This is a genomic window from Acidovorax cavernicola (genome assembly GCF_003581445.1).
On record NZ_QXMN01000049.1, the window covers coordinates 1 to 47,893 of the forward strand.

General features: G+C 66.5%; 48 protein-coding genes and 1 pseudogene. 26 read left to right on the forward strand and 23 right to left on the reverse strand.

The features are described from left to right. From D3H34_RS26680 to bfr, 10 genes and pseudogenes are all read right to left on the reverse strand, one after another. A pseudogene (locus D3H34_RS26680) lies at positions 1 to 194 on the reverse strand (energy transducer TonB); the annotation flags it as partial. Positions 195 to 298: 104 nt separating this feature from the next. Further along, complete coding sequence (locus D3H34_RS26685) at positions 299 to 571, reverse strand: (2Fe-2S)-binding protein (RefSeq protein WP_119557408.1); 273 nt, start codon at positions 569 to 571, stop codon at positions 299 to 301. 111 nt (positions 572 to 682) lie between these two features. Beyond that, positions 683 to 1,363 (reverse strand): Fe2+-dependent dioxygenase, encoded by a 681-nt coding sequence (locus tag D3H34_RS26690; protein WP_119557410.1) that lies wholly within the window; start codon positions 1,361 to 1,363, stop codon positions 683 to 685. A 114-nt stretch (positions 1,364 to 1,477) separates the two neighbouring features. Then, entirely contained in the window at positions 1,478 to 3,859 is a 2,382-nt protein-coding gene (locus tag D3H34_RS26695) for a catecholate siderophore receptor Fiu (RefSeq protein ID WP_119557412.1), read from the reverse strand. Between the two features lie 237 nt (positions 3,860 to 4,096). Beyond that, on the reverse strand, positions 4,097 to 5,461 hold the full coding sequence (locus D3H34_RS26700; protein ID WP_119557414.1) for a sulfite reductase subunit alpha: 1,365 nt from the start codon (positions 5,459 to 5,461) through the stop codon (positions 4,097 to 4,099). Then, positions 5,458 to 6,468: an FAD:protein FMN transferase gene (locus tag D3H34_RS26705; protein ID WP_119557416.1), complete on the reverse strand. Its 1,011-nt coding sequence runs from the start codon at positions 6,466 to 6,468 to the stop codon at positions 5,458 to 5,460. Before D3H34_RS26705 ends, D3H34_RS26700 begins: the two co-directional genes overlap by 4 nt. Positions 6,469 to 6,500: 32 nt before the next feature. Further along, positions 6,501 to 7,310: a DUF4198 domain-containing protein gene (locus D3H34_RS26710; protein WP_119557418.1), complete on the reverse strand. Its 810-nt coding sequence runs from the start codon at positions 7,308 to 7,310 to the stop codon at positions 6,501 to 6,503. 49 nt (positions 7,311 to 7,359) lie between these two features. Beyond that, on the reverse strand, positions 7,360 to 7,893 hold the full coding sequence (locus D3H34_RS26715; RefSeq protein WP_119557420.1) for a DUF2271 domain-containing protein: 534 nt from the start codon (positions 7,891 to 7,893) through the stop codon (positions 7,360 to 7,362). 57 nt (positions 7,894 to 7,950) lie between these two features. Next, positions 7,951 to 8,598 carry a PepSY-associated TM helix domain-containing protein gene (locus D3H34_RS26720; protein WP_119557422.1) on the reverse strand — a complete coding sequence of 216 codons (648 nt, stop codon included), beginning with the start codon at positions 8,596 to 8,598 and terminating at the stop codon, positions 7,951 to 7,953. Between the two features lie 125 nt (positions 8,599 to 8,723). Next, on the reverse strand, positions 8,724 to 9,200 hold the full coding sequence (gene bfr / locus D3H34_RS26725; RefSeq protein WP_062473038.1) for a bacterioferritin: 477 nt from the start codon (positions 9,198 to 9,200) through the stop codon (positions 8,724 to 8,726). 261 nt (positions 9,201 to 9,461) lie between these two features. Here bfr and ahpC point away from each other — a divergent pair, with 261 nt between their 5' ends. From ahpC to D3H34_RS26765, 8 genes are all read left to right on the forward strand, one after another. Beyond that, entirely contained in the window at positions 9,462 to 10,025 is a 564-nt protein-coding gene (gene ahpC / locus D3H34_RS26730) for an alkyl hydroperoxide reductase subunit C (protein WP_119557424.1), read from the forward strand. Between the two features lie 92 nt (positions 10,026 to 10,117). Continuing rightward, positions 10,118 to 11,686 (forward strand): alkyl hydroperoxide reductase subunit F, encoded by a 1,569-nt coding sequence (ahpF, locus tag D3H34_RS26735; RefSeq protein WP_119557426.1) that lies wholly within the window; start codon positions 10,118 to 10,120, stop codon positions 11,684 to 11,686. 171 nt (positions 11,687 to 11,857) lie between these two features. Then, positions 11,858 to 14,074: a TonB-dependent hemoglobin/transferrin/lactoferrin family receptor gene (locus tag D3H34_RS26740; RefSeq protein WP_119557427.1), complete on the forward strand. Its 2,217-nt coding sequence runs from the start codon at positions 11,858 to 11,860 to the stop codon at positions 14,072 to 14,074. A gap of 46 nt (positions 14,075 to 14,120) precedes the next feature. Beyond that, entirely contained in the window at positions 14,121 to 15,203 is a 1,083-nt protein-coding gene (locus D3H34_RS26745; protein ID WP_119557429.1) for a hemin-degrading factor, read from the forward strand. Further along, complete coding sequence (locus D3H34_RS26750) at positions 15,200 to 15,586, forward strand: VOC family protein (protein WP_119557431.1); 387 nt, start codon at positions 15,200 to 15,202, stop codon at positions 15,584 to 15,586. The genes D3H34_RS26745 and D3H34_RS26750 overlap by 4 nt, the downstream gene beginning before the upstream one ends. A 31-nt stretch (positions 15,587 to 15,617) precedes the next feature. Then, the gene (locus D3H34_RS26755; protein WP_119557433.1) at positions 15,618 to 16,529 is read left to right on the forward strand and encodes a heme/hemin ABC transporter substrate-binding protein; all 912 of its coding nucleotides are present in this window, start codon (positions 15,618 to 15,620) and stop codon (positions 16,527 to 16,529) included. Beyond that, positions 16,526 to 17,563, forward strand: coding sequence for a FecCD family ABC transporter permease (locus D3H34_RS26760; RefSeq protein ID WP_119557435.1), 1,038 nt, complete (start codon positions 16,526 to 16,528; stop codon positions 17,561 to 17,563). Before D3H34_RS26755 ends, D3H34_RS26760 begins: the two co-directional genes overlap by 4 nt. After that, positions 17,560 to 18,357: a heme ABC transporter ATP-binding protein gene (locus D3H34_RS26765; RefSeq protein ID WP_119557437.1), complete on the forward strand. Its 798-nt coding sequence runs from the start codon at positions 17,560 to 17,562 to the stop codon at positions 18,355 to 18,357. The genes D3H34_RS26760 and D3H34_RS26765 overlap by 4 nt, the downstream gene beginning before the upstream one ends. Before the next feature lie 40 nt (positions 18,358 to 18,397). Here D3H34_RS26765 and ppsR read toward each other — a convergent pair whose 3' ends face one another. Continuing rightward, the gene (gene ppsR, locus D3H34_RS26770; RefSeq protein WP_119557439.1) at positions 18,398 to 19,219 is read right to left on the reverse strand and encodes a posphoenolpyruvate synthetase regulatory kinase/phosphorylase PpsR; all 822 of its coding nucleotides are present in this window, start codon (positions 19,217 to 19,219) and stop codon (positions 18,398 to 18,400) included. Positions 19,220 to 19,408: 189 nt separating this feature from the next. On the opposite strand from ppsR, the gene ppsA reads away from it, so the two are divergent. From ppsA to dnaB, 7 genes are all read left to right on the forward strand, one after another. Next, entirely contained in the window at positions 19,409 to 21,817 is a 2,409-nt protein-coding gene (ppsA, locus tag D3H34_RS26775) for a phosphoenolpyruvate synthase (RefSeq protein ID WP_119557441.1), read from the forward strand. Positions 21,818 to 22,042: 225 nt separating this feature from the next. After that, positions 22,043 to 22,504 (forward strand): hypothetical protein, encoded by a 462-nt coding sequence (locus D3H34_RS26780; RefSeq protein WP_119557443.1) that lies wholly within the window; start codon positions 22,043 to 22,045, stop codon positions 22,502 to 22,504. 116 nt (positions 22,505 to 22,620) lie between these two features. Next, entirely contained in the window at positions 22,621 to 22,995 is a 375-nt protein-coding gene (gene rpsF, locus D3H34_RS26785) for a 30S ribosomal protein S6 (RefSeq protein WP_062473016.1), read from the forward strand. Between the two features lie 4 nt (positions 22,996 to 22,999). Further along, positions 23,000 to 23,314, forward strand: a complete 315-nt coding sequence (gene priB / locus D3H34_RS26790) for a primosomal replication protein N (protein WP_119557445.1) — start codon at positions 23,000 to 23,002, stop codon at positions 23,312 to 23,314. A 21-nt stretch (positions 23,315 to 23,335) separates the two neighbouring features. Then, positions 23,336 to 23,617, forward strand: coding sequence for a 30S ribosomal protein S18 (gene rpsR / locus D3H34_RS26795; RefSeq protein ID WP_007830781.1), 282 nt, complete (start codon positions 23,336 to 23,338; stop codon positions 23,615 to 23,617). 15 nt (positions 23,618 to 23,632) lie between these two features. Continuing rightward, a complete protein-coding gene (gene rplI, locus D3H34_RS26800) occupies positions 23,633 to 24,085 on the forward strand; it encodes a 50S ribosomal protein L9 (RefSeq protein WP_119557447.1) in 453 nt (150 codons plus the stop codon). A 172-nt stretch (positions 24,086 to 24,257) separates the two neighbouring features. Next, positions 24,258 to 25,664: a replicative DNA helicase gene (dnaB, locus tag D3H34_RS26805; RefSeq protein WP_119557449.1), complete on the forward strand. Its 1,407-nt coding sequence runs from the start codon at positions 24,258 to 24,260 to the stop codon at positions 25,662 to 25,664. Positions 25,665 to 25,692: 28 nt separating this feature from the next. Here dnaB and D3H34_RS26810 read toward each other — a convergent pair whose 3' ends face one another. The 8 genes from D3H34_RS26810 to D3H34_RS26845 form a co-directional block, all read right to left on the reverse strand. Next, the gene (locus D3H34_RS26810) at positions 25,693 to 26,442 is read right to left on the reverse strand and encodes a helix-turn-helix transcriptional regulator (RefSeq protein WP_286186279.1); all 750 of its coding nucleotides are present in this window, start codon (positions 26,440 to 26,442) and stop codon (positions 25,693 to 25,695) included. After that, a complete protein-coding gene (locus D3H34_RS26815) occupies positions 26,442 to 26,927 on the reverse strand; it encodes an MGMT family protein (RefSeq protein WP_119557451.1) in 486 nt (161 codons plus the stop codon). Before D3H34_RS26815 ends, D3H34_RS26810 begins: the two co-directional genes overlap by 1 nt. Further along, entirely contained in the window at positions 26,924 to 27,373 is a 450-nt protein-coding gene (locus D3H34_RS26820; protein WP_119557453.1) for a GyrI-like domain-containing protein, read from the reverse strand. Before D3H34_RS26820 ends, D3H34_RS26815 begins: the two co-directional genes overlap by 4 nt. A 40-nt stretch (positions 27,374 to 27,413) precedes the next feature. Continuing rightward, the gene (locus D3H34_RS26825; protein ID WP_119557455.1) at positions 27,414 to 27,863 is read right to left on the reverse strand and encodes an EVE domain-containing protein; all 450 of its coding nucleotides are present in this window, start codon (positions 27,861 to 27,863) and stop codon (positions 27,414 to 27,416) included. 6 nt (positions 27,864 to 27,869) lie between these two features. Then, positions 27,870 to 28,244, reverse strand: a complete 375-nt coding sequence (locus tag D3H34_RS26830) for a VOC family protein (RefSeq protein WP_119557457.1) — start codon at positions 28,242 to 28,244, stop codon at positions 27,870 to 27,872. Positions 28,245 to 28,399: 155 nt separating this feature from the next. After that, complete coding sequence (locus tag D3H34_RS26835; RefSeq protein WP_119557458.1) at positions 28,400 to 30,199, reverse strand: PhoH family protein; 1,800 nt, start codon at positions 30,197 to 30,199, stop codon at positions 28,400 to 28,402. A gap of 217 nt (positions 30,200 to 30,416) precedes the next feature. Continuing rightward, positions 30,417 to 30,893 (reverse strand): peroxiredoxin, encoded by a 477-nt coding sequence (locus tag D3H34_RS26840; RefSeq protein ID WP_119557460.1) that lies wholly within the window; start codon positions 30,891 to 30,893, stop codon positions 30,417 to 30,419. Between the two features lie 144 nt (positions 30,894 to 31,037). After that, complete coding sequence (locus D3H34_RS26845) at positions 31,038 to 31,421, reverse strand: Mth938-like domain-containing protein (protein ID WP_119557462.1); 384 nt, start codon at positions 31,419 to 31,421, stop codon at positions 31,038 to 31,040. Positions 31,422 to 31,520: 99 nt separating this feature from the next. Here D3H34_RS26845 and D3H34_RS26850 point away from each other — a divergent pair, with 99 nt between their 5' ends. Genes D3H34_RS26850 through D3H34_RS26885 form a run of 8 tightly spaced genes read left to right on the forward strand, consistent with a single transcriptional unit; the run spans position 31,521 to position 39,246 of the window. Beyond that, positions 31,521 to 32,753, forward strand: coding sequence for a pyridoxal phosphate-dependent aminotransferase (locus D3H34_RS26850; RefSeq protein WP_119557464.1), 1,233 nt, complete (start codon positions 31,521 to 31,523; stop codon positions 32,751 to 32,753). Beyond that, positions 32,750 to 33,784, forward strand: coding sequence for a DUF1176 domain-containing protein (locus tag D3H34_RS26855; RefSeq protein WP_119557465.1), 1,035 nt, complete (start codon positions 32,750 to 32,752; stop codon positions 33,782 to 33,784). Before D3H34_RS26850 ends, D3H34_RS26855 begins: the two co-directional genes overlap by 4 nt. Positions 33,785 to 33,798: 14 nt before the next feature. Further along, positions 33,799 to 35,121, forward strand: coding sequence for a homoserine dehydrogenase (locus tag D3H34_RS26860; RefSeq protein WP_119557467.1), 1,323 nt, complete (start codon positions 33,799 to 33,801; stop codon positions 35,119 to 35,121). Beyond that, positions 35,121 to 35,705 (forward strand): hypothetical protein, encoded by a 585-nt coding sequence (locus tag D3H34_RS26865; protein WP_119557469.1) that lies wholly within the window; start codon positions 35,121 to 35,123, stop codon positions 35,703 to 35,705. The genes D3H34_RS26860 and D3H34_RS26865 overlap by 1 nt, the downstream gene beginning before the upstream one ends. Before the next feature lie 15 nt (positions 35,706 to 35,720). Next, positions 35,721 to 37,136 carry a threonine synthase gene (thrC, locus tag D3H34_RS26870; RefSeq protein ID WP_119557471.1) on the forward strand — a complete coding sequence of 472 codons (1,416 nt, stop codon included), beginning with the start codon at positions 35,721 to 35,723 and terminating at the stop codon, positions 37,134 to 37,136. 16 nt (positions 37,137 to 37,152) lie between these two features. Beyond that, the gene (gene mobB, locus D3H34_RS26875; RefSeq protein WP_119557473.1) at positions 37,153 to 37,698 is read left to right on the forward strand and encodes a molybdopterin-guanine dinucleotide biosynthesis protein B; all 546 of its coding nucleotides are present in this window, start codon (positions 37,153 to 37,155) and stop codon (positions 37,696 to 37,698) included. Continuing rightward, on the forward strand, positions 37,691 to 38,983 hold the full coding sequence (locus tag D3H34_RS26880; RefSeq protein WP_119557475.1) for a molybdopterin molybdotransferase MoeA: 1,293 nt from the start codon (positions 37,691 to 37,693) through the stop codon (positions 38,981 to 38,983). Before mobB ends, D3H34_RS26880 begins: the two co-directional genes overlap by 8 nt. An 11-nt stretch (positions 38,984 to 38,994) precedes the next feature. Continuing rightward, positions 38,995 to 39,246 (forward strand): MoaD/ThiS family protein, encoded by a 252-nt coding sequence (locus tag D3H34_RS26885; protein WP_119557477.1) that lies wholly within the window; start codon positions 38,995 to 38,997, stop codon positions 39,244 to 39,246. Here the strand turns inward: D3H34_RS26885 and dapA are convergent. Beyond that, entirely contained in the window at positions 39,233 to 40,129 is an 897-nt protein-coding gene (gene dapA, locus D3H34_RS26890; RefSeq protein ID WP_119557479.1) for a 4-hydroxy-tetrahydrodipicolinate synthase, read from the reverse strand. The genes D3H34_RS26885 and dapA overlap by 14 nt on opposite strands. 251 nt (positions 40,130 to 40,380) lie before the next feature. Between dapA and D3H34_RS26895 the strand changes: the two genes are divergently transcribed. Next, the gene (locus D3H34_RS26895; RefSeq protein WP_119557481.1) at positions 40,381 to 40,863 is read left to right on the forward strand and encodes a molybdenum cofactor biosynthesis protein MoaE; all 483 of its coding nucleotides are present in this window, start codon (positions 40,381 to 40,383) and stop codon (positions 40,861 to 40,863) included. Between the two features lie 178 nt (positions 40,864 to 41,041). Here D3H34_RS26895 and D3H34_RS26900 read toward each other — a convergent pair whose 3' ends face one another. Beyond that, positions 41,042 to 41,878, reverse strand: a complete 837-nt coding sequence (locus tag D3H34_RS26900; RefSeq protein ID WP_119557483.1) for an acid phosphatase — start codon at positions 41,876 to 41,878, stop codon at positions 41,042 to 41,044. A gap of 107 nt (positions 41,879 to 41,985) precedes the next feature. Further along, a complete protein-coding gene (locus D3H34_RS26905) occupies positions 41,986 to 42,978 on the reverse strand; it encodes a Bug family tripartite tricarboxylate transporter substrate binding protein (protein ID WP_119557485.1) in 993 nt (330 codons plus the stop codon). A gap of 143 nt (positions 42,979 to 43,121) precedes the next feature. On the opposite strand from D3H34_RS26905, the gene clpB reads away from it, so the two are divergent. Continuing rightward, entirely contained in the window at positions 43,122 to 45,743 is a 2,622-nt protein-coding gene (gene clpB, locus D3H34_RS26910; RefSeq protein WP_119557487.1) for an ATP-dependent chaperone ClpB, read from the forward strand. Positions 45,744 to 45,749: 6 nt separating this feature from the next. Next, complete coding sequence (locus D3H34_RS26915; protein ID WP_119557489.1) at positions 45,750 to 46,082, forward strand: hypothetical protein; 333 nt, start codon at positions 45,750 to 45,752, stop codon at positions 46,080 to 46,082. A gap of 19 nt (positions 46,083 to 46,101) precedes the next feature. Here the strand turns inward: D3H34_RS26915 and D3H34_RS26920 are convergent. After that, the coding region (locus tag D3H34_RS26920; protein WP_147400491.1) for an AMP-dependent synthetase/ligase at positions 46,102 to 47,893 on the reverse strand (1,792 nt) is incomplete at its 5' end.

A 47,893-nucleotide genomic window follows, 5' to 3' on the forward strand; every position in this document is an offset into this window, starting at 1 on the left:
GCCTTGGGCTTGGGTGGTTCGACGAACTGGCTCAGGATCTCGACGGGGATCACCACTTCGGCGGCCCGGCGCAGCAGGCCACTTTGCAGTGCCCACAGTGCGGCACCGTGAAAGAGGATCACGCCGCCGGCAATGACGACATTGCGCGACAGGCCAAGAAAGGAGGGAGGGGGGGCAAAGCGGTCAGACACGATCAACCATTCGAATGCGGGCACTACAAATCGTGCCCCGATTGCAGCAAAACCGCTACAGAGACGCTACTTGCGAAAAATCCACCAGACAGAGCCGGCGACGAGGATCAGGCTGCCGCCGAGAGCCGAGACGAGTTCCATGCTTTGCTTTCCTTGATGGAATTGGCAAGCTGGATCGCTCTCGGTGCCGTTTCGCAGTTCAATGCGGCGACCGGGTGAGAGACGCTGCACTGCGCCACGATGTCGCGCGCACAGCCTTCACACTGACCACACTGGGTGGCCACGCCGAGTTCGAACTGGACTTCGTCGAAAGTCATGCCCGCGCGCACGTGACGTGCGATTTCACGGTCAGAGACTCGGCGGCAGACGCAAACGATCATGGCGGTGAAAGCGGCAGTTGGCTGGCTGTTGGATGTGATTCATTATAAATAAGAATCCATCGCATTTGCAATAACTATGACTGACATCCCGTCCGGGTTTGCAAGCCGCTGTTACACCTCGGCCCAGAGTCGCAGCAGGTTGTGATAGTGGCCGGTGAGGGCCACGGTTTCCTCGCATTCGCCCAGGCGGGCGCGCAGTTTCTGGATGGTCTGATCGAGTTCGAACAGCATGCCGCGCTGCGCGTCGCTGCGCACCATGCTCTGCAGCCAGAAGAATGAACACACCCGGGCCCCCCGCGTGACCGGGTGCACGCGGTGCAGGCTGCTCGCCGGATAGAGGATCAGGTCGCCGGCCGGCAGCTTGACCTCGTGCGAGCCGTAGGTGTCGATCACCTCCAGCTCGCCGCCGTCATAGTCCTCAGGATCGCTCAGGAAAAGGGTGCATGACAGGTCCGTGCGCAGCTGCTGGCTGCTGCCCGGCACCGCGCGCACCGAGCCGTCGACATGCACGCCGTAGTGCTCCCCGCCCTCGTAGCGGTTGAACAGCGGCGGCACGAAGCGCGCGGGCAACGCCGCCGAGAAGAACAGCGCGTGGCGCGCGAGCGCGGCAAGGATCGTCGCGCCCAGCTCGCGGGAGACGGGCGAAGTCTCCGGCAACTGGCGGTTGCGCTTCACCTGCGCGCCTTGCGCTCCCACGGTTTCGCGGCCGTCGACCCATTGGGTGGCCTCGAGCGCGGCGCGCATCTCGCGCACTTGATCGGGACTGAGCACGTCGGGCACATGCAGCATCATTTCAGTGAACTCCACAAGAAAAAAGCCCCGGCGCGGGCCGGGGCTCGAGTGTCGCACCGCGTCGGCCGTAAGGGCCGGCGCAGGGGCGACGCGGTCGCCGTCGGGATCGGAAGATCAGAACGCGAAGTTCGCGGTGATCTTCGCCGAGCGAGGCGTGCCCGGCGTGTAGCGGTAGCCGCTCTTGTTGATGGCTGCCGCGTACTGCTTGTCGAACAGGTTGGAGATGTTCAGCTGGATGTCGACGTTCTTGTTGATGCGGTACGACGCCATGGCATCGAACACCCAGTACGAGTCGATGTACGCCGGCGTGCCCACGGCGCCATCGGTGCCGCGGTGCAGCTTGCCGTTGTAGCGTGCGCCACCGCCGACCGTCAGGCCGAACGGGAACTGGTAGGTGGTCCAGGCCGTGAACGAGTTCTTCGGCGTGTATGTCAGCACGTTGGTGCCGTCAGCCGTGACGTTGGGGCCGCTCTGGACCTTGGTGTCCATCGTCGTGAAGCCGGCGCTCATGCCCCAGCGTTCCGTGATGGTGCCCGCCACGCCCAGCTCGATGCCCTGCACGCGCTTCTTGCCGCTCTGATAGTACAGCGCGGTGTTGGTCGGGTCCTGCACCACTTCGTTGCTCACGTCGGTGCGGTAGATGGCGCCGGTCAGCGAGAGCTTGTCGTCCAGCACATCCCACTTCGTGCCCACTTCGAAGGTCTTGGCCTTTTGCGGCAGGAAATCGGTGCGCGCCGCGCTGCTGCCCGTGCCGGCTGCCGACAGCGAGAAGTTCGCGCCGCCCGGGGGCTGGGCCGAGGTGCCGTAGGCGGCGTAGATGCTGCCGTTCTTCGCGGGCTTGTAGACCACGCCGATCTTGCCGGTGAACAGGTTGTCGGACAGCTTGAGCGACGAGGGCACCAGCGTGCCGACCGGCAGGCCGGGGTTGGTTGCCGCGGTCGACAGCGTCGAGCTCTGGAACGAGGTGTTGTAGTGGTCGAAGCGCAGGCCGCCGGTGATCTGCCATTGCTCGTTGAGCTTGATGGTGTCGAAGGCGTAGAGGCCGACCGTGTTGGTCACGCCCTTGCTGTCGGCGCCGCTGAGCATGCGGTTGTAGCCGTTGACGTATGGGTTCGGTGCGTACAGGTTGGCAACCGGCCAGGCGCCGTTTTGCACGACCTTGCCGTTGAACGTCGCGCCGGGGCTGAAGTAGCCCAGGCTCGATTGCTCTTCACGGATCAGCTCGACGCCCGCGCTGAGCGAGTGGCTCAGGCTGCCGGTGTTGAACTTGGCGGTCACGTTCGTCTGGTTGACGAAGATCGTGTTTTCCTGGTTCTTGTTGGTCGGCAGGTTGCGGGTGGTGGTCCAGGTGGACGGCAGGCCCGGGATCGGCGTGTCGAGGAACGCGGTGTTGCCCGAGGGCGGCCGACTGCCGTTGGCGGCCAGGCCGCCGAGCATGAACGCCGTCAGCATATAGTCCTGCTTCGTCTTGCCGTAACGGGTCGTGTTGCGCAGCGTGATGTCGGGCGTGAAGTCGTGCTCGACGCGCGCGGTGAACATGTCGGCCGTAACCTTGTTGAAGTCGTACGCGGTGCCGTAGAAGTTCTTCGGATCGACCGGTGCAGCGTAGTTCAGGAAGCTGCGGCGACGCGCGCCGAGGGCCGTCGGATCGGGGTTCGAGTAGCTGGGCAGGCCGATGGTCGGCACGCCGCCATCGGGGACGTTGTCCTGGTCGACGTGCAGGTAGTCGAAGTAGAAGCGCGTGGGCGAGTTCAGTCCGAGCGCGATCGACGGTGCAATGGCCGTGCGCTTGTTCTTGACGAAGTCGCGACCGGGCACGCCAGCGTCTTCCATCGCTGCATTCAGGCGGAACGCGGCGCCGATGCCGTTGGCGCTGCTGAGCGTCTTGTTCCAGTCGATGCTGCCGCGCTTGTAGTCGGCGCTGCCGAAGCCGATCGAACCCAGGAAGCTGTCTTCGAGCTTCGGCTTCTTGGTGACGAGGTTGATGTAGCCGGTGGGAGAGGTGCGGCCCACGTCGGTGCCCGACGGGCCCTTCACGACTTCGACCTGCTCGATGTTGAACATGTCGCGCGAGACCGAGCCCAGGTCGCGGATGCCGTCCACGAAGATGCTGCTGGAGCTGTCGAAGCCGCGCATGAAGACGGCGTCGCCCGTGTTGGTGTTGCCGTTTTCGCCCAGGAAGAAGGTGCCGACGCCCGCGGTGTTGCGCAGCGCTTCGGTCAGTGTGGTTGCGCCCTGTTCGCGAATGATCTGTTCCTTGATCACCTGGATGGTCTGCGGCGTGTTCACCAGCGGTGCCGTGAACTTGGGGTTGGCCGAGGTGTCGGTCTTGTAGTCGGCGGCGGTCGAATCCTGCACGCGGACTTCAGGCAATGCCCGCCCGGGCTGTGCGAGGGCGGCAGGGGCTGCGATGGCCAGCAGCGTGGCTGCGGCGGCACCAGAAAGATGAGGAACTGCGCGTGCGACGGCGTGTTTGCGGCTCTTGATATAGGCCATGTTGTGTTCTCCAGAAAGGGCGGGCGGGCAGAGCTCGACTGGCTGGGTCCGGGCGGCGCACTCTCAGAGGAGAAAAGGGCGGCGAGACTGGCTGGGTGAGCTGATTTGCGAAGGGTTTTGCAAATCGACGCAAATGATATTGCTTCTCAATACCAAGGTGTTAAGAAGCGTTCGCGTAACCCGAAAGTTTTGTCCAATCCGTTGCCCGCACGCAACTTCCGCGGCGGCGCGAACTGTTCAGTAGACGTCGCGGCGGTAGCGCCCGCTGGCCGAGAGTTCGGCCCACAGATCGTCGCCTGCGATCTGCCGCAGCGCCGCATCCACGCCCGATGCCATGCCCTGCAGGCTGCCGCAGACGTAGATGGCTGCGCCGTCACGTAGCCAGGCCTGCAGCGTGTCGGCCACCTGCAGCAGGCGATGCTGCACATAGAAACGCTCGGCCTGATCGCGCGAGAACACCATGTCGAGACGGGCGAGCACGCCCTCGGCCTGCCAGGCGTCGATTTCCTCGCGGCAGAGAAAGTCGTACGCGGACTGCCGCTCGCCGAACACCAGCCAGTTGTCCTTTCGGCCAGCCGCGGCGCGCGCGCGCAGATGGGCGCGCAGCCCGGCCAGGCCGGTGCCGTTGCCGATGAGGATCAGTGGCCGGTTCTCGTTGCCCTCGAGCCGGAAGCCGCGATGCGGCCGCAGTCGCAGCGCGACGGTGTCACCGACCGTGAGCGTCGAGGTGAGCAGGCCCGAGGCGGCGCCCATCGAACCGTCGGGATGCTGTTCCTGCCGCACGAGCAGTTGCAGCTCGCCATCGGCGGGCAGGGAGGCGATCGAGTAGTCGCGTGGGCGCGCTGGATCGCTGGCGACGGTGACCTGAACCAGATCGCCCGACGCCCAGTGCGGCAGGGCGCCGGCTTGCGGCGTCAGGCCGAGGTGAAAGACGGGTGCGCCCGTGCTGCCGGCGTTGAGCAGTTCGCGTCGTGTGAGCCGCCAGGGAGCGAACGCTGGCGGGGCATCGTCGATGCCCTCGGGTGCGCCGCCCCAGCGGGACTGCCAGTCGGCGAGCGCGGCGGGGTCGCTGTTGTCGACCTCGATGGGGTCGAAGTCGCGCACCGCGCCGGCCGTCTGGAGCCATGCGTCGAGCGCGCGACCGAAACCGCAGAAGTGGGTGTACTGTCGGTCGCCAAGCGCCAGCACGGCGTAGCGCAGCGAAGGCAGCGACAGCGGCGCGCCCATCACGCGTTCGGCGAACACGCTGGCGCCATCGGGCGCATCGCCTTCGCCGTAGGTGCTGGCCACGAAGAGTGCACGTCGGGCCGAGGCGAGCGTGGCGCTGTCGAGTGCGTTGAGCGCCATCACGCGCACCGCGGTGCCGGCCGCGCGCAGCCGGCGCGCGGTCTGCCAGGCGATGGTTTCCGCCTGGCCGGTCTGGCTGGCGAACAAGACGAGAGTGGGCGACGCCTGCCCGCCGTCACCGGCCAACAGCGCCGCGGCTTCGCGGGCGGCCAGGGCATGCAGTCGACGCTGGCGCGCGTAGATGGCCAGGCACATCGCGGCATAGGTCGCCACCATTGCGCCGGCTCCGAGCGTACGCCACAGGGTCTCGGTCATGCGCCGGCCTGCGCCTGCCACGCGTGCGTGGCCCGTTCGGTGAGTGATCCGTCGGCGGCGCGGGAGATGAAGAGGGCCGCGATGTCGTGCTGCTGCGCGAAGGCCTGGCCTTCGTCGGGACCGAGCACGGTCAGCACGGTGGCGAGCGCGTCGGCCTGCATGCACTGCGGGTGCCGCACCGTGACGCTGGCCAGCGCATGCGTCACCGGCTCGCCGTCGCGCGGATCGATGGTGTGCGACCAACTGCGCCCTTCAAGCGAGCGCCGGTGCCAGCGGTCGCCCGAGGTGGCCACCGCCATGTCGGACAGGGCGATGCGTTGCGGGGTGGGCATCTCGGTGTCGACCTGCACCTGCCACGGTGTGCCGCCGGGCCGTCGGCCGATGCCGCGCAGCTCGCCGCCGATCTCGAGCAGCAGGTCGGTGAGGCCGAGCGCGCGCAGCGCGTCGACGCCATGGTCTACCGCGAAACCCTTGGCGATGCCCGACAGGTCGAGCTGCACGCCGCCGGGTTGCAGCAGCGTGTGGTCGGTGGCGTCGAAGGTCAGTCGTTGCCAGCCAACCTTCGAATGGATCGCAGCCAGCGCGTCGGGCGAGGGCGGGGCATGGTCCTGCGATGCAGCGGGCCCGAAGCCCCATCGCGCCACCAGCGCACCGACCGTCGGATCGATCGCGCCGCCACTGGTCTGCGCCCACGCGAGGGCGCACTGCATCACCTGCGCGAACTCCGGCGGCAGCACATGGCGCGAGCCGGCGGGCGCGGTGTTGAAGCGGCTGATGAGGGAGTCCGGCTCCCAGTGGCTCATCTGCGCGATCACGCGCGCAAGCGCGGCTTCGATGGCCTCGCGCACCTGCGCGAGCGGCAGCATGTGCGGGTTGTCGAAGCGCAGCGACCAGGTCGTGCCCATCGTCTGCCCGCCGAGCTGTTGAAGGCTGGCGGGATCGGCGCGACGGGGGACGGCCGCGTTGGCGTAACCGCCTGCGTGCCAGGTGCTGAACGAAAGGCCCAAGGGAGCGGGTGCTGCCGATGTCGGAGGCAGGGTCAGGGCATCACTTCCAGGGTGGCCGCGTAGCTCAGGCGGCGTTCCTTGGCTTGCGGCACGGTGGTCTTGCTGTCCTTGGTGCTGGCGTCGAGCCAGTACATGCCGGCGCTGGGCCAGGTCACGCTGAACTGGCCCTTGTCGTCGGTCTTGAGCTTGATCTCGTCGAGCTTGTCGCGGTACTGGGTGTTGCCGGCGGTCACGGTCACTTCGAGGTCCTTGGCGGGCTTGCCGTCCAGGTGCAGCGTGAAGGTCGCCTTCTCGCCCTTGGCCAGGTCGGTCGGGCTGCCGGTCGAGATCAGCTCCAGGCCTTGGCCGATGGGCTTGAGCGCCGAGGGCTTGCCGACGGTCACGAAGGTTTCGATGCGGCCAGCCGATTGCGTGATGGTCACGTCCTGCGCGTCGGCCGGGATTTCCTTGCCGATGGTTTCGGCCGTGCCGCGGGCGCGCTTGTTCTGGCCCGTGGCCTTGTCCTTCCAGGCGGCGAATGCGCCGTTGTTGACCACCGCGATGCGGTAGGTGCCCGGCTGCGCGACGTTCACGTCGAACACGTTGCGCAGCTTGAGCTTGGCCTCGGCTTCGGGCTTGACCGTGCTGCCGTCGGGCGCGGTGATCTGCAGGCCTTCCAGGCGCAGCGGCGCGTGGTTGGCAACGAACAGGTCGTTCGACACGGCGGCATCGACGCTCACGGTGTCGGCCTTCGACAGCACGGTGGTCGAGGGCAGCAGCCAGGCGTTGTGCGCCTGGGTCACAGAAGCAACGGCCGAGAGAGCGAGGGCGAGGCCGGCGGCGCGCAGGGTGAAGCGGGTCATGGTGGTCCTTGGAATGAGTGGGCGGGCGAGGGGGCAGGGCGGTCGGAAATCAGGGCTTGAGCTCGAGCTTGACCTCGCCCAGCTCTTCCTTGCCGGCAGCGACCGGTTGCGCGGCGGCGGTGGGCGGCCACTGGAACGGAATGGTCACGACCTCGCGGCCACCGACTTCGCGGGCGGCTTCCACCACCAGCTTGTAGGCGCCGGGGGCGAGCTTGGGCATCGCGCCCGTGCCTTCGGTGAAGCTCAGCTGGTGCTTGCCCGCGGGCTTGGAGGCGCCGGTCACGCCGTCGACCGGTACGGCCAGTTCACGGCCGCCGCGGCGCCACCACTGGCGCATGTCCTTGAGCCACTTGGTGCCTTCACCTTCGGGGTTGTTGGTCTTGGTGCGCACGTCGTACCAGACGGCCAGCGTGCCGGCCATCGTGCTGTCGGCGCGTTCGATCCAGGTCGCCACGTAGGGACGGTGGTACTCCGACACATTGAGCCGGGGAATCTCGATGTTGACCGACAGGCCGGCCGCAAGGGCCGGGGTCGCGAACAGCGCCGACATGGCGATCGGTGCGAGCGAGTAGCGAAGGTGCACGGGAAACCTCTTTTCCTGAATCAGCAAAAACAACGCACCGACCGATCCGTGGACTGGTCAGTGAATGAACAGCAACGCGAGCAGCACGGGCACCACCAGCCCCATGCCCACCAAGGGCCAGGTGAAGGGGCGGTTGCCCGCGTGCATCTTGAGAATGAACAGCCCGGTGACCGAGAAGACCAGCGTGGCGGCCGCGAAGATGTCGATGAACCAGCTCCAGGCCGTGCCGGTGTTGCGGCCCTTGTGCAGGTCGTTGAAGTAGGAGAGCCAGCCGCGGTCGGTGCGCTCGTATTCGACCTCGCCCTCGGGCAGGCTCAGGCGCAACCAGGCATCGCCGCCGGGGCGGGGGAGGGACAGGTAGATTTCGTCGTCCGACCATTCGGCCTCGCGGCCGGCGGTGTCGATGTCCCACTGCTTGCGCAGCCACCCTTGCAGTTCGGCAGGCAGCGGCGCCTTGCCCTGACTGGCCTTGGCGGCGGGGAGTTGCTGTTCGATGCGGGCGCGCAGGGCATCGTCGACCGTGCCGTTGTGCGTGGTGACCACCGGCTTGGCTTCGATCTGGCCCGCGTGGTTGAGCGTGAAGCCCGTGACGCTGAACAGGATCATGCCGACGAGGCAGATGGCAGAACTGACCCAATGCCACTCGTGGAGGGTCTTGAGCCAATAGGCGCGGCGGCGGTTGTCGGAGCGGGCGGGGGCAGTCATCGAAAGCGCGAATTGTAATCGTGCAGATGAGAATGACTGCTATTCAGTAGGTATGAAGTTAAGTAAAGAGCAATAAAAAATGGGACCGAAGTCCCGTTGTTTGTCGCGGCGTCGCAGCGCTGTGCTTACTCGAGCTCGCCCACCTGCAACTGCAGGTAGTTCTGCAGGCCGACGCGGTCGATCAGGTCGATCTGCGTCTCGAGGAAGTCGATGTGCTCCTCGGTGTCGTCGAGGATTTCCTGCAGCAGGTCGCGCGAGACATAGTCGCGCACCGATTCGCAATGCGCGATGCCGTCCTTGATGGTCGCCTGTGCACCGGTTTCGGCGCCGAGGTCGCAGCGCAGCAGCTCGGGCACGTCTTCGCCGATGTTCAGCTTGCCCAGGTCCTGCAGGTTGGGCAGGCCGTCGAGCATGAAGATGCGGTCCATGAGCTTGTCGGCGTGCTTCATCTCGCCGATGGATTCTTCGTATTCCTTCTTCGCCAGCTTGTCCAGGCCCCAGTGCTTGAGCATGCGGTAGTGGAGGAAGTACTGGTTGATGGCAGTCAGCTCGTTCTTGAGCTGCGCCTGCAGGTGTTCGATGACTTTGGGGTCGCCCTTCATGATTCTTTTCCTTGTTCTGAAAGCGGTGATTGTCGGAGCGCAAAGCGACCACTTGCAAGCAAACCCATGCTGCGCCGGTCTGCATGCGTGTGATGGTGATACACGTTCGTATTGACCTGGCGCAAGGCGACGCGTGACGCGATGGCAAACATAGCGGGTTCCAATACTTTCAATAGTTGATATCTATCAAAAACGATATATTGGTAGCTATACTCATGGCTCGCACTTAATTTTGTCCACCCGCAGCATCCAAGGAATCACATGTCCCTGATCAACACTCCCGTCCAACCCTTCAAGACCCAGGCCTACCTCAACGGCAAGTTCATCGACGTGTCCGACGAGTCGCTCAAGGGCAAATGGTCCGTGCTGATCTTCATGCCGGCAGCCTTCACCTTCAACTGCCCGACCGAAGTTGAAGACGCGGCCGACCACTACGCCGAATTCCAGAAGCTGGGTGCCGAGGTCTACATCGTGACCACCGACACGCACTTCTCGCACAAGGTCTGGCACGACACCTCGCCGGCCGTCGGCAAGGCCAAGTTCCCGCTGGTGGGCGACCCGACCCACACGCTGACCAACGCTTTCGGCGTGCACATCCCCGAAGAAGGCCTGGCACTGCGCGGCACCTTCGTGATCAACCCCGAAGGCATCATCAAGACCGCCGAAGTGCACTCCAACGAAATCGCTCGCGACGTGAAGGAAACCCTGCGCAAGCTGAAGGCAGCGGTCTACACCGCCGCACACCCGAACGAAGTGTGCCCGGCCAAGTGGAATGACGGCGACAAGACCATCGCCCCGTCGTTCGACCTCGTCGGCAAGATCTAAGCAGCGCCCCGCGCGAAAGCCCGGGCGCTCACGAGGCCCCGGGCTTTTTTGTCCCGAGTTGATAGTTTTCAGTTATCGAAAGAGAGTCCGCCATGCTCGACGCCAGCACCAAAGCCCAATTGAAGAGTTACCTCGAACGCGCCACGCAGCCGATCGAGATCGTTGCCTCGCTCGACGACAGCAAGGCCTCGGGCGAAATGCTGTCGCTGCTGAAGGACGTTGCCGAAGCCTCGCCGCTGGTCACGCTGACCGAAAGCCGCGACGACAACCACCGCAAGCCCTCGTTCTCGGTCAATCGCCCGAGCGAAAACCACGGCCCGCGCTTTGCCGGCCTGCCGATGGGCCATGAATTCACGTCGCTGATCCTTGCGTTGTTGCAAGTCGGCGGCTATCCGCCGAAGGTCGAACAGGCCGTGCTCGACCAGATCAAGGCACTCGACGGCGACTTCGAGTTCGAGATCTACGTCTCGCTCACCTGCCACAACTGCCCCGACGTGGTCCAGGCGCTGAACCTGATGGCCATCCAGAACCCGCGCATCCGCACCACGATGATCGAAGGCGGCACCTTCCAGGACGAAGTCAAGGAACGCCAGATCATGGCCGTGCCGACCGTGTTCCTGAACGGCACCGAGTTCGGCCAGGGTCGCATGAGCCTGGAGGAAATCCTCGCCAAGATCGACACCAGCGGTGTCGAGCGCGAAGCCGCCAAGATCGCCGCCAAGGATGCGTTCGACGTGCTGATCGTCGGTGGCGGCCCCGCGGGTGCCGCAGCTGCGGTGTATGCCGCGCGCAAGGGCATCCGCACCGGTGTCGCCTCGGAGCGCTTCGGCGGCCAGGTGCTCGACACGCTGGGCATCGAGAACTTCATCTCGATCAAGGAAACCGAAGGACCGAAGTTCGCCCATGCCCTCGAAGAGCATGTGCGCGACTACGACGTCGACATCATGAATCTGCAGCGCGCCAAGGCACTGATTCCCAATGCAGGGCCGGGCAAAGACCAGATCGAGGTGCAGCTCGAAAGCGGCGCGTCGCTCAAGAGCAAAACCGTCATCATCTCGACGGGTGCCCGCTGGCGCAACATCAACGTGCCGGGTGAGCACGAGTTCAAGAACAAGGGCGTGGCCTATTGCCCGCACTGCGACGGCCCGTTGTTCAAGGGCAAGCGCGTGGCGGTGATCGGCGGCGGCAACTCGGGCGTCGAGGCGGCCATCGACCTGGCCGGCATCGTCGGCCACGTCACGCTGATCGAGTTCGACACGCAACTGCGCGCCGACGCCGTGCTGCAGCGCAAGCTGCGCAGCCTGAAGAACGTCGACATCTTCACCAATGCGCAGACCACCGAGATCACCGGCGACCAGAAGGTCAACGGCCTGGTCTACAAGGACCGCGCAACGGGCGAGCTGAAGAAGGTCGAGCTTGAAGGCGTGTTCATCCAGATCGGCCTGGTGCCCAACACCGATTGGCTCAAGGGCACGGTCGAGCTGACGAAGCACGGCGAGATCGTCGTCGATGCGCGCGGCCAGACCTCGGTGCCCGGCGTGTTCGCGGCGGGCGATGCCACCACGGTGCCGTTCAAGCAGATCATCATCGCGGCCGGCGACGGCGCGAAGGCGGCGCTCGGTGCGTTCGATCATCTGATCCGCACATCGGCCCCTGCGTGAGTAAGTCCTAAGTGTCCTAAATTTTGGCAATGAGAATTATTCTCATACAATAAAAACAAGGGCGATCTCTTCGGTTGCCCCTCATTGCCAGCCAGGTCACATCCGCGCGGTTTTCTCTTCGCGCCTCGAGGTCCAGCAAGCAGTTCTTCAACTGTTTTCTGGACCTTTTTCGTGGCCGCTCATTTCCCTCGACCGTCTTCCCATCGACTCGCGCTGCTGCCGTGGCTGATCGCCTCGGCATTCGGCATGGCCGCTGCGCCCGCGTGGTCCCAGCAACTCGCTGCGCTCGGCGAAGTGGTGGTGAGCGGATCGCGCTCGGAACAGGCCAAGGACGACCTGCCGCTGAGCATCGAGGTCATCAACCGCCAGGACATCGAGACCAAGCAGATCCACGACATCCGCGATGCCGTGCGCGACCTGCCCAACGTGTCGGTCAAGCGCTCGCCCGCGCGTTTCGGGCTGGCGCAGGGCAACACCGGCCGCGACAGCAATGCGGGCTTCAACATCCGCGGCCTCGACGGCAACCGTGTGCTGCTGCTGACCGACGGCATTCGCACGCCGCGCAGCTACGTGTTCAGCGCCAACGCGTTCGGGCGCGACTACTTCGACATCGGCCTCGTCGAGCGCATCGAGATCATCAAGGGCCCGGCGTCGGCGCTCTACGGCTCGGACGGCCTGGCCGGGCTGGTCAACTTCATCACCCGTGAGCCCTCGTCCTTCCTGCGTGAAGGGCGCACCTTCGGCGGCAGCGCGAACATCGGCTACAGCGGCGAAGACAACGGCGTGCGCGGCGGTGTCACGCTCGCGGGCAAGGCGAACGACGTGCTCGAATGGCTCGTTTCCGCCAACCTGGGGCACGCCAGCGAACTCGAGAATCGGGGCTCGCTCAACGTGCCCAACCTCGACCGCACCACGCCCAACCCGCAGCGCGACCAGACCCGCTCGCTGCTGGCCAAGGCCATCCTCACGCCCAACGCCGACCAGCGCCACGCCTTCACCTTCGAGCACGTCGAGAAGAGCAGCCGCTACAACCTGCTGTCGGGCGTGGCCAAGCCGCCGTATGCGTCCACCTCGGTGATCGGCCTCAACGCCAAGACCGACCTCGACCGCGACCGCCTGACCTACGAAGGCCGGCTGCGCCTGAACAGCGTGGTGGCCGACAACCTGCTCGCCGTCGTGAGCTACCAGAAGGCCGGCTCGCGCGAATACATCTACGAAGACCGCTTCACCGCGGCAGACCGTACGCGCGACGTCACCTACGACGAGAACACCTGGCAATTCGGCTTGCAGGCCGACAAGACGATCCGCATGGGCAGCTGGGCGCAGAAGATCACCTACGGCCTGGACTACACGCGCACCAACGTCGAGAACCTGCAGACCGGCCTCGTGCCGCCGACCGGCGAGAGCTACCCGCTCAAGCGCTTCCCCGACACGCGCGAGACCTCGACGGCCTTCTACGTGCAGGACGAGTTCATCCACGACCGCTGGAGCATCACGCCCGGCATCCGCTTCGACCGCTTCTCGCTCGACGCGAAGCAGGCCGGCTTCAACGCGCAGGCCGTGTCGCTGTCGGGCTCGGCCGTGTCGCCCAAGCTGGGCGTGCTGTTCCGCGCCACGCCGCAGTGGAGCGTGTACGGCAACTACGCCTCGGGCTTCAAGGCGCCCAACGCGTTCCAGGTGAACAACTTCTTCGAGAACGTGATCGCCGGCTACAAGACTATTCCCAACCCGAACCTCAAGCCCGAGAAGAGCCAGAACATCGAGCTGGGCGTGCGCGGGCGCACCGGCATCCTGAGCTTCGACGTGGCGGCCTTCACCGGCGACTACAAGAACCTCATCGAGAACGACAAGCTCGTGGGCGGGCGCGGCATTCCGCGCATCGATCCGCTGATCTACCAGACCGTCAACGTCGGACGTGCGCGCATCAGCGGTTTCGAGATCAAGGGCGAGCTCGACTTCACCGAGAACGGCAACGGCTTCTCCGTGCCCTTCGCCTACGGTCGCACGCACGGCCGCGACCGCACCAACAACCGGCCGCTCAACTCGATCGACCCGCAGAAATTCAGCGCCGGCCTCAAATACCAGGCGCCGGCCTGGAGCGTGCGACTCGATGCGATCCATCATGGCGCGAAGGAGTGGGAAGACGTCGATCGCAGCGAAGTGACCACGGGCCTGCAGTTCCGCACGCCGGCGGCCACCACGCTGGACATCAGCGCGCAGTGGCGCATCCGCAAGGACCTGCGCCTGAACGCGTCGGTGACCAACCTCACCAACAAGCGCTACTGGATGTGGAGCGATGTGCGCGGGGTGACCACCACCTCGGCGATCCGCGACGCCTACACCCAGCCGGGCCGCAGCTTCAACGTGTCGCTCGTGGCGGACTTCTGATCCGCACCGCCACGCCACCGCAATCCCTCACAACAAAGGACTCCCGATGAACGCCCAAGACATCCGAACCCGTTTCGCCGAACTGCGCACCAAGGGCATGCGCCACAAGGACGCGGCCGCGGCAATGGGCCTGGCCGAAGGCGCCGCCATTGCGGCACACACCGGCGCGCACGACAAGGCGCTGCGCGCTACGCGTCTGAAGGGCCCTTGGGTCGAACTGCTGCAGGCGCTGGAGCTGTGCGGCCCCGTGCTGGCGCTCACGCGCAACGAGACCACGGTGCACGAGAAGACCGGCGTCTACGAGAAGATCTCGGGCACCGACGCCATGGGGCTCGCGGTGGGCGAGGCCATTGACCTGCGTCTGTTCTTCGGCCGCTGGCATGCGGGGTTCGCGGTCAGCGAGGCGGCGGCCAATGCCGGCGTGCCGCCGTCGCTGAGCCTGCAGTTCTTCAACCCGCAGGGCGTCGCAGTGCACAAGGTCTTCGTGCGCGACGCGACCGATCGCGATGCCTTCCAGTCGGTCATCGACACCTTCACCGCGCCCGACGAGCCGGTGCAGTTCGTGCCTGCCGAGAAGAAGGCGGCGCCGCGCGATGACAGCGCCATCGATGCGGTGGCGCTGGCCGATGCCTGGCGCGGCATGCAGGACACGCACGAGTTCTTCGGCCTGCTGAACAAGTTCGACGTGGAGCGCCAGCAGAGCTTTCGCCTCACCGAAGGCGAGTTCACGCAGCGGGCCGAGACCGGCGCGGTGCGCGAACTGCTGCACGAGGCGTCGTTCGACGGCACGCCGATCATGGTGTTCGTCGGCAGCCCCGGCTGCATCCAGATCCACTCCGGGCCGGTCGTGCGCATCGAGCCGATGGAGATGCACGGCATGCAGTGGCTCAACGTGCTCGACCCCGGCTTCAACCTGCACCTGCGCGAAGACCGCATCGCGAGCGTCTGGATCGTCCAGAAGCCGACCAGCGACGGCATCGTGACCTCGGTCGAGGCTTTCGACGGCGAGGGCGAGCTGATGGCGATGTTCTTCGGCGCGCGCAAGCCGGGCGTGCCCGAGCGCGCGGAGTGGCGCCAGATCGTGGCGAAGCTCTCGCGCCTGGCCACCTTGGAAGCACCGGCGCGATGAGCACAACCACCGTCCCGGGCGTGGTCGAGATCAAGGCCTTCGTGCCGGCGAAGGACTTCGCGCTGTCCCAGGCCTTCTATCAGGACCTGGGCTTCACCCTGGCCTCGAACGAGGACGGCATCGCGTACTTCTTCTGTGGCGGAAGCAGCTTCCTGCTGCAGGACTTCTACCTCCAGAGCCACGCAGAGAACTTCATGATGCATCTGCTCGTCGACGACGCGCTGGCCTGGTGGGCCCGTGTGCAGGCGCAGCGCCTGACCGAACGCTATGCCGTGCAGACCACGCCGCCCGCCGAACGCCCGTGGGGCATGGTCGACTTCACGCTGACCGACCCGAGCGGCGTGCTCTGGCGCATCGCGCACAACATTCCCCGACGCGACTGAGCGCGTCTTTCCTTCGCTGTCCGTGATCCCCATGACTGAACAACGAGATTCCTCCTTTCTCCTTTCTTCCTTCGCGCCGCGTCGTCGCGATGCGCTGCGCCTGCTGTCTGCCGCGGCGCTCGGCGCGGGCGCATGGCCCGCGTTCGCGCAGGACGGCAAGCGCCTGCCGCGGCTGGTGACGGTCAGCGGCGCGATCACCGAGGTGGTCTATGCGCTCGGCGCCGAAGGCCAACTGGTCGGCACCGACACGACGAGCCTGTTTCCTGCTGCGGCGCGCGCCACGCCCAAGGTGGGCTACATGCGCCAGCTGTCGGCCGAAGGGCTGCTCTCGCTGAAGCCCGACGCGATCATCGCGACCAACGAGTCGGGCCCGACCGTCGTGCTCGACCAGGTCCGCACGGCCGGCGTCAAGGTCGAGATCATCGAAGCCGATCACAGCTGGGGCGAGGTGCAGCGCAAGGTGCAGGCCGTGGGCCGCGCCGCCGCCAAGGAAGCGCAGGCGCGCGAACTGCAGGCCCGGCTCGATGCCGAATGGGTACAGGTGCAGCAGCGCATTGGCGCCGCGAAGGGGCGCAAGCCGAAGGTGCTGTTCGTGCTGTCGCACAGCGCGAGTCCGCAGGTGTCCGGCGAGAAGACGGCCGCGCATGCGGTGATCGGCTTCGCGGGCGGCGTGAATGCGCTGGGCGGTTTCCAGGGCTACCGGCCGATGACGGCCGAGGCCATGGCCAGTGCGGCGCCTGACATCATCCTCACGAGCACGCAAAGCATCGAGGCGCACGGCGGCATTGAGCGCTTCTGGCAGCGGCCCGAGCTGGCGCTCACGCCGGCATACAAGAAGCGTGCGCTGATCACGCAGGACGCCTTGCTGCTGCTGGGCTTTGGCCCGCGCCTGCCGGCTGCCATCGGCGAGTTGCACGACAAGTTCCAGGCTGCGTTGGCATGAGTCAACGGCTTGGGGCGCGTGCCGTGCTGAGCGGCAGCGTGCTGCTGCTCGTCGCGGCCTTCGCAGTGGGAGCGGTGTCGGGTGCGTATGCCATCAGCCCTTCGCAGCTGTGGAACGTGTTGACGTCGCTGGGGCAGGGCGTGAGCAATCCATCGCCCGAGCATCTCGTGTTTCTCAATATCCGCCTGCCGCGCCTCGTGCTCGGCGTGGCGGCGGGCGCGGGGCTCGGCATGGCGGGCACGCTGATGCAGGGGCTTTTCCGCAATCCGCTGGCCGACCCGGGGCTGATCGGCATCAGCAGCGGCGCGGCGCTCGCGGCCGGCGTCACCATTGTGCTGGGTGCCTGGCTGTGGCCGGTGCTGCCGCGCACGCTCGGCAGCTGGACGCTGGTGCTCATGGCCTTCGGCGGCGGCTTCGCCGTGACCTTGCTGATCTATGGCCTGTCGCGCAGCGAAGGCGGCACGCGCATGGCGCTGATGCTGCTGGCGGGCATCGCGATCAACGCGCTGGCCGGTGCCGGCCTCGGCCTGCTGAGCGTGATGGCGACCGACGAGCAGCTGCGCAGCCTGCAGTTCTGGCTGCTGGGCAGCCTCGGCGGTGCGCGCTGGAGTGCGGTCCTGCTGGTGAGTGCAGCGGTGCTGCTTGCGTGCTGGGCCGCGGCATCGCTCGCTTCGCCCTTGAACGCCATCGCGCTCGGCGAGGCGCAGGCGGCGCTGCTGGGTGTGGATGTCGAGCACATCAAGCGGCGCGCGGTGGTCATCACGGCGGTGGCGGTGGGCGCAGTGACGGCGACGACCGGGATCATCGGCTTCATCGGACTGATTGCGCCGCACTGGGTGCGCATGGTGGCGGGGCCCGACCACCGGGTTGTGCTGCCGGCCTCGGCGCTGCTGGGCGCGGCGCTGGTGCTGGCGGCCGACACGGTGGCGCGCACGGTGATGGCGCCGGCCGAGTTGCCGCTGGGCGTGCTCACGGCCTTCATCGGCGTGCCGATGTTCCTTCTGATGCTGCGGCATTTCAGGGGGCGCATATGAAGACGGCAGTGCAGGGGGCGCTGTCGTGCACCGGCGTCGAGGTGCGTATCGGCGCGAAGACACTGCTCGCGAATGCGTCGGTCGAACTGGTGCCGGGCCGTGTGACTGCGATCCTCGGCCCGAACGGCGCGGGCAAGTCGACGTTGCTGTCGGTGCTGGCCGGCCAGCGCGAACCGACGCAGGGCAGGGCGACACTGGATGGCCGGTCGCTGGCGGACCACGGCATGCCGACGCTCGCATTGCGCCGGGCGCTGATGCCGCAGGAAAGCGCGGTCGCCTTCGATTTCACGGCGCAGGACATCGTCGCGCTTGGCCGCTACCCGCACCGTCGCGCGCCGACCCGTGACGAGGACGCGATCATGGCCGAGGCGATGGCGCTGACCGACGTCACTGCGTTGGCGCCGCGCATCCTCAATACGTTGTCGGGGGGCGAAAAGGCGCGGGTCCATCTGGCGCGGGCGCTGGCCCAGCTCTGGCATCCGCGGCCCGACGGCGCGAGCCGCTGGCTGTTGCTCGACGAACCGACCGCGGCGCTGGACCTCGCGCACCAGCATTCGGCGATGCGCCTGCTGCGCGCCTGGGCGGCGCGGGGTGTGGGCGTGGTGGCCGTGTTGCACGACCTGAACCTCGCGCGGCGCTATGCCGACGAGGTGGTGGTGCTGGGCGCGCCCGAGGGGCTGCGCCAGGGGGCGACTGCCGAGGTGTTGCAGCCGGCGCTGATCGAGGCCGTCTGGCGCATGCCCTGCCAACCGGTGACCGGCGCGGATGGCGTCACGCAGTATCTGTTCGGGTAGTCGCTTGGCGGGCGGTGTTTGCTATTGAAAAAGTAGCGGCTCAATAGACCAGCCGCTCCGGCCGCAGCTCCTGGAGGATCGTGGTGGCGATCTCCTCGATCGACTTGGTGGTCGTCGAGAGCCACCGGATGCCGGCGCGCCGCATCATGGCCTCGGCCTCGCTGACCTCGTGGCGGCAGTTTTCCAGACTGGCGTAGCGCGAATCGGGCCGGCGTTCGTTGCGGATCTCGCTCAGCCGCTCGGGCTGGATCGTCAGGCCGAAGATCTTCTTGCGGTGCGGGCTCAGCGCCGGCGGGAGCTGGCGGCGGTCGAAGTCTTCGGGAATCAGCGGGTAGTTGGCTGCCTTCAGGCCGTGCTGCATCGCCAGGTAGAGCGAAGTCGGCGTCTTGCCGCTGCGGCTCACGCCGACCAGGATCACGTCGGCGCCCTCGAGGTCGCGGTGGCTCTGGCCGTCGTCGTGCTGCAGGCTGAAGTCGATGGCCGCGATGCGGTCGTTGTAGGCCTTGCTCTTGCTGACGTCGCTGAAGCGCCCGATGCGGTGGTTCGACTTCATGGCCAGCTCGATCTCGAGCGGTCGCACGAAGGTACCGAACATGTCGAGCAACATGCCCTTGCAGCCCGTTTCGATCACGCCCAGCACGTCCATGTTGGCCAGCGTGGTGAAGACGATGGGCCGCACACCCTCGATCTCGGCCGTGTGGTTGATCTGCCGCACCGCCTGGTGCGCCTTATCGACCGTGTCGGTGAACGGCAGCCGCACGTGGCGCGGCTTCATCTCGAACTGGGCCAGAACGGCGTTGCCGAAGGTTTCGGCGGTGATGCCGGTGCCATCGGAGACGAAGAAAACGGTGCGTGTATGCATGGTGTTGCTTTTGCGGCGGGGTCTGCGGCGTGCGCGACCTGCCACGCCTACAATCCGGGCCATTATCGGGAATCCGCTTTCCCAACCCCCAATTCTTTCCATGCACACCGCGACCGCACCCAAAGCAACGACAACGATCGTGCCGCGCCGTCTGCATGCAGCGCCGGTTTCAACTTCTGGAGCTTCCCCATGTCTGCACTTTTCGAGGCGACCGCACTGGTCGTACCATTTGAAAACCTGAGGATGACCGACGTCGAGGCGGTTGGCGGCAAGAACGCCAGCCTCGGCGAAATGATCTCGCAGCTGCCTACCCAGGGCGCCAGCGGCGTGCGGGTGCCGACCGGTTTTGCGACCACGGCCCACGCATTCCGCCAGTTCCTGGCGCATGACGGCTTGGCCGACAAGATCAGCAAGCGCCTTGCTGCGCTGGACACCGAAGACGTGCGCGCCCTGGCCGCGGCCGGCGCCGAGATCCGCGCCATGGTCGAGGCCCAGCCGTTCCCGGCCGACCTGCAGAAAGCCATCGGCGAAGCCTTCGCCACGCTGAGCGCCGGCAATCCCGCCGCCTCGTTCGCCGTGCGCTCGTCCGCCACCGCGGAAGACCTGCCCGACGCCTCGTTCGCCGGTCAACAGGAAACCTTCCTGAACGTGGTCGGCATCGAGGACGTGCTGCACAAGATGAAGGAGGTGTTCGCCTCCCTCTACAACGACCGCGCCATCAGCTACCGCGTCCACAAGGGCTTCGAGCACGACGTGGTCGCGCTGTCGGCTGGCGTGCAGCGCATGGTGCGCTCCGACCTCGGCGCCGCCGGCGTGATGTTCACCATCGACACCGAGTCGGGCTTCGAAGACGTGGTGTTCATCACCTCGAGCTACGGCCTGGGCGAGACGGTGGTGCAGGGCGCCGTGAACCCCGATGAGTTCTACGTGCACAAGCCGACCCTCAAGGCCGGCAAGAAGGCCGTCATCCGCCGCAACCTCGGCTCCAAGCTGATCCAGATGGAGTTCGCCACGCCTGAAGAGAAGAAGGCGAGCGGCAAGCTGGTGAAGACCACCGACGTCAAGGCCGAGCAACGCAACCGCTACTCGCTGAGCGACGCGGACGTCGAGCAGCTGGCCAAGTACGCAGTGGTCATCGAAGAGCACTATGGCCGCCCGATGGACATCGAGTGGGGCAAGGACGGCACCGACGGCCTGCTCTACATCCTGCAGGCACGCCCCGAGACCGTGAAGAGCCAGCAGCAAGGCAAGGCCGAGCAGCGCTACAAGCTGCTGGGCAAGGGCGCCGTGCTGGCCGAAGGCCGTGCGATCGGCCAGAAGATCGGCACGGGCGCCGTGCGCATCGTGCACAACATCAGCGAGATGGACCAGGTCCAGGCCGGCGACGTGCTCGTCACCGACATGACCGACCCCAACTGGGAGCCCGTGATGAAGCGCGCGGCCGCCATCGTCACCAACCGCGGCGGGCGCACCTGCCATGCGGCCATCATTGCGCGCGAACTCGGCATTCCGGCCGTGGTCGGCTGCGGCGACGCCACCGACTTGCTGAAGGACGGCACGCTCGTCACCGTGAGCTGCGCCGAGGGCGACACCGGCTTCATCTACGACGGCCTGCTCGAGACCGAAGTCACCGAAGTGCAGCGCGGCGTGATGCCCGAGATCGACCTCAAGGTCATGATGAACGTGGGCAACCCCCAGCTCGCCTTCGACTTCGCCCAGCTGCCGAACCACGGCGTGGGTTTGGCGCGCCTGGAGTTCATCATCAACAACAACATCGGCGTGCACCCGAAGGCGATCCTCGACTACCCGAACGTCGACAACGACCTGAAGAAGGCCGTCGAATCGGTGGCCCGCGGCCATGCCTCGCCGCGCGCGTTCTACGTCGACAAGGTGACCGAAGGCGTCGCGACCATCGCTGCCGCGTTCTGGCCCAAGCCCGTCATCGTGCGCCTCTCGGACTTCAAGTCGAACGAGTACCGCAAGCTGATCGGCGGCAGCCGCTACGAGCCCGAGGAAGAAAACCCGATGCTGGGTTTCCGTGGCGCCGCGCGCTACCTGAGCGCCGACTTCGGCGAGGCCTTTGCCATGGAGTGCGAGGCGCTCAAGCGCGTGCGCAACGACATGGGCCTGACCAACGTGCAGATCATGGTGCCCTTCGTGCGCACCCTGGGCCAGGCCGAGCGCGTGACCACGCTGCTGGGCGAGCACGGCCTGAAGCGCGGCGAGAACGCGCTCAAGCTGATCATGATGTGCGAGGTGCCGAGCAACGCGGTCCTGCCGGAAGAGTTCCTGAAGTTCTTCGACGGCTTCTCGATCGGCTCGAACGACCTGACCCAGCTCACTCTGGGCCTGGACCGCGACTCCGGCCTCGAGCTGCTGGCGGCCGACTTCGACGAGCGCGACCCGGCCATCAAGGCACTGCTGAGCCGCGTCATCAAGGCTTGCAAGGCCGAAGGCAAGTATGTCGGCATCTGCGGCCAGGGGCCCAGCGACCACCCGGACTTCGCGCTGTGGCTGGCGGAGCAGGGCATCGAATCGATCTCGCTGAACCCTGACAGCGTGATCGACACCTGGCAGCAACTGGCCCAGCGAGGCTGAGCCAGCGTGCGGCGGGCATGCCTCCGGGCATGTGCCGCCGCGTGATGCAACACGGCGAATGGCGGAAATCCCCATGGGGGATTCCCCCGTGCCCGCCTGCGCAGATGAAACAAAGTGCGTTTCCGGTGTCAGACTCGTGACATTCGCAGGCGGCGCACCCCGGCTGCCTGCCTGAGGCGACGCCGACCCGTCGGGGCCTGTGTCAGCACTTCGCCGGAGACCCCCATGATTCTTGTCAAGACGGAAGCCGGACAGCAGGTCCTCAAGGACCGCTCGGTGCCGTTGACGCCGCGCCAGCGCTCGGCGTTCATCCAGTTCGACGGCAAGCGCTCGATCGACGACGTGCTGGCATCGGGCCTGGGCATCGGGCGTGAAGAGGTCGAGCAGATGATCGCGCTGGGCCTGCTGGAGCCCTTGGGCGGCCAGCCGGTCGCCGCGCCCACGGCTGTGGCGGCAGCTCCGGCGGCCGTCGCTGCGGCTTCCGGACGCAGCCGGCAGCAGCGCTACAAGGACGCGTACCCCATCGCCACCCGGCTGACCGGCAGTTTGGGTCTGATGGGTTTCCGTCTCAACCTCCAGGTCGAAGGCACGACCAGCTACGAAGACCTCCTGGCGCTGGCGCCCAAGATCCGCGCCGCTGTGGGCCCCGAGAAGGCTGCCGCGCTCGACAAGGCCCTGAACGACTGAGGTGCCTTGCCGGATCGCGGAAGACAGGGCTATAATCGCCGGCTTTGCCTTGCCATACCGCGCCCGACGCTGCGGGTGGCTTTTCCTCTTCTACGGAAGAATCCACAAGGAGTGCCATGCGTCACTACGAAATCATCTTGCTCATCCACCCGGATCAGAGCGAACAAGTTCCGGCCATGCTGGAGCGCTACAAGGGCCTGATCACGGCCGGCGGCGGCAAGGTCCACCGCGTTGAAGACTGGGGCCGCCGTCAGCTGGCCTACCAGATCAACAAGCTCAACAAGGCCCACTACCTGTGCGTCAACATCGAAGCTGAACAAGCCGTGATGGGTGAACTGGAACACGCGTTCAAGTTCAACGATGCCGTGCTGCGTCACCTGACCGTCCAGAAGAAGAAGGCCGACACCGGTCCTTCGTCGATGATGAAGACGGTCGAGCGCGAAGAGGCCCGCAAGGCCCAGCAGGCCGAATACGCCGCCAACAACAACTGATGGCGTGACGGCTGCCGCTGCGGCGAACGGAGTCAACCAGCTTCTGCTGACCGCCTCTGTCGCCGAACTCGGAACCCTGCGATACACGCCAGCCGGCCTGCCCGCCATCGATCTGAAGCTCGACCATGAGTCGACGCTCCAGGAGGCGGGGAAGCCCCGGCAGGTGAAGACGGCCCTCAAGGCCGTTGCGTTCGGCGCCCTCGCCGAGCGGCTCGCAGCGCAGTCGATGGGAAGTCTCTGGCGATTTCAGGGGTTTCTCGCGACACCGGGCAACGGCAAGCATCCGGTCCTGCACATCCAGGATTTTCAGCAAGATTAATTTTCGACAAGAGGTCCTCCAATGGCCACGTTCAAGAAATTCAACAAAGACAAGCGCCCGAAGCGCAACACCCAGTCGCTGCTGTTCAAGCGCAAGCGCTTCTGCCGTTTCACCGTCGCTGGCGTCGAAGAAATCGACTACAAGGACATCGACACGCTGCGTGACTTCATCAGCGAAAACGGCAAGATCATTCCCGCACGCCTGACCGGCACGCGCGCGATCTACCAGCGTCAGCTGAACACCGCCATCAAGCGCGCGCGCTTCCTGGCCATGGTGCCGTACAGCGACCAGCACCGCGTCTAAGAAGGAGCACACACCATGCAAATCATTCTTCTGGACAAGGTTCTGAACGTCGGCAGCCTGGGCGACATCGTCAAGGTCAAGGACGGCTACGCACGTAACTTCCTGATCCCCTCGGGCCGCGCCCGTCGCGCCACTGCTGCCAACAAGGCCGAATTCGAAGCCAAGCGCGTCGAACTCGAAAAGGCTGCAGCCGCCAAGCTGGCCGAATCGCAAGCCCAGGGCGAGAAGCTCGCCGGCTCGACCGTCAAGCTGACCCAAAAGGCTGGCGTGGACGGCCGTCTGTTCGGTTCGGTCACCAACGGTGACATCGCCGAAGAGCTGAACAAGCAAGGCTACAAGGTTGCCAAGTCGCAAGTGCGTCTGCCCAACGGTCCGATCAAGATCGTTGGCGACAACACCGTGAGCGTCTCGCTGCACACCGACGTGGTCGTCGAGATCACCGTCACGGTCTACGGCGAAACCGCCTGATCGTTCGCAGCGCCCGGTGCGCTGACGCAAGAAAGCCGCCTTCGGGCGGCTTTTTCTTTTCTGCGCGCGAGTTGTCCCGCGTGCCGCACCGGAAGTTCACCGTTTATTAACAACTTTGTCCACACACGCCAGGCCCGGCGCGGCTTAGCATGCAGGGTTGCAAGGGAAGTCCATGTCCGCCGTTTTTTCCTATGCCGACAATGATTCGTCGGCCGACCGCCAGATCGCGCAGTTGCGCATTCCGCCTCATTCCATCGAGGCCGAATCCAGCGTGCTGGGCGGCTTGCTGCTGGACAACGGCGCCTGGGACCGCATGGGCGACCTGCTGGTCGACGGCGACTTCTACCGCCATGAGCACAAGCTGATCTATGCAGCCATCGGCGGGCTGATCAATGCCAGCAAGCCGGCTGACGTGATCACGGTCTTCGAGCAGCTGCAGAACCTCGGCAAGGCCGATGACATCGGCGGCTTGGTCTACCTGAACTCGCTCGCGCAGTACGTGCCGAGCGCGAGCAACATCCGGCGCTACGCCGAGATCGTGCGCGACCGCTCCATCCTGCGCAAGCTCGTGTCGGCCAGCGACGAGATCGCGACCAACGCCTTCAATCCGCAGGGCAAGCCGGTCGACAAGATCCTCGACGAAGCCGAGCAGAAGATCTTCAACATCGGCGAAGAAGGCTCGCGGATGAAGCAGGGCTTCCAGAGCATGGATGCCCTGGTGGTCGATCTGCTCGATCGTGTGACCGAGATGGCCGAGAACCCGAACGACATCACGGGCGTGCGCACCGGCTTCAACGACTTCGACAAGATGACGTCGGGCCTGCAGCCGGGCGACATGATCGTGCTGGCCGCGCGCCCCTCGATGGGCAAGACCTCGCTCGCGATCAATATCGCCGAGCACGTAGCGCTCGAAGAGGGGCTGCCGGTGGCGGTGTTCTCGATGGAAATGGGCGCGGCCCAGCTGGCGGTGCGTATCGTGGGCTCCATCGGCCGCATCGACCAGGGCCACCTGCGCACCGGCAAGCTCAGCGACGAAGAGTGGCCGCGGCTGACCGAGGCCATCGAAAAGCTGCGCACGGTGTCGCTGCACATCGACGAGACGCCGGGTCTCTCGTCCAGCGAATTGCGTGCGAATGCGCGCCGGCTGGCACGCCAGTACGGGCGCCTCGGCCTGATCGTGGTCGACTACCTGCAGCTCATGTCCACCAGCAGCTCGGGCGACGAGAACCGCGCCACGGCCGTGGGCGAAATCTCGCGTGGCCTGAAGATGCTGGCCAAGGAGCTGAAGTGCCCGGTGATCGCGCTGTCGCAGCTCAGCCGCGGCGTGGAAGCGCGTACCGACAAGCGCCCGATGATGAGTGACTTGCGGGAGTCCGGTGCCATCGAGCAGGACGCGGACATCATCATGTTCATCTATCGCGACGACTACTACAACAAGGAGTCGAAGGAGCCGGGCGTGGCTGAAGTGATCATCAGCAAGCACCGGAATGGCCCGACCGGCACCGTGAAGCTGGCCTTCCTGAAGCCGATCACGAAGTTCGAGAACCTGGTGGGTTACAGCAACAACGACGAGTACTGATCGGCCCGATCGACCGCAGGGAAGGTCGTCAGCTGGCACTGCTGCCGGGCTCGGATGGCAGCGCTGGCGGTTTTTGCGGCCACTCCTTGCATCGCTCGGCCTCGGCCTTCACCTGTCGCAGCAGGTCGGCCAGCGTCTTGCCCGGCTCGTCCTGAAATCGCGTCGCGAGCACCTCCACCGCCTCCATGCGGTCGACGCGGAAGCCGCGGAAATCGTTGCGCAGCTCGCACCACGTCGAGAGCGTCCAGACCTTGCCCCAGTAAAAGCAGCCCAGCGGCCGCACCGTGCGCTCGCTGGCGTCGCCCGAGACATCGCGGTAGTGCAGCCGCAGCTTCTGGCGCGCCTCCACGGCCTCGCGCAGCGTCTGCAGCCGGGTGCGCAGGGCATCGTCGAGGCCAAGGGCGGGTGCATACAGTGCCAGCGCCTCGGCCGAAACGCGCGCCGCCGGCGGCAGCACCGACAGGATCTTGCCCAGGCCCGTCTCGATGTTGCGCGCCATTGCCGGATCGACCCAGCTCTGGGTCATGCGCGCAGCAGCCACGAGCGCCGATGCCTCATCCTGCGTGAACATCAGCGGCGGCAGTTCGAAGCCGGCGCCCAGCCGATAGCCGACACCGGCTTCGCCTTCGATCGGCACGCCTTGGTGCTGCAGGTCGGCCACGTCGCGGTACACCGTGCGCTCCGACACCTCCAGGCGCTGCGCCAGGAAGGCGGCCGTGGTGAGGCGGCGGCCGCGGATGAGCTGCACGAGCTGGAAGAGGCGGTCGGCGCGGCGCATCAACGCGTTCCGACGAGCTTCTGGGCGAAGTCCTCGACAAAGTAGCGCTTGCCGCGCTGGACCACCGTGTGGCCTTCGGCCTCGAGCCGCGACATCTGGGCCTCGATGCCGCCCGGGTATTTGGGGTTGAGCTCGCCGCCGATCTTGAGGGTGCGCCAATAGGGCGTATGCGGCGTGCCCGGCGCGTGGCTGGCGCCGGTCATCGCTTCCTCGGTGGCATGGGCCACCATGTGCGCGAAGATGGCCGTGGTCACGGTGCAGCCGATGGTGGCGTGGTGGCGCGCCGCGATTTCTTCGCCGATGCCGAACACGGTCGCGAGCCGGCCTTCGGGAACGCCGCGCATGGCCTCCTCGACCTCACCTGGCGAGGGCGTGGCGATGGTGCCCTCGCCATGGCGCGCGCGCATGGCCGGGGGAATGGCCTTCACGTTCGGCAGGTTCGGGTAGCCGGCCAGCCTGTCGCGCCAGCCCTTGCGTGTGCTCATGAGACTCCGATGTGGATCGCTACGGCGTCCGGCCCCTCATAGACTTCGAAATCGCTGCGGTAGCGGCGAACGACTTCCGGGTGCGCCTCGAAATACTGCCAGATGCGCTGCCAGGTGGCGATCACCATCTGCGGCATCTCGCCGCGGCCGGTGAACACGAGGTAGTCGCCGGACTCGATGGCGACGCTGTCCGCACCGGCCGAGACGGCCACGCCGGCCGTCACGTCGAAAGCGCCGTGCGCGTCCGATTCGTAGGCGGAGTAGACGCTGAAGATGCGGGTGTCCCCGGTGCGCTGCGGCGTCGACTCGTAGGTCTGCTCGCCGAAGAAGCGGTTCCACAGCGCGCCGATGCGCGCGGTGGCGGGGTCGTTCTCTTCACGGTTGGTGGTGCGCGCCGTGAGGCCCGAGACCCGGAAGGCGTCGTGGTGTTGGCGGAGGGGTTCCATGGGATGTGATTCCTGAAATATCGGATGGGTTGGGAGAGGCTCAGAACAGGAGCGCTTTGGGCTCAGCCTTCATCGTCTGCGCGATCAGTTTCATGTCGGTGTCGGTGATGTCGAACAGTCCGAATCGGAATTTGTAGCCCCATTGCCTGGGGGTTTCGATGAAGGCGAGGCGTTCGATCAGTGGCGCGATGGGCGCCTCGTGCGCGGCGGCGTAGGCCACGTCGCGGCGCCACGGGACGAAGCCGTTGCCCATGTCGAACTCGTACGGGTCACCGGGCTGGACGATGCCGAGCGCCACGAAGCTCTGCAGCCTGTCCGTGCCGCCGAACACCGTGGCCGGCGAATAGTAGGCCACGCGGTCGCCCGCCGCCACGCGCTTGAGCGGCGCGAGCTTGCCGTGGCCCACCTGCATGAACCCGAGTGGCCGGTGATCCCGGCCGCGCCGGGCATGCTCGGCGCTGGCGACTGCAATCCAGTTGCGCTGTGCCATGGTGTATCAGGCTTGGGCGTGCAGGCCGACTTCGTTGCCTTCGGTGTCGCGCAGATGGGCGATGAAACCCATGCCCGGTGGCAGAGCGGACTTGGGCGCCACGATCTGTCCGCCCGCAGCCTCGACGCGCGAGAGCACGGCATCGATGCTGGGTGCACAGTCCAGGTAGATGCGGATGCCGGTGCCTGCACCCGCAGCGCCTGTCGCGCCGGCCTGTAGCGCGCCGCCGGTGGCGGGGTCGTCGTAAGGGAAGATGGCCAGCGTCTCGCCGCCGAAGGCTTCGCGGCGCAGCTTGCGCGCCAGCACGGTTTCGTAGAAGGCCTGGGCGCGATCCAGGTTGGCGACGGGGATCTCGAACCAGGTGATGGCGTTGGTGGTCATGAAGGACTCTCTTTCGTTCGTTGTGTTGGAAGGAGCCTGCATGGTGCGAGCCGCCTCCTGACAACGTCTTGTCAGTAGCCTGTCATGGCGGGCGAAAAAAAGCCCGCGATGCTCCGGGAGCATGCGCGGGCTTGGGTCGGCCGGTGCCGGCGCGTTTAAAGCACGTCGCTCGCGAAATCCGCCAGCCGCGAGCGCTCGCCCCGTGCCAGCGTGATGTGCCCACCGTGCGGCCAGCCCTTGAACTTGTCGACGGCGAAGGTCAGACCCGACGAGCCTTCGGTGAGGTAGGGCGTGTCGATCTGCGCGAGGTTGCCCATGCAGATGATCTTCGTGCCGGGGCCGGCGCGGGTGATCAGCGTCTTCATCTGCTTGGGCGTGAGGTTCTGTGCCTCGTCGATGATCACGTACTTGTTCATGAAGGTGCGCCCGCGCATGAAGTTCATGCTCTTGACCTTGATGCGGCTGCGGATCAGCTCGTTGGTGGCCGCGCGGCCCCATTCGCCGGCGCCGCCGCCGTCGCCCTTGGCCAGGAACTCGAGGTTGTCGTCGAGCGCCCCCATCCAGGGGCCCATCTTTTCTTCTTCGGTGCCGGGCAGGAAGCCGATGTCTTCACCGACGCTCACGGTGGCGCGGGTCATGATGATCTCGGTGTAGCGGCGGTCGTCGAGCACCTGCGTGAGGCCGGAGGCCAGCGCCATCAGGGTCTTGCCGGTGCCGGCGGTGCCGGTCAGCGTGACGAAGTCGATCTCCGGGTCCATCAGCAGGTTCATCGCGAAGTTCTGCTCGCGGTTGCGCGTGTTCACGCCCCACACGGCGTTCTTGCCCGAGCTGTAGTCCTTGAGCGTCTTGAGCACCGCGGTCTTGTCGCGGATCTCGGTGACGCGCGCATACATGCTCGGCTCGCCCGGCGCCTCGAAGAAGACGAACTGGTTGATGTAAAGGTTGGGCACGATCGGGCCGCTGACCCGGTAGAAGGTGCTGCTGCCGCTTTGCCAGCTTTCGACGGTCTTGCTCTGGCGGGTCCAGAAGTCGGGCGGGAGCGCCATCGAGCCGGCGTACAGCAGGTCGCCGTCTTCCAGCGTCTTGTCATTCTGGTAGTCGTCGGCGGCCAGGCCCAGCGCGCGCGCCTTGACGCGCATGTTGATGTCCTTCGACACCAGCACCACTTCCTGCTTCGGCTTGCCCGGGCGGTCCTTGGCGTACTCGTCGCGCAGCGCATGCACGACGCCCAGGATCTGGTTGTCGGCCTTGCCCTGGGGCAGGCTGATCGGCAGCGAGTAGTCGAGCGGGGCGGTCTGGAAGAACAGCCGGCCGCCGGCCTCCCGGTGACCGGTGGTGTCGAGTTTCAGGCCCTTGTCGATGTCGGCGTCCTGAGCGGCGGCCAGGGCGTCGAGGGTGCGGCTGGTCTGGCGGCCGTTGCGCGCGACTTCGGTCGTGCCCTTCTTGTGGCCGTCGAGTTCTTCCAGCACGATCATCGGTAGGAAGATGTCGTGCTCTTCGAAGCGGAACAGGCACATCGGGTCGTGCAGCAGCACGTTCGTGTCGAGCACGAACAGCTTGGCCGGGCCGGTGGACTTGCGCTTGGGGCGCGCCGGGGGCTGGGGTGCGGCGACGGGTGTGGCGACCGCAGGGGCGGGCGCGGGCACGCGTGTCTCGACCTGCACCATTGCAGGTTGCTGCTGCTGCGGTGCGCTCACCGGTGCCGACGTGGGCGCCGGGACGGGCGCGGCCTTGGTTTTCGAGCGACGTGCCGGACGCGCGGCAGGCGCATCGCCGCCGCCTTCCGTGCCGAGGTTGTCGAACAGCTCGAGGGGCTGCGGTCCGCTCTTGCCAGAGGCGCCGTCGCGCGAATCGCCGGAGCGGCGCGAGTTTCTGTGCGAAGGACGGGCGGGTGCGTCGATGGCGTCCGGCGAGAGCAATGCAGCGCGTTTCGTGGGGGCGGGAGGCAATGGCATGGGTCAGGTCGCTCGCAAGGAAGAAAGAGGAGAGCCGGAAAACGAAAAAGCCGCCTGTAGACCCAGGCGGCTTCGTTCGGAGGATGCGGTCGTGGAGCTCAACGGCATGAGGCCATTATGCACACCGCAAAAGACGCACCGGAGGCTCTTTGCACGCCGCGTGGGGCAATTCCCACGCCTTGGAGCAAAAGCGCACGCCCGGTGACCTGCGGCGCGATCAGGCGGCCTTCTTGAGCGCCTTGACGGCCTTGAGCACGTCTTCGACATGGCCCGGAACCTTGAGCCCGCGCCATTCGGCCTTCAGGATGCCGTCGGCGCCGATCAGGAAGGTGCTGCGCTCGATGCCCTTGACCTTCTTGCCGTACATGATCTTGTTCTTGACCACGCCGAACATGTGGCACATCTTTTCTTCGGTGTCGGCGATCAGTTCGAAGGGGAGTTCGAGCTTGGCTTTGAATTCGTCGTGCGACTTCATATTGTCGCGGGACACGCCGAAGACCGTGGCGCCGGCTTTTTCGAAGTCTTTGTAGTGGTCGCGGAACTGCATCGCTTCGGTCGTGCAACCCGGAGTGTTATCTTTCGGGTAAAAATACATGACCAGCACGTGGCCGAGATGCGAGGTGTTCGAAACCTTGATCCCGCCCGTGGCGTTGGCGTCGAATTCAGGAATGGGTTTGTTGACAACGATCGCCATGAAACTTGTTTTCTCCGTTAGATTCCGCTCTCCGAGCCCTCTCAGCCCGTTTCAGGCTTGCTCGATGAATGGAGGATTGGTCGTTGCTAACTTTGGGTAGCTGGCCTGTTCGCAACCCGCTATTTTACCTCGAAAACCCCTCTCTCAGTTGCCGGCCGGGCTCTCGATCAGCAGGGCGGCGATCACGTGCCGGCCTTCGCCAGCCAGGATGTTGTAGGTTCGGCAGGCCGCCGGGGTGTCCATGGTTTCCACGCCAGTGCGCTTGGCCATCAGGGGTTGCAGCCAGGCAGGCTGGGGAAAGCGGATGCGGTGGCCGCTGCCGAAAATGACCAGTTCGGCGCCCAAGGAGGCCAGTTGCGCGAAATGTTCGGCCCCCAGCTGGTCGAAATGCGTGCAATTCCATGCAAAACGTTCGCCACGCGAACCCACGACCACGCTGCCTTCGACTTTTTCGTTGTTGATCGCGACCCAGCCGGGGCCGTGTGCGGTGAGGGTCTGGACGTCGGATTTGTCGGGCTGGAGCTTCATCGGGGCACTGGGAACTGTGGTCAAATTATAGGTTTTCCCTAGTGACACGAGGCCCGCAGGGGCCTTTGACCTTCGAGTAAACCCGCCCGGGAGGGCCCTTTGAAGCAGCTCAAGAAATCGGCCAAGCTGGCCAACGTCCTCTATGACATCCGCGGTCCCATCATGGACGCCGCCAAGCAGATGGAGGAAGAAGGCCAGAAGATCATCAAGCTCAACATCGGCAATCTGGCCGTGTTCGGGTTCGATGCGCCTGAGGAGATCCAGCAGGACATGATCCGCAACCTGCCGAATTCGGCGGGCTACTCGGACAGCAAGGGCGTTTTCGCGGCGCGCAAGGCCGTGATGCACGAGACCCAGAAGCAGGGCATCGCGGGCGTCACGCTCGACGACATCTACCTGGGCAACGGCGCCAGCGAGCTGATCGCCATGTCCACCAATGCGCTGCTCAACGACGGCGACGAGTTGCTGCTGCCGGCCCCCGACTATCCGCTGTGGACCGCCTCCACGAGCCTGTCGGGCGGCACGCCGGTGCACTACCTGTGCGACGAGGACAACGGCTGGATGCCGAACCTGGCCGACATCCGCGCCAAGATCACGCCGCGCACCAAGGGCATCGTGGTCATCAACCCGAACAACCCGACCGGCGCACTCTATTCCGACGAGCTGCTCAAGAGCCTCGTCGAGATCGCACGCGAGCACGGCCTCGTGATCTTCGCCGACGAGGTCTACGACAAGGTCCTGTACGACGGTGTCAAGCACACGGCCATCGCCAGCCTGTCGACCGATGTGCTCACGCTGACCTTCAACTCGCTCTCCAAGAGCTACCGTTCATGCGGTTACCGCGCCGGCTGGCTCGTGGTGTCGGGCGACAAGCGCAGCGCGCGTGACTACATCGAGGGCCTGAACATGCTCTCGAACATGCGCCTGTGCGCCAACGTGCCGGGCCAGTGGGCCATCCAGACGGCGCTGGGCGGCCACCAGAGCATCAACGACCTCGTCTGCGAAGGCGGGCGCCTGCGTCGCCAGCGCGACCTGGCCTACGAGCTGATCACTGCCATTCCCGGCGTGAGCTGCGTCAAGCCCAGCGCCGCGCTCTACATGTTCCCCAAGCTCGATCCGGCGATCTATCCGATCGCGGACGACCGCCAGTTCTTCCTCGAACTGCTGAAGGAAACCCGCGTGATGCTGGTGCAGGGCACCGGCTTCAACTGGGCCACGCCGGATCACTTCCGCATCGTGTTCCTGCCCCACGAAGACGACTTGCGCGAGGCCATCAACCGCATCGCGAAGTTCCTGGAGCAGTACCGGTTGCGTCGCAAGACGGGACCATGAAATCCGCCTGCGTCGCTGCCGCGCTGTTGCTGGGCGCACTGTCTGTCGGCGCGGCCGGGAAGGAGCCGGTCTCCTTCTCGCACAACGACTGGGAACTGGCCTGCGACAACACGCGCACCTGCCGCGCCGCGGGTTATCAGTCGGACCACACCAGGCCATCGGAACCGGTATCGATGCTCCTGACCCGCCCCGCGGGGCCCAACACGGCCATCGAGGTCCAGTTGCAGGTGGGTGGCGGCAGCGAGGTCAAGGGCCCGCTGCGGTTCAAGGTCGGCAAGGTCACCATTTCCGGCCTTGAGGCCGACACCGCCAGCTTCGATGCCGGGCAGGTCCGCGCGATCCTTCCCGAACTGCTCAAGGGCGACGAGGCGACCGTGACGGCCCCCGGTGGCAACCAGTGGACGCTGTCGCTCGCCGGCCTCAATGCGGTGCTGCTGAAGATGGACGAAGCGCAAGGCCGCATCGGCACGCCGGGCGCGCTGGTGCGCAAGGGCTCCAGGCCCGAGACTTCCGTGCTGCCGCCGGTGCCCGCACCCTTCGTCCGCACGGTCACTCCCGTGAAGGCACGCGCCGGTGACGATGCGCTCGCCGCGCGCATCTTTCCATCGCTCGACCTGAGCGAGGCCGCGGAGTCCTGCAACAACCGGGACCGGCTCGACGCCAAGGCGATTGCTGTCTCGCGCCTGACGAACACCAAGGTGCTGCTGTCGCTGGGTTGCGGCATGGGCGCCTACAACTATTCCAGCCTGCTCTGGATCGCCAACGACAAGCCGCCCTATGCGCCGGTCGCCCTCGAGGCCAACGGCGAATTCGGCGCGGGCGACGGTAGCGTCACCTCTTCCATGAAGGGCCGTGGCGTCGGCGACTGCTGGTCCAGTGAAATCTGGCACTTCAACGGCACGGGCTTCGTGCGGACCAGCGCGTCCAGCGACGGCATGTGCCGTGGCTTCGCGGGCGGCGCCTGGAATTTGCCCCGCTACGTCAGCCGACCCGTGGACGCCGCACCGTCCCTCACCTCATCCAAACCATGAACGCGACCCCTCCCATGAAATCCATCCAAGTAGGCCTGCTAGGCGCAGGCACGGTCGGCAGCGGCACCTTCAAGGTGCTCCAGCGCAACCAGGAAGAAATCAAGCGCCGTGCCGGCCGCGGCATCGAGATCACCATGGTGGCCGACCTCGACACCGCCCGCGCCCGTGAAGTGGCTGGCGAGGGCGTGAAGGTCGTGGCCGACGCGCGCGAGGTCATCGCCAACCCCGACATCGACATCGTCATCGAGCTGATCGGCGGCTACGGCATTGCCAGGCAGCTCGTGCTCGAAGCCATTGCGGCCGGCAAGCACGTGGTCACGGCCAACAAGGCGCTGCTCGCCGTGCACGGCACCGAGATCTTCGCGGCTGCGCACGCCAAGGGCGTGATGGTGGCCTTCGAGGCCGCGGTGGCCGGCGGCATTCCGATCATCAAGGCGCTGCGCGAAGGCCTCACGGCGAACAGTATCCAGTGGCTGGCCGGCATCATCAACGGCACCACCAACTTCATCCTGTCCGAGATGCGCGACAAGGGCCTGGACTTCGCCACCGTGCTGAAGGAAGCCCAGCGCCTGGGCTATGCCGAAGCCGACCCGACCTTCGACATCGAAGGTGTCGATGCCGCGCACAAGGTCACGCTGATGAGCGCCATCGCCTTCGGCATCCCGGTGCAGTTCGACAAGGCCCACATCGAGGGCATCACCAAGCTCGCCGCGCAAGACATCAAGTACGCCGAGCAGCTCGGCTACCGCATCAAGCTGCTGGGCGTGACCAAGCGCACGGCCCAAGGCGTCGAGCTGCGCGTGCATCCGTCGCTCGTGCCGTCCAAGCGCCTGCTGGCGAACGTCGAAGGCGCGATGAACGCGGTGGTCGTGCACGGCGACGCCGTGGGCACCACGCTGTACTACGGCAAGGGCGCCGGCAGCGAGCCGACCGCCAGCGCCGTGATCGCCGACCTCGTCGACATCACCCGCCTGCACACCGCCGACGCCGCCCACCGCGTGCCGCACCTGGCCTTCCACCCGGATGCCATGAGCGACCTGAAGGTGCTGCCGATGTCGGAAGTCGTCACTAGCTACTACCTGCGCCTGCGCGTGGCCGACCAGGCCGGCGTGCTTGCCAAGGTGACGGGCTTGCTGGCCACCGCCGGCATCAGCATCGACGCCGTGCTGCAGCGCGAAGCCGACGAAGTGGGTGGCGAAGGCTCCACCCAGACCGACCTCATCATCCTCACGCACGACGCGCGCGAAGGCACCGTCGACGACGTCATGGCCGAGCTGCAGGCGCTGCCCACGGTGCTCGAGCCGATCGTGCGCATCCGCAAGGAAGAGCTGTCCTGATGTCGTCCTGGCGCGCAGCCGCATTCGTCCTGACGGTGCCGTTGCTGGTATCGGCAGGCCATGCGGCCTCGCGCTTCGAGCCGCCGCCGACGCTCGAGCTGGCGAAGGTCGACTACCAACTCGCCACGCCGCAGCCGCAAAAGCTCGAGGACGGCCGGCTGTCGTGGGTCTACAAGATCGACGAAGGCAATGAAAACGGGGCGTGGACCACGGCGCTGACGCTGTTTCTGCGCCCGGGGCCCGCTTCCGATGCAAATGCCGAACTGAAGGCGGTGAGTGCCCGGTTCAAGGGCGAGCGGGGGCGCAAGCAGCACTTTGCCGGTCGCGCGGCACAAGGCCACGCATATTGGTACCACCTGGTCGACATCCGCCGGAACGAACAATTCGCACAGGCCTTCGCGCACAAGAGCTTTCACGAGCCGGCATGCGGCGGTGTGCTGACCTACCAGTTCTCGGTTCTCTACCCGATGAAGTGGACCCCGAAAGAGCAACAGGTGGCCGGGCTGCTGGACGCCGTCACCATGGAGAATGAGCGGGCCCTGGCCGCGCTCGAACGAGATCGCTGGCAACCCGATTGCCGTTGAGCCTGAAGACCTGACATGAACTACCTTTCTACCCGCGGCCACCCCGACCGCAAGCGCTTCTGCGAAATCCTCCTCGAAGGCCTCGCGCCCGACGGCGGGCTCTACCTGCCCGAGACCTACCCGCAGATTGATGCCGCCACGCTCGCGAAATGGCGCAAGCTGCCGTACGCCGAGCTGGCCTTCGAGATCCTGTCGCTGTATATCGACGACATTCCGTCGGCCGACCTGAAGGCGATCTGCGCGAAGACCTACACAGCAGAGGTGTTCGGCACCGACGAGATCGTGCCGCTGCGCGAGCTCGAGGACGGCGTGTACCTCGAAGCCCTGTCCAACGGCCCCACGCTGGCCTTCAAGGACATGGCGATGCAGCTGCTGGGCAACCTGTTCGAGTACGAACTGGCCCGTCGCGGCGCCGAGCTCAACATCCTGGGCGCCACCAGCGGCGACACCGGCAGTGCGGCCGAGTACGCCATGCGCGGCAAGAAGGGCGTGCGCGTCTTCATGACCTCGCCGGACGGCCGCATGAGCCCGTTCCAGCAGGCGCAGATGTTCAGCCTGCAGGACGCCAACATCCACAACATCGCCATCACCGGCGTGTTCGACGACTGCCAGGACATCGTCAAGGCGGTGTCGAACGACCTGGCCTTCAAGCGCAAGTACCGCATCGGCACGGTCAACTCGATCAACTGGGCGCGCCTGCTGGCGCAAGTCGTCTACTACTTCGCGGGCTACTTCCAGGCCACGGCGAGCAACGACCAGCCGGTGAGCTTCACGGTGCCCTCGGGCAACTTCGGCAACGTCTGCGCGGGCCATGTGGCGCGCATGATGGGCCTGCCGATCCAGACGCTGGTGGTCGCCACCAACGAGAACGACGTGCTCGACGAGTTCTTCCGCACCGGCGTGTACCGCGTGCGCGCGGCGGTCGACACGCACGAAACCTCCAGCCCGTCGATGGACATCAGCAAGGCCAGCAACTTCGAACGCTTCGTGTTCGACCTGGTCGGTCGCGACGCGGCCCGCCTGCGCCAGTTGTTCGTGGACGACCTGGGCCTGCAGGGCGCCTTCGACCTGAGCGCCGACCCGGCGTTTAAGCAGGCCGCCGGGCGCTTCGGCTTCCGCAGCGGCCGCAGCACGCACGCCGACCGGCTCGCGATGATCCGCGACACCGAGAAGCGCTTTGCCACGCTGATCGACCCGCACACCGCCGACGGCCTCAAGGCCGCGCGCGAGCAACTCACGCCCGGCGTGCCGATGGTGGTGCTCGAAACCGCGCTGCCGATCAAGTTCGCGGCCACGGTGGTCGAGGCGCTGGGCGAGGAGCCCGCGCGTCCGAAGAAGTTCGAAGGCATCGAAGCCTTGCCCAAGCGCGTGGTCCAGTTGCCGGCCGATGCCGAGGCCGTCAAGGCCTACATCGCCGAGCACTGCGACTGACCGGCGCGGCCACGGCATGAAGGTCGTCGGCTTCGCCGGCTACTCCGGCGCGGGCAAGACCACGCTGGTGGAGCGGCTGATCCCCGTGCTCAAGCAGCGCGGCCTGCGCGTGTCGGTGGTGAAGCACGCGCACCACAAGTTCGACATCGACCATCCAGGCAAGGACACCTGGCGCCACCGGCAGGCCGGGGCCTTCGAGGTGGTCGTCGCGTCCGACCAGCGGCTCGCGCTGATGCGCGAGTTCGAGGTGCCGGCGCAGCTCTCGGTGCACCAGCTGCTCGCCGAGCTGCATCCGGCGGTCGACTGGGTGCTGGTCGAGGGCTTCCGGCACAGCGACGTGCTCAAGGTCGAGGTCTGGCGGCCGTCCGGCGACGGCGAAACGCCGCGCCCCGCGCTCTACATCGAGGACCCCTTCGTCACCGCCATCGCCACCGATGCGCCGGCCGGCCTGCCCGAGCCCACGGCGCGCCCGGTGCTCGACCTCAACGATGCCGAGGCCATTGCCACGTGGTTGATCGACAGCGGCGAGCGCTTCGACTACAACCCCGGACACCATGGCTGATTCTTCCTCTCCCGTTCCCTTTGCCGCCTCGTCCTCGCGCCCGCCGCTGATGCCTCTGGACGAGGCGATCGCGGTGCTGCTCGCGAAGGCGCAGCCGGTGCTGACAGCCGAAAGCGTGGACACCTTCGACGCCGACGGGCGCGTGCTGGCGCAAGACCTCGTTTCGGGCCTCACCGTGCCGCCGCGCGACAACAGCGCGATGGACGGCTACGCCGTGCGCGCGGCCGATTGCGCCACGCCCGGCACCGAGCTGACGGTCGCGCAGCGCATCCCCGCGGGCGCGGTCGGCACGCCGCTCGCAGCCGGCACGGCGGCGCGCATCTTCACGGGGGCGCAGATCCCCGAAGGCGCCGACGCGGTCGTCATGCAGGAAGACACGACCGCCACGCCACAGGAAGGCGGCCTGGGTTCGGTGCGCATCGCCATTGCGCCCGCCGCCGGCCAATGGGTCCGCCGCGCGGGCGAGGACGTGGCCTCGGGTGACGTCGTGCTCCAGCGCGGCGAGCGCCTCACGCCCGCTGCGCTCGGCCTCGCCGCCAGCGTCGGCTTCGACCGCCTGCAGGTCGCGCGCAAGCCGCGCGTGGCGATGCTCTCCACCGGCGACGAGCTGGTGATGCCCGGCGAGGTCGCGCCCGACGCCATGAAGCCCGGGGCGATCTACAACTCCAACCGCTTCTTCATGCGTGCGCTGCTGCACCGGCTGGGCTGCGAAGTGAACGACCTGGGCATCGTGCCCGACAACCGCGAGGCCACCATTGCAGCGCTGCGCCAAGCGGCCGAGACGAGCGACCTGATCATCACCACCGGCGGCGTGTCGGTGGGCGAAGAAGACCACATCCGTGCCGCCCTGCAGTCGCTGGGCGAGCTGCAGCTGTGGTCGCTGTCGATGAAGCCTGGCAAGCCATTCGCTTACGGCTCGATCGCGCGCAGCAACGGGCAGGGCGCCTGCCACGTCACGGGGCTGCCCGGCAATCCGGTGTCGAGCTTCCTGACCTTCCTGATGCTGGTGCGGCCCTTCCTGCTCACGCTGCAAGGTGCGACGCGCGTGGCGCCCGAGGCCGTGCCGCTGCGCGCCGATTTCGACTGGCTGCGTGCCGACAAGCGCCGCGAATTCCTGCGTGTGCGGCGCAACGCGGCAGGTGGTCTCGACCTGTTCGCCAACCAGAGCTCGGGTGTGCTCACCTCGATGGTCTGGGGCGACGGCCTGGTCGACAACCCGGCGGGCCGGACCATCAAGGCCGGCGACATCGTGAACTTCATTCCCCTCGCATCGCTGCTCGGCTGAACCGCTTCCTCATGAAAGTCCGCATCCGTTATTTCGCCTCGGTGCGCGAGGCGCTGTCCAGCAGCGGCGAAACCGTCGACACGCAGGCCGGCACGCTCGCGGCCCTGCGCGACGAACTCATTGCCCGCGGCGGCGCCTACGCCAGCGCGCTCGCGCGCGGCAGGGCCGTGCGCATGGCGCTCGACCAGGCCATGAGCGACGAGGCCGCCGCGCTGAGCGACGACTGCGAGGTCGCCTTCTTCCCGCCCGTCACGGGCGGCTGAGCCGCGCGTCCAGCGCCACGAGGCGCTCGCGCAGGCCGTCCGACGCGCGGGTCATCGGCGAGCGCAGCTCGTCACGCAACTCGCCCGCGTGCGCCAGCAGCGCCTTCAGCGGGCCCGGGTTCGGTTCGGCAAACAGCATCTCCAGCAGCGGCTGCAACGGCTGCCATTCGGCGCGGGCCTCTGCGAGCCTGTTCTCGGCCAGCAGGCGCACCAGCCGCACGAGTCGCTTCGTCTGCACATGGCCGCTGGCCGCGATCGCGCCCACGCCGCCTTCGGCCATGGTGGCGAAGATCTGGTGGTCTTCGCCCGTGAGTACCTGCAGCCGACCGTCGGCGATCACCGCGCGTGTCTTGGCCATGTCGCCGCCGCAGTCCTTGATGCCGCGGATGCGCGGGTGCTCTGCCAGCGCCAGCATCGTGTCGCGAGCGATGGTCACGCCGGTGCGGTAGGGGATGTCGTAAACCAGCACCGGCACCGTGCTGGCATCGGCGATGGCGCCGAACCATTCGAGCACGCCGGCCTGCGAGGGGCGGACGTAGTGCGGCGCGGACGCCAGCAGGCCCGCCAGCGGGCGTTCCGAGAGCTTGCGGGCCCACGCCGTGGCCTTCCCGAGGTGATAGCCCGACATGCCCATGACGACCGGCAGGCCGCGCGCGGCGGTCAGCACGGTGTCGAGCACGGCGAGCTGCTCGGTCTCGTCGAGCGCGGCGGCCTCGCCGGTCGAGCCGCAAGGCACGAAGCCGGTCACGCCGTCGCCGGCAAGTCGCCGGACGAGCGCTGCCAGGGCGGTGTGGTCGACCGCGCCGTCGCGGAACGGGGTGACGAGGGCGACCCACAGGCCCGAGAAATCGGGGGTGTCGGCGGTTGGTTGTTGGTGTGGCACGCAGGCTTCCTTTCAGGAATCGACCGATGGAAAGAACCACCGTCCGATGCGCGCGCAACCCGAGAGGGGCCAAAGCCTTGGCAGGTTCCGTCGCTCATCCGACGACGGAACCTCGGCTCCGGTCAGACGAGCTTTGGTTTTTTTGCTTTGGCGCCTTGGCGCGCGCAACGGCTCTCGGGGTGCGACAGCACCGGGGAGAACGTGGCGAGACAAGGCATTGCGGCAGTCTAGCGCGATGCCACAATTCAGAGATGAACGTTGCGCGTGTTTCGATCCAGACGGCCGATTTCGACCTCTCGACAGAGGTTGCCGCGTTGCGCGCGGGCGACAAACGCGTCGGCGCCGTCTGCAGCTTCATCGGCACCGTGCGTGACCGGAACGATGGCAGCACCATCGCGTCGATGGAGCTGGAGCACTACCCCGGCATGACCGAAAAGGCGATCGAGGCCATGATCGACGAGGCCCACCAGCGCTTCGACATCCTCGGCGCGCGCGTGATCCACCGTGTGGGGCTGCTGCAACCGCTCGACCAGATCATGATGGTGGCCGTGGTGTCCGCCCACCGTGGGCAGAGCTTCCAGGCCTGCGAGTTCCTGATGGACTACCTGAAGACGCAAGCGCCGTTCTGGAAGAAGGAACAGACGCCCGAGGGCGCGCGCTGGGTCGATGCCCGCGTGGCCGACGACGAGGCGCTGGCCCGCTGGGGCATCGCGGCCTCGAACACCGCGACCTGAGAAGGTGTGAACGAACCCGCCATGTCCGCTCATCCCGCCCAGACACGCGCCCTCGGCGTTGCAAATGCTCGCCATAGCCCGAGCTATGGCTGTGCTTTGCGCCTTGAGGGCACGCGCCTGGGCGGGCTGCTCGGCCACGCCGGATTCATTCACACCTTCTGAACGGGACGTTCGAGGCTTACGGCGCGATCAACGCCGAGGCCGTCAGTGCCTTGGCTTCCGCGCTGCAGTCCTGAGCGGGCACTGCACCTGCCGCGCGGGCCTTCGCAATCTCCGACCTAGCGCCCGCCATCTGCGCCTGGAACACCGGGTTCGTGTGGAGCTTCGCCACCGTCGCCGCGCCGATCAGCCGGCCGTTCTCGATGTCGCTCTGCCAGTGCACGCCGCAGATCGCGCGGCTCTGCGAGAAGGCGCGCCCGCGCTGCAGCAGCGCATCGGCGCGTTCGGGCGCGAGTTCCGTGAGTACCAGCGCCCAGGCCCAGCCCACGGCCGAGTGGCCCGAGGGGTAGGAGCCGTCCTTGGCCAGCGAGGCCTCTTCGGCGGGCGTGCAGCTGCCGGTCTTGAAGGCCACGAAGGGGCGGGTGCGGTTGTAGTTGTTCTTGGCCTTGTAGGTGGCCGAGCCGGCGTCGGCCAGCGTGCGGCGCAGCAGCATGTTCAGGTTCGGGGTGGCTTGCTCGGAAATCGGCAGGCCGAGGGCGCACGAGAACACCTCGGCGGCCTTCGGAAACTTGAGGTTGGCGTCCTGTACCGCCAACGCGCCGCGCGGCGTGCCCTGCAGGGCCGTGAGCGCGCGGAAGGTGGCGCCGTCGGACGCCAGCGCGGCCGAGCCCTCGGCAGGGGGCGCGGGCAGCAGGGCGAGGCTGTCGGGCAGCTCGGCGGCGGGCAGGTAGCCTTTGAGATAGCCCGAGCCGGGGCGCAATTCGCCGACTTCAGCGGGGGAAGTCGGGGCGGTGCTGCCGCAGGCGCCGAGCAGCATTGCAGCCGCCAGCGGGGCGGCGAGGGTCGTGAATCGCATGAGGGATGTGTCTCCGGTCTTGTTCTTTGAAAGGCGAGGTCCCATCGTAGAGCGACCCCGCCGGGCCGGAATATCACCCAGGTGACGGCCGTGTCAGGCCGCGCAGGTCAGGGCTTGAAGCCGCTCGCCTGGATGATCTTTTCCCAGGTCTGCGTGTAGGTGCGCACGCGGCCCGCGAACTGGCCCTGGGGTTCATAGCCGACCGTCAGGCCCATGGTGGTGAGCTTCTGCTTCACGTCGGGCATGGCGAGCACCTTCTGCAGGGCGTCGCCGTACCTGTCGATGACCGGCTGCGGCGTGCCCACGGGCGCGAAGATGCCGTAGTAGGGCAGGTCTTCGAGGTTCGCGAAGCCCAGCTCGGTGAAGGTCGGCACGTTCGGCAGCAGGGCCTGGCGCTTGGCGCCGATGGAAGCCACGATGCGCACCTTGCCCGCGCGATGGTTCTCGATGAAGTCCGGCACCGAGGCGATGCCCGCCGTGATCTGGTTGCCCAGCATGTCGGCCGTCATGGGCGCGCTGCCGCGGTAGGGCGCGGCCTGCACGTCGAGCTTGTACTTGTCCGAGATCATCTTCACGAGGAACTCGGGGATCGACGCCGGCGCCGGCACGCCGATGGTCTCCTTGCCGCCCTTTTGCGTGCGCACCCACTTCACGTACTCGTCGATGCTCTTGGCCGGCGTGCCGCCCGACACCGCCAGCACGTTGGCGAAGGTGGCGAAGCCGGCCACGGGCACGAAGTCGGTGGCGGGGTTGAAGCCCGGGTTCTTCACCACCTGCGGCAGGATGGAGATCGAGTGGTCATGCGACAGGAACAGCGTGTGGCCATCGGCCGGCGCGGCCTTCAGCGCCTGCGCCGCGATCTGGCCGCCCGCGCCCGCGCGGTTCTCGACCACCACGGGCACGCCCAGCACGTCCTTGAGTTTTTCGCCCAGGGTGCGAGCGATGGCGTCGGTGCCCGCGCCGGCGGGGAAGCCCACCAGGATGCGCACCGGCGTGCCGCTCTGGGCCTGTGCCAGCCCGGCCATGCCCATGGCAGCAGCCAAAAGACCCACGCTGAACGCGCGGCGCATCGGTTGGACGCGCTGCATTGAAAAAACCATGATCGACTCCATTCGAGAAGAGAGAAATGCCTACGGCAAAAAGGCGCCGGGCACTGTGCAATACCCGTGCCCATGGCGCGTGACGCGATTCGAAACCTTGAATCGTGCCCGAACAGCCCTATTTTGGATGCAGGAATACCACCATGCGACAAGACAAACTCACCACCAAATTTCAGGAAGCACTGAGCGACGCCCAGTCGCTCGCCCTTGGCAGCGACAACGCCTACATCGAACCGGCGCACCTGCTGGTCGCGATGCTGCGCCAGGACGACGGCCCGCGCGCCCTGCTGGAGCGTGCCGGCGTCAACGTGCCGGGGTTGCTGCAGGCGGCCGAAGGCGCCATCAAGAAACTGCCCCAGGTGCAGGGCCACGACATCGTGCAGGTCGGCCCCGAGCTGGGCAAGCTGCTGCAGGCCACCGAGAAGGAAGCCATCAAGCGCAATGACCAGTTCATCGCGGGCGAACTCTTCCTGCTCGCCGTGGCCGACAGCAAGGCCGACATCGGCAAGCTCGCCAAGGAAAACGGCCTGAGCCGCAAATCGCTCGAGGCCGCCATCGACGCCGTGCGCGGCGGGCAGGGCGTGAACAGCGCCGATGCCGAAGGCCAGCGCGAAGCCCTCAAGAAATACTGCCTCGACCTCACCGAGCGCGCCCGCCTGGGCAAGCTCGACCCGGTCATCGGCCGCGACGAGGAAATCCGCCGCGCCATCCAGGTGCTGCAACGCCGCACCAAGAACAACCCCGTGCTCATCGGCGAACCCGGCGTGGGCAAGACCGCCATCGTCGAAGGCCTGGCCCAGCGCATCGTCGCGGGCGAGGTGCCCGAATCGCTCAAGGGCAAGCGTGTGCTGTCGCTCGACATGGCCGCGCTGCTGGCCGGCGCCAAGTTCCGCGGCGAGTTCGAAGAGCGCCTGAAGACCGTGCTCAACGAACTCGCGAAGGACGAAGGCCAGACCATCGTCTTCATCGACGAGCTGCACACCATGGTCGGTGCCGGCAAGGCCGAAGGCGCCATGGACGCGGGCAACATGCTCAAGCCGGCGCTCGCGCGCGGCGAGCTGCACTGCGTGGGCGCGACCACGCTCGACGAATACCGCAAGTACATCGAGAAGGATGCTGCGCTGGAGCGCCGCTTCCAGAAGATCATTGTCGGCGAGCCCAGCGTCGAAGCCACCATCGCCATCCTGCGCGGCCTGCAGGAGAAGTACGAAGTGCACCACGGCGTGCAGATCACCGACCCGGCCATCGTGGCCGCGGCCGAGCTGTCTGACCGCTACATCACCGACCGCTTCCTGCCCGACAAGGCCATCGACCTCATCGACGAGGCCGCGGCCAAGATCAAGATCGAGATGGACTCCAAGCCCGAGGTGATGGACCGCCTCGACCGCCGCCTGATCCAGCTGCAGATCGAGCGCGAAGCCGTGCGCCGCGAAAAGGACGAGGCCTCGCAGAAGCGCCTGGGCCTCATCGAGGACGAGATCGTCAAGCTGCAGAAGGAAATCGCCGACTACGACGAGATCTGGCAGGCCGAGAAGGCCCAGGCCCAGGGCAGCGCGCACGTGCGCGAAGAGGTCGACAAGATCAAGTTCCAGATCGAGGAGTGGAAGCGCAAGGGCGACTTCAACAAGGTCGCCGAGCTGCAGTACGGCCAGTTGCCGGCGCTCGAGAAGCGCCTGAAGGAAGCAGAGGCCAGCGAGGCGAGCAAGGGCAAGTCCAGTGCGCCCACGCTGCTGCGCACGCAGGTCGGTTCGGAAGAAATCGCCGAGGTCGTGGCGCGCGCCACCGGCATCCCGGTCGCCAAGCTGATGCAGGGCGAGCGCGACAAGCTGCTCGTCATGGAAGACAAGCTGCACGAGCGCGTGGTCGGCCAGGACGAGGCCATCGGTGCGGTTGCCAATGCGATCCGCCGCTCGCGCTCGGGCCTTTCCGACCCGAACCGCCCGACCGGTTCGTTCCTGTTCCTCGGCCCCACGGGCGTGGGCAAGACCGAGCTGTGCAAGGCGCTCGCCGGCTTCCTGTTCGACAGCGAAGACCACCTGATCCGCATCGACATGAGCGAGTTCATGGAGAAGCATTCGGTCGCCCGTCTCATCGGCGCGCCGCCGGGCTACGTGGGCTATGAAGAGGGCGGCTACCTCACGGAAGCCGTGCGCCGCAAGCCCTACAGCGTGGTGCTGCTCGACGAGGTCGAGAAGGCCCACCCCGACGTGTTCAACGTGCTGCTGCAGGTGCTCGACGATGGCCGCCTCACGGACGGCCAGGGCCGCACCGTGGACTTCAAGAACACCGTGATCGTGATGACGAGCAACATCGGCTCGCCCATCATCCAGGCCATGGTGGGCCAGCCGAGCGAGGACATCAAGGAAGCGGTGTGGGACGAGCTGAAGAACTACTTCCGCCCCGAGTTCCTGAACCGCATCGACGAGACCGTGGTGTTCCACGCGTTGGACGCGAAGAACATCGAATCCATCGCCGCGATCCAGCTCAAGGTGCTGCAGGCACGTCTGGCGAAGATGGACCTGGGGCTGGATGTTTCGCCGGCGGCGCTGGCCGAGATCGCCAAGGTCGGCTTCGACCCGGTCTTCGGTGCCCGTCCGCTGAAGCGCGCCATCCAGCAGCGCATCGAGAACCCGCTCTCGAAGCTGTTGCTGGACGGCAGCTTCGGGCCGAAGGACACGATCGAGGTCGAAACCGACCCGATCCAGTCGCCGGGCCAGTTCTCGTTCCGCAAGGGCGGGGAACCAACGGCGGCTGCTTCGGCCTAAAGTCGGATGATGAACTTCATTCTTCGCGTCATTCTTCTGCTCCTGGGGCTGGTTTTCGCGGCCAGCCTGGCCGTGGCGGCCCTGCTGCTGGCGGCGGTGTGGGGTGTGCGCTACGCCTGGGGACGCATCACGGGCAAGCCCGTGACGCCTTGGGTCATGCGTTTCAACCCCCGCTCGGGTTTCGATCGTTTTCGCAATGCGGCACCGCAGCCGGCCGAACCCACGGCGGCTGACGTGGTCAGCGCCCGTGCGCGCGGCGAATCGGTGCGCAGCCCGGTCGTGCTGGGCCCCGCCGACGATGTGACCGACGTGCGGGCCCGCCCCGTGCGCGGCGACTGAGCTTTTTTTCTTCTCTCGATCAGGCGCTGTACAGCGCCTCGATCTCGTTAGCGTAGGTCTTGTAGATGCTGGCGCGCCGCACCTTCATGGTCGCGGTGACTTCACCGTCGTCATGGTCCAGCTCCTTGGTCAGCAGGTGGAAGCGCCGGATCTGCGACACCTGCGCGAGCTTGTCGTTGCCGCGTGAAATTTCCGCCTCGATGAGTGCCCGCACCTGCGGTGTTTCGACCAGCGAACGGAAATGCGTGAAGGGCAGGCGCTGCGCCTCGGCCCACTTGCCCACCGTCTCGTAGTCGATCTGCAGCAGCGCGCCGACGAACTTGCGGCCGTCCGCCACCACGATGCATTCCTTGATGAAGGGGCTGCCCTTCATGGTGTTTTCGATCTCCGAGGGCGTGAGGTTCTTGCCGCCGGCGGTGATCATGATGTCCTTCAGGCGGTCGACGATGCGCAGCTGGCCGCCGGCTTCCTCGCGCACCACGTCGCCCGTGTGCAGCCAGCCATCGCGGATCGATGAGGCTGTGGCCTCCGGGTTCTTGTAGTAGCCCTCGAACACCATCTCGCCGCGCACCAGCAGTTCGCCCGCTTCGCCCACGCGGTGCTCGGTGCCTTGCGTGGGCGGGCCGACGGTGCCGATCTGCACGGCTTCGCGCCGGTGGCCCGAGATCATGCCGGTCGATTCGGTCAGGCCGTACACCTCGACCAGCGGCACGCCCAGCGTGCGGAAGAAGCGCACGACGTCCGGCGGGATCGGGGCAGCACCGGTGAGTGCGACGCGTGCATTGCGCAGGCCGATGAAGTTCTGCAGCGCGCGCAGCACGGTCCAGTAGGCGAGGGCGAAGCGGCTGCGCTCGGCCAGCGTCCAGTCGCTGCGCGGCTTCTCGGCCAGCGGTGCGCAGGCAGCGATGGCCTTGCGGAACAGCGCGCGCTGCAGCCGTCCGGCCTCCTGCATCTTGATGCTGATGCCCGCGTGCAGCTTTTCCCAGATGCGCGGCACGCCGAGGAACATGGTGGGCGCCACTTCGCGCAGGTCTTCCTGCACGGTGCGGATGGATTCGCCGAAGTTCACCTGCGAGCCCAGGTACAGCGGCACGAAGGCCGTGAGCATCTGTTCGGCCACGTGGCACAGCGGCAGGTACGACAGGTGCGTGGTGCCGCCGTCGAGCCCGAGCCGCTCGACGATGCCGGGCACGACGCCGCGGATGTTGCGGTACGAAATCATCGCGCCCTTGGGCTTGCCGGTGGAGCCCGAGGTGTAGATCATGAGCCCGACATCGGCGAGCGTCTGGCGCTGCAGCGCAGCGTCGATGAGTGCGGTGCCGTCGCGCGCCAGCACCTGGGCGCCGGCCTGCTCGACCTCGGCAAACGTGGCGATGCGCTCGCGCACTTCAGGCGGATAGCTCGCGAGGCCCTTGGTCTCGATCACGACGATCTTGCGCAGCTTCGGCAACTGGTCGAGGGCATCGAGCACCTTGTCGGTTTGTTCCTGGTCTTCGCAGACCACCACCTCGATGTCGGCATGGCCGACCACGTAGGCCACCTCGTTGCTGGGGCTCGTGGGGTACACGCCCACGGTCACGGCACCGATCAGGCCCGCGCCCATCTGCGCAAGCAGCCATTCGACGCGGTTCTCCGAGATCACGCCGAGGTGGCCACCGCTCGCCAGGCCCATCGCGTGCAGGCCCAGGCCGAAGTGGCTCGCGCGCTGCAGGTAGCCGGCCCAGTCCAGCGGATGCCAGATGCCGAAGTCTTTCTGCCGGATCGCGATGCGCTGCGGCTGCAGGCGAGCCTGCTCGCGCAGCATCTGCGGC

Bases quoted from the DNA above. Each gene is read 5' to 3' on its own strand.
- D3H34_RS26750 (WP_119557431.1), top strand. From the start codon at position 15,200: ATGAGCACAACCACCGTCCCGGGCGTGGTCGAGATCAAGGCCTTCGTG.
- D3H34_RS26695 (WP_119557412.1), bottom strand. From the start codon at position 3,859: ATGGCCTATATCAAGAGCCGCAAACACGCCGTCGCACGCGCAGTTCCT.
- D3H34_RS26840 (WP_119557460.1), bottom strand. From the start codon at position 30,893: ATGGCGATCGTTGTCAACAAACCCATTCCTGAATTCGACGCCAACGCC.
- D3H34_RS26845 (WP_119557462.1), bottom strand. From the start codon at position 31,421: ATGAAGCTCCAGCCCGACAAATCCGACGTCCAGACCCTCACCGCACAC.
- D3H34_RS26900 (WP_119557483.1), bottom strand. From the start codon at position 41,878: ATGCGATTCACGACCCTCGCCGCCCCGCTGGCGGCTGCAATGCTGCTC.
- D3H34_RS26710 (WP_119557418.1), bottom strand. From the start codon at position 7,310: ATGACCCGCTTCACCCTGCGCGCCGCCGGCCTCGCCCTCGCTCTCTCG.
- D3H34_RS26810 (WP_286186279.1), bottom strand. From the start codon at position 26,442: ATGCGCCGCGCCGACCGCCTCTTCCAGCTCGTGCAGCTCATCCGCGGC.
- ppsR (WP_119557439.1), bottom strand. From the start codon at position 19,219: ATGCATACACGCACCGTTTTCTTCGTCTCCGATGGCACCGGCATCACC.
- ahpF (WP_119557426.1), top strand. From the start codon at position 10,118: ATGCTCGACGCCAGCACCAAAGCCCAATTGAAGAGTTACCTCGAACGC.
- D3H34_RS26685 (WP_119557408.1), bottom strand. From the start codon at position 571: ATGATCGTTTGCGTCTGCCGCCGAGTCTCTGACCGTGAAATCGCACGT.
- D3H34_RS26745 (WP_119557429.1), top strand. From the start codon at position 14,121: ATGAACGCCCAAGACATCCGAACCCGTTTCGCCGAACTGCGCACCAAG.
- D3H34_RS26780 (WP_119557443.1), top strand. From the start codon at position 22,043: ATGATTCTTGTCAAGACGGAAGCCGGACAGCAGGTCCTCAAGGACCGC.
- D3H34_RS26690 (WP_119557410.1), bottom strand. From the start codon at position 1,363: ATGATGCTGCATGTGCCCGACGTGCTCAGTCCCGATCAAGTGCGCGAG.
- rplI (WP_119557447.1), top strand. From the start codon at position 23,633: ATGCAAATCATTCTTCTGGACAAGGTTCTGAACGTCGGCAGCCTGGGC.
- thrC (WP_119557471.1), top strand. From the start codon at position 35,721: ATGAACTACCTTTCTACCCGCGGCCACCCCGACCGCAAGCGCTTCTGC.
- D3H34_RS26860 (WP_119557467.1), top strand. From the start codon at position 33,799: ATGAAATCCATCCAAGTAGGCCTGCTAGGCGCAGGCACGGTCGGCAGC.
- D3H34_RS26820 (WP_119557453.1), bottom strand. From the start codon at position 27,373: ATGGAACCCCTCCGCCAACACCACGACGCCTTCCGGGTCTCGGGCCTC.
- D3H34_RS26825 (WP_119557455.1), bottom strand. From the start codon at position 27,863: ATGGCACAGCGCAACTGGATTGCAGTCGCCAGCGCCGAGCATGCCCGG.
- mobB (WP_119557473.1), top strand. From the start codon at position 37,153: ATGAAGGTCGTCGGCTTCGCCGGCTACTCCGGCGCGGGCAAGACCACG.
- D3H34_RS26855 (WP_119557465.1), top strand. From the start codon at position 32,750: ATGAAATCCGCCTGCGTCGCTGCCGCGCTGTTGCTGGGCGCACTGTCT.
- ahpC (WP_119557424.1), top strand. From the start codon at position 9,462: ATGTCCCTGATCAACACTCCCGTCCAACCCTTCAAGACCCAGGCCTAC.
- rpsF (WP_062473016.1), top strand. From the start codon at position 22,621: ATGCGTCACTACGAAATCATCTTGCTCATCCACCCGGATCAGAGCGAA.
- D3H34_RS26905 (WP_119557485.1), bottom strand. From the start codon at position 42,978: ATGGTTTTTTCAATGCAGCGCGTCCAACCGATGCGCCGCGCGTTCAGC.
- clpB (WP_119557487.1), top strand. From the start codon at position 43,122: ATGCGACAAGACAAACTCACCACCAAATTTCAGGAAGCACTGAGCGAC.
- rpsR (WP_007830781.1), top strand. From the start codon at position 23,336: ATGGCCACGTTCAAGAAATTCAACAAAGACAAGCGCCCGAAGCGCAAC.
- D3H34_RS26895 (WP_119557481.1), top strand. From the start codon at position 40,381: ATGAACGTTGCGCGTGTTTCGATCCAGACGGCCGATTTCGACCTCTCG.
- bfr (WP_062473038.1), bottom strand. From the start codon at position 9,200: ATGAAGGGCGACCCCAAAGTCATCGAACACCTGCAGGCGCAGCTCAAG.
- D3H34_RS26720 (WP_119557422.1), bottom strand. From the start codon at position 8,598: ATGACTGCCCCCGCCCGCTCCGACAACCGCCGCCGCGCCTATTGGCTC.
- dnaB (WP_119557449.1), top strand. From the start codon at position 24,258: ATGTCCGCCGTTTTTTCCTATGCCGACAATGATTCGTCGGCCGACCGC.
- D3H34_RS26765 (WP_119557437.1), top strand. From the start codon at position 17,560: ATGAAGACGGCAGTGCAGGGGGCGCTGTCGTGCACCGGCGTCGAGGTG.
- D3H34_RS26700 (WP_119557414.1), bottom strand. From the start codon at position 5,461: ATGACCGAGACCCTGTGGCGTACGCTCGGAGCCGGCGCAATGGTGGCG.
- D3H34_RS26815 (WP_119557451.1), bottom strand. From the start codon at position 26,927: ATGAGCACACGCAAGGGCTGGCGCGACAGGCTGGCCGGCTACCCGAAC.
- D3H34_RS26880 (WP_119557475.1), top strand. From the start codon at position 37,691: ATGGCTGATTCTTCCTCTCCCGTTCCCTTTGCCGCCTCGTCCTCGCGC.
- ppsA (WP_119557441.1), top strand. From the start codon at position 19,409: ATGTCTGCACTTTTCGAGGCGACCGCACTGGTCGTACCATTTGAAAAC.
- D3H34_RS26830 (WP_119557457.1), bottom strand. From the start codon at position 28,244: ATGACCACCAACGCCATCACCTGGTTCGAGATCCCCGTCGCCAACCTG.
- D3H34_RS26865 (WP_119557469.1), top strand. From the start codon at position 35,121: ATGTCGTCCTGGCGCGCAGCCGCATTCGTCCTGACGGTGCCGTTGCTG.
- D3H34_RS26755 (WP_119557433.1), top strand. From the start codon at position 15,618: ATGACTGAACAACGAGATTCCTCCTTTCTCCTTTCTTCCTTCGCGCCG.
- D3H34_RS26835 (WP_119557458.1), bottom strand. From the start codon at position 30,199: ATGCCATTGCCTCCCGCCCCCACGAAACGCGCTGCATTGCTCTCGCCG.
- D3H34_RS26760 (WP_119557435.1), top strand. From the start codon at position 16,526: ATGAGTCAACGGCTTGGGGCGCGTGCCGTGCTGAGCGGCAGCGTGCTG.
- D3H34_RS26885 (WP_119557477.1), top strand. From the start codon at position 38,995: ATGAAAGTCCGCATCCGTTATTTCGCCTCGGTGCGCGAGGCGCTGTCC.
- D3H34_RS26915 (WP_119557489.1), top strand. From the start codon at position 45,750: ATGATGAACTTCATTCTTCGCGTCATTCTTCTGCTCCTGGGGCTGGTT.